Origin of the sequence: Sphingomonas sp. RB1R13, from assembly GCF_036663775.1 — a bacterium.
Lineage (GTDB): Bacteria > Pseudomonadota > Alphaproteobacteria > Sphingomonadales > Sphingomonadaceae > Sphingomicrobium.
Genome location: NZ_JAXOJM010000004.1, coordinates 170933 through 227176, shown reverse-complemented (window position 1 = coordinate 227176; position 56244 = coordinate 170933). Strand labels below are relative to the sequence as shown.

Annotated in this window: 56 protein-coding genes, 2 tRNA genes and 1 pseudogene (1 of these 59 running past the window's edge); 27 read left to right on the top strand and 32 right to left on the bottom strand. The window is 64.7% G+C overall.

Annotation, left to right across the window (positions count from 1 at the left end; all coding sequences use genetic code 11):
* Positions 1-1167 (bottom strand): annotated as a pseudogene (locus U1700_RS13630) (hypothetical protein); the annotation flags it as partial.
* Positions 1168-1754: 587 nt separating this feature from the next.
* Between U1700_RS13630 and U1700_RS13625 the strand changes: the two are divergent.
* Together U1700_RS13625 and U1700_RS13620 are read left to right on the top strand one after the other, a co-directional pair.
* A complete protein-coding gene (locus U1700_RS13625) occupies positions 1755-3356 on the top strand; it encodes a tetratricopeptide repeat-containing sulfotransferase family protein (RefSeq protein WP_332753225.1) in 1602 nt (533 codons plus the stop codon).
* An 82-nt stretch (positions 3357-3438) separates the two neighbouring features.
* Entirely contained in the window at positions 3439-5997 is a 2559-nt protein-coding gene (locus U1700_RS13620; RefSeq protein WP_332753224.1) for a TonB-dependent receptor, read from the top strand.
* A 64-nt stretch (positions 5998-6061) separates the two neighbouring features.
* On the opposite strand, the gene cpdR is transcribed toward U1700_RS13620, so the two are convergent.
* Positions 6062-6439, bottom strand: a complete 378-nt coding sequence (gene cpdR, locus U1700_RS13615; RefSeq protein WP_332753223.1) for a cell cycle two-component system response regulator CpdR — start codon at positions 6437-6439, stop codon at positions 6062-6064.
* 94 nt (positions 6440-6533) lie between these two features.
* On the opposite strand from cpdR, the gene U1700_RS13610 reads away from it, so the two are divergent.
* Complete coding sequence (locus U1700_RS13610) at positions 6534-7388, top strand: N-formylglutamate amidohydrolase (protein WP_332753222.1); 855 nt, start codon at positions 6534-6536, stop codon at positions 7386-7388.
* A 211-nt stretch (positions 7389-7599) separates the two neighbouring features.
* On the opposite strand, the gene U1700_RS13605 is transcribed toward U1700_RS13610, so the two are convergent.
* From U1700_RS13605 to U1700_RS13580, 6 genes are all read right to left on the bottom strand, one after another.
* Entirely contained in the window at positions 7600-8397 is a 798-nt protein-coding gene (locus U1700_RS13605) for a SapC family protein (RefSeq protein WP_332753221.1), read from the bottom strand.
* Between the two features lie 103 nt (positions 8398-8500).
* Complete coding sequence (locus tag U1700_RS13600) at positions 8501-9037, bottom strand: F0F1 ATP synthase subunit B family protein (protein ID WP_332753220.1); 537 nt, start codon at positions 9035-9037, stop codon at positions 8501-8503.
* Positions 9030-9524 carry a F0F1 ATP synthase subunit B family protein gene (locus tag U1700_RS13595; RefSeq protein ID WP_332753219.1) on the bottom strand — a complete coding sequence of 165 codons (495 nt, stop codon included), beginning with the start codon at positions 9522-9524 and terminating at the stop codon, positions 9030-9032. The genes U1700_RS13600 and U1700_RS13595 overlap by 8 nt, the downstream gene beginning before the upstream one ends.
* A 39-nt stretch (positions 9525-9563) precedes the next feature.
* Positions 9564-9791 carry a F0F1 ATP synthase subunit C gene (locus tag U1700_RS13590; RefSeq protein ID WP_332753218.1) on the bottom strand — a complete coding sequence of 76 codons (228 nt, stop codon included), beginning with the start codon at positions 9789-9791 and terminating at the stop codon, positions 9564-9566.
* Positions 9792-9812: 21 nt separating this feature from the next.
* Positions 9813-10601, bottom strand: a complete 789-nt coding sequence (locus tag U1700_RS13585) for a F0F1 ATP synthase subunit A (protein WP_332753217.1) — start codon at positions 10599-10601, stop codon at positions 9813-9815.
* A 37-nt stretch (positions 10602-10638) separates the two neighbouring features.
* Entirely contained in the window at positions 10639-10953 is a 315-nt protein-coding gene (locus U1700_RS13580; protein WP_332753216.1) for an AtpZ/AtpI family protein, read from the bottom strand.
* 170 nt (positions 10954-11123) lie between these two features.
* On the opposite strand from U1700_RS13580, the gene U1700_RS13575 reads away from it, so the two are divergent.
* A complete protein-coding gene (locus tag U1700_RS13575; protein ID WP_332753215.1) occupies positions 11124-11816 on the top strand; it encodes a hypothetical protein in 693 nt (230 codons plus the stop codon).
* Here the strand turns inward: U1700_RS13575 and U1700_RS13570 are convergent.
* From U1700_RS13570 to U1700_RS13560, 3 genes are read right to left on the bottom strand one after another with little or no spacing between them, the layout of a single operon-like run.
* Positions 11804-12181 (bottom strand): DUF1318 domain-containing protein, encoded by a 378-nt coding sequence (locus U1700_RS13570; RefSeq protein ID WP_332753214.1) that lies wholly within the window; start codon positions 12179-12181, stop codon positions 11804-11806. The two genes, U1700_RS13575 and U1700_RS13570, sit on opposite strands and share 13 nt — an antisense overlap.
* Positions 12178-12408, bottom strand: a complete 231-nt coding sequence (locus U1700_RS13565) for a YnbE family lipoprotein (RefSeq protein ID WP_332753213.1) — start codon at positions 12406-12408, stop codon at positions 12178-12180. Before U1700_RS13565 ends, U1700_RS13570 begins: the two co-directional genes overlap by 4 nt.
* An 11-nt stretch (positions 12409-12419) precedes the next feature.
* Positions 12420-15647: an intermembrane phospholipid transport protein YdbH family protein gene (locus U1700_RS13560; protein WP_332753212.1), complete on the bottom strand. Its 3228-nt coding sequence runs from the start codon at positions 15645-15647 to the stop codon at positions 12420-12422.
* 89 nt (positions 15648-15736) lie between these two features.
* On the opposite strand from U1700_RS13560, the gene radC reads away from it, so the two are divergent.
* The 4 genes from radC (at position 15737) to U1700_RS13540 (ending at position 21136) form a co-directional block, all read left to right on the top strand.
* Positions 15737-16417 carry a RadC family protein gene (gene radC, locus U1700_RS13555; protein WP_332753211.1) on the top strand — a complete coding sequence of 227 codons (681 nt, stop codon included), beginning with the start codon at positions 15737-15739 and terminating at the stop codon, positions 16415-16417.
* Positions 16418-16677: 260 nt separating this feature from the next.
* The gene (purB, locus tag U1700_RS13550) at positions 16678-18003 is read left to right on the top strand and encodes an adenylosuccinate lyase (protein ID WP_332753210.1); all 1326 of its coding nucleotides are present in this window, start codon (positions 16678-16680) and stop codon (positions 18001-18003) included.
* Positions 18000-18530 carry a biliverdin-producing heme oxygenase gene (locus tag U1700_RS13545; RefSeq protein WP_332753209.1) on the top strand — a complete coding sequence of 177 codons (531 nt, stop codon included), beginning with the start codon at positions 18000-18002 and terminating at the stop codon, positions 18528-18530. Before purB ends, U1700_RS13545 begins: the two co-directional genes overlap by 4 nt.
* Positions 18527-21136 (top strand): HWE histidine kinase domain-containing protein, encoded by a 2610-nt coding sequence (locus U1700_RS13540; protein WP_332753208.1) that lies wholly within the window; start codon positions 18527-18529, stop codon positions 21134-21136. Before U1700_RS13545 ends, U1700_RS13540 begins: the two co-directional genes overlap by 4 nt.
* On the opposite strand, the gene dnaJ is transcribed toward U1700_RS13540, so the two are convergent.
* Together dnaJ and dnaK are read right to left on the bottom strand one after the other, a co-directional pair.
* Positions 21133-22257, bottom strand: a complete 1125-nt coding sequence (gene dnaJ / locus U1700_RS13535) for a molecular chaperone DnaJ (protein WP_332753207.1) — start codon at positions 22255-22257, stop codon at positions 21133-21135. The two genes, U1700_RS13540 and dnaJ, sit on opposite strands and share 4 nt — an antisense overlap.
* 57 nt (positions 22258-22314) lie before the next feature.
* Entirely contained in the window at positions 22315-24249 is a 1935-nt protein-coding gene (gene dnaK / locus U1700_RS13530; RefSeq protein ID WP_332753206.1) for a molecular chaperone DnaK, read from the bottom strand.
* Positions 24250-24402: 153 nt separating this feature from the next.
* On the opposite strand from dnaK, the gene U1700_RS13525 reads away from it, so the two are divergent.
* Positions 24403-25605 (top strand): glycosyltransferase family 87 protein, encoded by a 1203-nt coding sequence (locus U1700_RS13525; RefSeq protein ID WP_332753205.1) that lies wholly within the window; start codon positions 24403-24405, stop codon positions 25603-25605.
* Here the strand turns inward: U1700_RS13525 and fabG are convergent.
* A complete protein-coding gene (fabG, locus tag U1700_RS13520) occupies positions 25559-26299 on the bottom strand; it encodes a 3-oxoacyl-[acyl-carrier-protein] reductase (RefSeq protein WP_332753343.1) in 741 nt (246 codons plus the stop codon). The genes U1700_RS13525 and fabG overlap by 47 nt on opposite strands.
* The gene (gene fabD, locus U1700_RS13515; RefSeq protein WP_332753204.1) at positions 26299-27237 is read right to left on the bottom strand and encodes an ACP S-malonyltransferase; all 939 of its coding nucleotides are present in this window, start codon (positions 27235-27237) and stop codon (positions 26299-26301) included. Before fabD ends, fabG begins: the two co-directional genes overlap by 1 nt.
* Positions 27238-27331: 94 nt before the next feature.
* Between fabD and U1700_RS13510 the strand changes: the two genes are divergently transcribed.
* Complete coding sequence (locus tag U1700_RS13510; protein WP_332753203.1) at positions 27332-28642, top strand: APC family permease; 1311 nt, start codon at positions 27332-27334, stop codon at positions 28640-28642.
* Here U1700_RS13510 and U1700_RS13505 read toward each other — a convergent pair.
* Entirely contained in the window at positions 28590-29753 is a 1164-nt protein-coding gene (locus U1700_RS13505; protein WP_332753202.1) for an aromatic ring-hydroxylating oxygenase subunit alpha, read from the bottom strand. The two genes, U1700_RS13510 and U1700_RS13505, sit on opposite strands and share 53 nt — an antisense overlap.
* Positions 29754-29936: 183 nt before the next feature.
* Here U1700_RS13505 and rpsF point away from each other — a divergent pair, with 183 nt between their 5' ends.
* Genes rpsF through rplI form a run of 3 tightly spaced genes read left to right on the top strand, consistent with a single transcriptional unit; the run spans position 29937 to position 31267 of the window.
* Complete coding sequence (gene rpsF, locus U1700_RS13500; RefSeq protein ID WP_332753201.1) at positions 29937-30407, top strand: 30S ribosomal protein S6; 471 nt, start codon at positions 29937-29939, stop codon at positions 30405-30407.
* A 2-nt stretch (positions 30408-30409) separates the two neighbouring features.
* Positions 30410-30634: a 30S ribosomal protein S18 gene (gene rpsR / locus U1700_RS13495; protein WP_332753200.1), complete on the top strand. Its 225-nt coding sequence runs from the start codon at positions 30410-30412 to the stop codon at positions 30632-30634.
* 12 nt (positions 30635-30646) lie between these two features.
* Positions 30647-31267, top strand: a complete 621-nt coding sequence (rplI, locus tag U1700_RS13490; RefSeq protein ID WP_332753199.1) for a 50S ribosomal protein L9 — start codon at positions 30647-30649, stop codon at positions 31265-31267.
* 63 nt (positions 31268-31330) lie between these two features.
* Here the strand turns inward: rplI and U1700_RS13485 are convergent, their stop codons facing one another.
* Entirely contained in the window at positions 31331-31978 is a 648-nt protein-coding gene (locus U1700_RS13485; protein ID WP_332753198.1) for a glutathione S-transferase family protein, read from the bottom strand.
* Positions 31979-32030: 52 nt separating this feature from the next.
* Positions 32031-32537: a DUF6456 domain-containing protein gene (locus U1700_RS13480; RefSeq protein WP_332753197.1), complete on the bottom strand. Its 507-nt coding sequence runs from the start codon at positions 32535-32537 to the stop codon at positions 32031-32033.
* A 94-nt stretch (positions 32538-32631) separates the two neighbouring features.
* On the opposite strand from U1700_RS13480, the gene U1700_RS13475 reads away from it, so the two are divergent.
* A complete protein-coding gene (locus U1700_RS13475; RefSeq protein ID WP_332753196.1) occupies positions 32632-33210 on the top strand; it encodes a helix-turn-helix domain-containing protein in 579 nt (192 codons plus the stop codon).
* A gap of 127 nt (positions 33211-33337) precedes the next feature.
* Here the strand turns inward: U1700_RS13475 and U1700_RS13470 are convergent, their stop codons facing one another.
* Positions 33338-33685: a hypothetical protein gene (locus U1700_RS13470; RefSeq protein WP_332753195.1), complete on the bottom strand. Its 348-nt coding sequence runs from the start codon at positions 33683-33685 to the stop codon at positions 33338-33340.
* Positions 33686-33888: 203 nt separating this feature from the next.
* Between U1700_RS13470 and U1700_RS13465 the strand changes: the two genes are divergently transcribed.
* Positions 33889-33964: transfer RNA gene (locus U1700_RS13465), tRNA-Val, on the top strand.
* 136 nt (positions 33965-34100) lie between these two features.
* Here the strand turns inward: U1700_RS13465 and U1700_RS13460 are convergent.
* Entirely contained in the window at positions 34101-35072 is a 972-nt protein-coding gene (locus tag U1700_RS13460) for a MarR family transcriptional regulator (protein WP_332753194.1), read from the bottom strand.
* A 156-nt stretch (positions 35073-35228) separates the two neighbouring features.
* On the opposite strand from U1700_RS13460, the gene U1700_RS13455 reads away from it, so the two are divergent.
* Complete coding sequence (locus U1700_RS13455) at positions 35229-35486, top strand: hypothetical protein (protein WP_332753193.1); 258 nt, start codon at positions 35229-35231, stop codon at positions 35484-35486.
* Positions 35487-35488: 2 nt separating this feature from the next.
* On the opposite strand, the gene cysQ is transcribed toward U1700_RS13455, so the two are convergent.
* Entirely contained in the window at positions 35489-36316 is an 828-nt protein-coding gene (cysQ, locus tag U1700_RS13450; protein ID WP_332753192.1) for a 3'(2'),5'-bisphosphate nucleotidase CysQ, read from the bottom strand.
* A gap of 5 nt (positions 36317-36321) precedes the next feature.
* Positions 36322-37101: an SDR family oxidoreductase gene (locus U1700_RS13445; protein WP_332753191.1), complete on the bottom strand. Its 780-nt coding sequence runs from the start codon at positions 37099-37101 to the stop codon at positions 36322-36324.
* Between the two features lie 186 nt (positions 37102-37287).
* Between U1700_RS13445 and U1700_RS13440 the strand changes: the two genes are divergently transcribed.
* The 3 genes from U1700_RS13440 (at position 37288) to U1700_RS13430 (ending at position 41212) form a co-directional block, all read left to right on the top strand.
* Positions 37288-39360: a M13 family metallopeptidase gene (locus U1700_RS13440; RefSeq protein WP_332753190.1), complete on the top strand. Its 2073-nt coding sequence runs from the start codon at positions 37288-37290 to the stop codon at positions 39358-39360.
* An 85-nt stretch (positions 39361-39445) separates the two neighbouring features.
* Complete coding sequence (locus U1700_RS13435; RefSeq protein WP_332753189.1) at positions 39446-40630, top strand: acetyl-CoA C-acyltransferase; 1185 nt, start codon at positions 39446-39448, stop codon at positions 40628-40630.
* Positions 40631-40765: 135 nt separating this feature from the next.
* On the top strand, positions 40766-41212 hold the full coding sequence (locus U1700_RS13430; RefSeq protein ID WP_332753188.1) for a hypothetical protein: 447 nt from the start codon (positions 40766-40768) through the stop codon (positions 41210-41212).
* Between the two features lie 47 nt (positions 41213-41259).
* On the opposite strand, the gene U1700_RS13425 is transcribed toward U1700_RS13430, so the two are convergent.
* The 5 genes from U1700_RS13425 to U1700_RS13405 form a co-directional block, all read right to left on the bottom strand.
* On the bottom strand, positions 41260-41733 hold the full coding sequence (locus tag U1700_RS13425; RefSeq protein ID WP_332753187.1) for an SH3 domain-containing protein: 474 nt from the start codon (positions 41731-41733) through the stop codon (positions 41260-41262).
* Positions 41733-43139: an NAD(P)H-dependent flavin oxidoreductase gene (locus U1700_RS13420; RefSeq protein WP_332753186.1), complete on the bottom strand. Its 1407-nt coding sequence runs from the start codon at positions 43137-43139 to the stop codon at positions 41733-41735. The genes U1700_RS13425 and U1700_RS13420 overlap by 1 nt, the downstream gene beginning before the upstream one ends.
* Positions 43140-43272: 133 nt before the next feature.
* Complete coding sequence (locus U1700_RS13415; protein ID WP_332753185.1) at positions 43273-43683, bottom strand: glycine zipper 2TM domain-containing protein; 411 nt, start codon at positions 43681-43683, stop codon at positions 43273-43275.
* 97 nt (positions 43684-43780) lie between these two features.
* Positions 43781-44680, bottom strand: a complete 900-nt coding sequence (gene nadC, locus U1700_RS13410) for a carboxylating nicotinate-nucleotide diphosphorylase (RefSeq protein ID WP_332753184.1) — start codon at positions 44678-44680, stop codon at positions 43781-43783.
* A gap of 40 nt (positions 44681-44720) precedes the next feature.
* Entirely contained in the window at positions 44721-45602 is an 882-nt protein-coding gene (locus U1700_RS13405; protein ID WP_332753183.1) for a metallophosphoesterase family protein, read from the bottom strand.
* Between the two features lie 47 nt (positions 45603-45649).
* On the opposite strand from U1700_RS13405, the gene U1700_RS13400 reads away from it, so the two are divergent.
* On the top strand, positions 45650-46750 hold the full coding sequence (locus U1700_RS13400; RefSeq protein ID WP_332753182.1) for a phosphotransferase family protein: 1101 nt from the start codon (positions 45650-45652) through the stop codon (positions 46748-46750).
* On the opposite strand, the gene U1700_RS13395 is transcribed toward U1700_RS13400, so the two are convergent.
* The 4 genes from U1700_RS13395 to U1700_RS13380 are packed head-to-tail and all read right to left on the bottom strand — an operon-like array spanning position 46747 to position 49364.
* The gene (locus tag U1700_RS13395) at positions 46747-47229 is read right to left on the bottom strand and encodes an NUDIX hydrolase (RefSeq protein ID WP_332753342.1); all 483 of its coding nucleotides are present in this window, start codon (positions 47227-47229) and stop codon (positions 46747-46749) included. The genes U1700_RS13400 and U1700_RS13395 overlap by 4 nt on opposite strands.
* A 38-nt stretch (positions 47230-47267) precedes the next feature.
* The gene (locus U1700_RS13390) at positions 47268-47936 is read right to left on the bottom strand and encodes a TPM domain-containing protein (protein ID WP_332753181.1); all 669 of its coding nucleotides are present in this window, start codon (positions 47934-47936) and stop codon (positions 47268-47270) included.
* The gene (locus U1700_RS13385) at positions 47936-48769 is read right to left on the bottom strand and encodes a TPM domain-containing protein (RefSeq protein WP_332753180.1); all 834 of its coding nucleotides are present in this window, start codon (positions 48767-48769) and stop codon (positions 47936-47938) included. The genes U1700_RS13390 and U1700_RS13385 overlap by 1 nt, the downstream gene beginning before the upstream one ends.
* Position 48770: 1 nt before the next feature.
* Positions 48771-49364 (bottom strand): LemA family protein, encoded by a 594-nt coding sequence (locus U1700_RS13380; protein ID WP_332753179.1) that lies wholly within the window; start codon positions 49362-49364, stop codon positions 48771-48773.
* Positions 49365-49474: 110 nt separating this feature from the next.
* On the opposite strand from U1700_RS13380, the gene U1700_RS13375 reads away from it, so the two are divergent.
* The 7 genes from U1700_RS13375 to U1700_RS13345 all read left to right on the top strand — a co-directional run bounded on the left by U1700_RS13375 (position 49475) and on the right by U1700_RS13345 (position 55269).
* Positions 49475-50488: a polyprenyl synthetase family protein gene (locus tag U1700_RS13375; protein ID WP_332753178.1), complete on the top strand. Its 1014-nt coding sequence runs from the start codon at positions 49475-49477 to the stop codon at positions 50486-50488.
* A gap of 10 nt (positions 50489-50498) precedes the next feature.
* Complete coding sequence (locus U1700_RS13370) at positions 50499-50723, top strand: hypothetical protein (protein WP_332753177.1); 225 nt, start codon at positions 50499-50501, stop codon at positions 50721-50723.
* Between the two features lie 89 nt (positions 50724-50812).
* Complete coding sequence (locus U1700_RS13365) at positions 50813-51082, top strand: hypothetical protein (RefSeq protein WP_332753176.1); 270 nt, start codon at positions 50813-50815, stop codon at positions 51080-51082.
* 57 nt (positions 51083-51139) lie between these two features.
* Positions 51140-53620 (top strand): ATP-dependent helicase HrpB, encoded by a 2481-nt coding sequence (gene hrpB, locus U1700_RS13360; protein WP_332753175.1) that lies wholly within the window; start codon positions 51140-51142, stop codon positions 53618-53620.
* Between the two features lie 31 nt (positions 53621-53651).
* Positions 53652-53933 (top strand): NADH dehydrogenase ubiquinone Fe-S protein 4, encoded by a 282-nt coding sequence (locus U1700_RS13355; protein WP_332753174.1) that lies wholly within the window; start codon positions 53652-53654, stop codon positions 53931-53933.
* A 72-nt stretch (positions 53934-54005) separates the two neighbouring features.
* Complete coding sequence (gene wecB / locus U1700_RS13350) at positions 54006-55136, top strand: non-hydrolyzing UDP-N-acetylglucosamine 2-epimerase (RefSeq protein ID WP_332753341.1); 1131 nt, start codon at positions 54006-54008, stop codon at positions 55134-55136.
* Between the two features lie 58 nt (positions 55137-55194).
* Positions 55195-55269 (top strand) — tRNA-Glu (locus U1700_RS13345).
* 32 nt (positions 55270-55301) lie between these two features.
* On the opposite strand, the gene U1700_RS13340 is transcribed toward U1700_RS13345, so the two are convergent.
* On the bottom strand, positions 55302-56244 hold the 3' portion of the coding sequence (locus U1700_RS13340) for a dihydrolipoamide acetyltransferase family protein (RefSeq protein WP_332753173.1). The gene runs 218 nt beyond the window's last position; the window shows 943 of its 1161 coding nt (coding positions 219-1161); its start codon lies off the right edge, out of view; it ends in the stop codon at positions 55302-55304.

Sequence of the window (56244 nt, the reverse complement as noted above, 5' to 3'; positions counted from 1 at the left end):
GCTGTAGCTGCCGTCGGCCTTCATCGTCAGCGTGCCATAGGTGCCGTGAAGCACCAGGTTGCCCGCTTCATCGAAGCTCGTGTCGCTCGTCGCACCCGCGCTGATCGCGGTCACCGAAGCGCCATCGGCACCCTTGGTGTCGGCGCCCACCGCACCGCTGGTCGTGCCGGCGCCGGTGATGACATTGCCCGCCTCGGGACCATAGGCCCCCGCGCTAAGCGCATCCGTATCGGGACGCGCCGTCGGCATGTCGTCGACGATCGCAATGGTCAGCGTCGACGATGCCGTGTCGCCATCGCGATCGGTCACGACGACGGTGAAGATGTCCTTGTTCGTGTCGCCCGCGTTCGGGCCCGACAGCGTGTAGCTGTAATTGACTGCGTCGGACGTGACGCTGATGATGGTCAGCGTGCCATAAGCACCCGTGATGACCTGACCCGCGACGCCCGTGACGACAACGCCATTGATCGTGACCGTGGTCGGATTGTCGAGCGAGGTGACGATGATCGAACCGGTAGTGGTCTCACTCGTCGACGCGGCGTCGCTGCCCGACGGCAGGCCGCTTTCGTTGACCGTCGCCGTGGCGTTGATCGCGCCGGCCGGATTATCGGGCGTATCGATGATGACGCTCGGGGTGTGATTGACGACGGCAACCGCCAACTCGCGATAGGTCGGCGGAGTGTAGCTGAGTTCGGTCGGCGGGAGGAGGTCGCCAAGCGGGGCGCCCGGATCGAGCGGGCCGACCGGAACTGCGAAATTGCCGCCGCTCGACTGCGGATTGCCAGCGGCGGGCTTGGGCTCGGCGTCGATCAGCAGAGCGGCGAGGTTGGTGGCGGGGACCTCAACCGAACCGATTACAAGTTCGGGCACGAATACCGCGCCATCGACGATCACCATTTGGGTGCCATCGGGCAAGTTGATGACCAGGTCGCGACCGACCGCGTGGACATCGGCAAGCTCCACGCCCGCAGGGAGCGTGACGATCCCGTCGGGTCCGGGGACGATGCGCTGGGCATTGGCCTGGATGAGGATTGGGGCCGCCGTGGGGCTGAGACCCTGCGCCGTCGGGACATGAGCGGGGCGAGTGGTCGCCGCAGCTGCCGCGAGCTCATGCTCGTGATGCGCATTATGTTGCGTTCCGCCAAGCGAGGTGTCGTCGTGTCGCATGTCTTGCCCTTCCGCCACCCGGTCCCTGAGACCGGATTCTATTCGCACGAGTTCACCGGACGTTTTACGAAAACCGTTAACGATGAGGTGGAGCCCCGAGCTTCAATGTGAATTAAAACGCCGAAAGATACGGTTTTGCAAGTGGCGTCACTATGGAGCCGTCGAGCGACAAAGCCCAAGCTCAAGATATTCGAAAGTTGCTATTGGTTAACGCTGGGGCGTTATTCGACATGAATTACAGTCAATCTTTAAATCTGATTGCCACTATGGTAGCTATTCAAACTATTTCTCGTTATGTGGCAATGGCGCGAATGGCCTGTTCTTCAATAGGTTTAAAGTATAGGGAGAAATATGACATTTTATAATCTGGGTTAGCAGAAGTTTAACGCGGAGAATCGGGGCGCGGAACAGACTCAGTTGGGAGGATGGGCCACAGCAGCCAACTACAAAAAAATGGACCGCGCTTCCCGAAACGGGACGAATTGCGGCCTTCCTGCAACGTCTTGGCTAATCGGGTCGGCGAGTCGCAGCCGAGTCGCACCGGTCCTGCGCTTGCGTGAAACCTCGCTCGCGGGCAAACCGCCGCGGTGTCGACCACCGTCCTTTCCGCCGCCGATCAACGCCTCCTCGCATGCGGCGCGGCGCTGTCCGAAAATCAGCTCGATGTTGCCGAGCGACTGTTGCGCGCCGAGCTTCGCGATGATCCTTACAATGTCGCCGCGATCCGCATGATGGCCGAACTTGCCGCGCGGCTCGGGCGAATGACCGATGCCGAGACGTTGCTTCGCCGGGCGATCGAGATTGCACCGGGCTTCACGGCGGCTCGCGCCAACCTCGCGCTGATCCTTAATCGGACCGGCCGCCATGGTGATGCGCTTGCCCTGCTCGAGGAAATATTGGCGAACGAGCCCTCGGATCTGGGGCATCAAAATCTCAAGGCGTCGATCCTTGGTCGGCTGGGACGGTTTGACGAAGCCATCGATCTTTATCGCCGCGTGCTTGAGCGGGCTCCGCACCAGCCGCGGCTCCACCTCAGCCTGGGAACGATGCTCAAGACAATCGGCCGGCTCGACGAATCGATCGCCGCCTATCGAAACTCGATCGCGCTCCAGCCGACACTGGGCGAAGCATGGTGGAGCCTTGCAAACCTTAAAACATATCGCTTCGACGAGGCTGATGTTGCCCAGATGACCGACGCGCTCGCCGTGCCGGGCTTGGGGCCCGAAGATCGCGTCCACCTCGACTTTGCGCTGGGCAAGGCAATGCACGACCGGCGCGATCATGGCGCCGCCTTCCAACATTATCGCCGGGCTAATATCTTACGGCTTGAGAGCCAGCCCTACCGGTGGCGCGAGACGACGACCCTGGTCGACCGGAGTATCGCCGTCATGACGGGGGCGGTGTTCGACCGGGCGAGGGGCGGCGCCACCGATCGCGCGCCGATCTTCATCGTCGGCATGCCGCGGTCAGGGTCAACCCTGGTCGAGCAGATCCTGTCGAGCCATCCGCTGGTCGAGGGAACGGGCGAGCTTCCCGACCTACCGGCGGTCGCGCGCAGTGGCGCGCCCTACCCCGCCCTCCTCGCCGACCTTACGCCCGCGCAGCGCGCGGAGCTGGGCTCCAATTATCTCGCTCGCGCTGCGATTCAGCGCCAGACCGACCGCCCGCACTTCACCGACAAGCTGCCCAATAACTGGCAATTCGTCCCGTTCATCCTCGCCGTGCTCCCCAATGCGACGATTATCGATATTCGGCGCCATCCGATCGCCTGTTGCCTGGCCAATTATCGGCAGCATTTCGCGCGCGGGCAGGCGTTCACCTACGATCTGGCCGATCTTGGCCATTATTATTCGGACTATGTGCGGTTGATGGCGCAAGTCGATGCCGTCGCGCCGGGTCGGGTCCATCGCGTGATCTACGAGCAGCTCGTCGACGACACCGAGAGCGAAGTGCGCGCACTGCTCGCGGCGTGCGGCCTGCCGTTCGATCCCGCCTGCCTCGCTTTTCATCAGACCGAGCGCGCCGTGCGTACCCCGTCGAGCGAGCAGGTGCGGCAGCCAATCTATCGCGACGCGCTCGCCGAGTGGCGGTCCTACGAACCGTGGCTTGGCGAACTGGTTGAAGCGCTCGGTCCGGTAATCGATTGTTACCCCGCTCCGCCCGAGGCTTTTGTGCCACGCTCGCAATGAATATTGTGCGCTACACTTAAGCCGGGTTGACGGCCCCGCCCCCTGTCGCCAGCCTCTGGAACAACATCGGGGGAATTACGTGATGAAGCTTTACTATCGCTCGCTTGCGGCGGGCCTGCTCGCGTCATCGGCTCTTGCGACGCCCGCATTGGGCCAGACCGGTGCCAATGATACGCCCCCCCCCGCCACCGCGCAGGTCGCGCAGGACGGACTTTCCCCCGACAGCACCGAGATCATCGTCACCGCGCAGAAGCGCGAGGAAAATCTGTCGAAGGTACCGGTCTCGATCCAGGCGATCGGCACCCGCCGCCTCGATCAGCTCAACATCTCGAATTTCGAGCAATATACCAAGCAGCTCCCGTCGGTTAGCTTCCAGACCAGCCAGCCCGGCGTCACCGTCGTCTACATGCGCGGCGTCGCAACCGGCGGCGACGGCAATCATTCGGGATCGTTGCCGTCGGTCGGCACCTATCTCGACGAGCAGCCGGTCACCACGATCGGCGGTACGCTTGATGTCCACATCTACGACATCGCCCGGATCGAGAGTCTGGCCGGGCCGCAGGGCACACTCTACGGTGCATCGAGCCAGGCGGGCACGATCCGCATCATCACCAATAAGCCCCGGCTTCACACGACCGAGGGCCGGATCGACGGCGAAATCAATACCGTCGCTCACGGCGGTCAGGGCGGCAAGCTCGAGGGAATGATTAACCTGCCGATCGGCGACCGCATTGCCTTCCGCGGCGTCGGCTTCTGGCAGCGCGATGCCGGCTACATTGACAATATCCGGGGAAGCCGGACCTATATCGGCACGCCGATCTTTGGACCCGATCCCAGCAGTGAGACGAACCCACCAGAGCAGATCATAACGGGCTATAATCCCGGGATCACGGTCAACAACGCCAAGCTGGTCAAGGACAATTTCAACGACTCGACCACTTATGGCGGTCGCGCGGCGCTCAAGATCGACCTTGACGATAATTGGACAGTCACCCCGGCGATCATGCACCAGTCGCTAAAAAGCCATGGCAATTTCAGCTATGATCCCAAGCTTGGCGACCTCAAGGTCGATCGCTTCTTCCCCGAGATACGCAAGGACAAGTTCACTCAGGCGGCACTGACCGTCGAGGGCAAGATCGGCAATTTCGACCTGACCTATGCCGGCGCCTACCTCGATCGCAAAACCTACACGACGTCGGATTATACCGACTATGCCGATACGTACGACCAGGCATATGCCTCTTACGGCGGCCTCGCCAACTACTTCTATTTCCAGGACAGCGCGGGCAATACGATTGATCCGCGCCAGCACATTACCGGCACTGATCACTTCAAGAAGCTGAGCCAGGAATTCCGGATCGCTTCGCCGACTGATCAGCCGTTCCGCGTCATCGCCGGCGCTTTCTACCAGCGCCAGTCGAACAATATCTTCCAGGATTATATCGTCGATAATCTGGCCCCTGCGCTATCGGTCAACGGTCGTCCGGGAACGTTGTGGCTAACCAAGCAGACGCGGGTCGATAAGGATTATGCGCTGTTCGGCGAAGCGGCGTTCGACGTCACCCCGCAATTCACGATCACGGCCGGGGGCCGCGTCTTCAAATATGACAATTCGCTGTTCGGCTTCGCTGGCTTCGGCCGCAATCCTAATGGCCCGCCTTACAATGGCGCCGGCAGTTCAAGGACGGGTGTGGCGGCGTGCTACACTACGAGCGGCGATTCACTTCGCGATTCACTCGCCAACGGGACGGACACGACTTTCGCCACCGGCAGCCTGCCGGGAACACCGTGCACAAACGTCGGAGACTTTGTAAATGGCACCGTCGTGCCCAAGCGCGCAAAGGGCCATGGCTTCACCCACCGCCTCAACGCGACTTACAAATTTTCGCCCAATGCACTTGGCTACCTGACCTGGTCGCGGGGCTTTCGTCCGGGCGGCATCAACCGCCGCATCGGAGATCCTTATCAGCCCGACTATCTGACCAATTACGAGATCGGACTCAAGCTCACCGCGTTCAACGGCGCGGTTCATTGGAACAGTGCGGCCTATCACCAGATCTGGAAGAAATTCCAGTTCAGTTACCTTGGTCTCAACTCGCTAACGGTCATCCAGAATGGCCGCGATGCCGAGATTAACGGGGTCGAAAGCGACATCAGCTACACTGGCAATGGGCTGACACTGAACGCAGCGGTGGCCTATTCGGACGCCAAGACCAGCGGTAACATCTGCGCCAGCATCGCAGCCGATGCCAATTGCACCGGGGATTCGATTGTCGCGCCGGCCGGTACGCGACTGCCGGTGACGCCGAAGATCAAGGGATCGGCGACAGCCCGCTACAGCTGGTCGCTGGCCTCGGCGATGAAGGCGCATGTCCAAGCGGGCGTCAGCTACAAGTCGTCGGCCACTACCCAGCTTCGCACCGCCGACAATCTTGTCACCGGCAAGCTTCCGTCGGCGACGCTGGTCGATACGGCCGTCGGGCTCGACTGGCGCTTCATGAACATCGAGTTGTACGTCACCAATCTGTTCGACAAACGCAACCAGCTAACCCGCGGCGTCGCCTGCAGCATCTGCCAGCGCGTCCTCGTGGTCCCCGGCACCCCGCGCACGATCGGGCTTCGCGCCGGGTACAAGTTCTAGCCAATAAAAAGGCCTCTCTCGCTGATGCGGGAGGGGCCATTGCCGTTCCAGAAATGCGCGCCGCCTAAAGTCGGCCGTGCTGGTCCTCGCTCTGGAACAGGCGATCGACCTCGGCGACGAGGTCCTTCAGGTGGAACGGCTTCGACAGCAGCTTGGCCTCTGGTGCGGTGCGTCCGCCCTGGAGCGCAACCGCAGCAAAACCGGTGATGAACATGACGCGGATCGCGGGATCGATGACGCTCGCCTTTTGGGCAAGCTCGATCCCATCCATCTCAGGCATGACGATGTCGGTCAGCAGCAAATCATATTTGCCCGCTTCGAGCAGCGGCATGGCTTCGGTGCCACAGCCTACCGCGGCCACGTCGTAACCGACACGGGTCAGTGCCCGCGCCAGATATTCGCGCATCGACGTGTCGTCTTCTGCCAGCAGGATCCGGATCATCCCCTCTTATATGCGCGCAACCTTTAAGAAATTCCAGCCAGATAGCGCAAAAGCACAATTGCCGTGCGACAGGCCGAGCGGTAGGCGGACGACGATGGAACTTGACCTGGCGCCGCCGCTCGTGATCGCGCCGCGAAATGGCGTCCCCATCCTGTTGTCGATTCCCCATAGCGGGCGCGACTATCCCGACTGGCTGTTGCGCCAAGCCCGCCACGGGATGCGCGCGCTGGCCACGCTCGAGGACCCGCTGGTCGACCGACTGGCGTGGCGGCTACTGGCAGCGGGCTATGGCGCGGCAATTGCGCAGACCCCGCGCGGGGTAATCGACTGCAACCGTTCGCCTGACGAGCTTGATCCCGCCTCGATTGCTCCCCGTGATGGCACCACGACGGGTAGCGTCCCGCTCGGCCCGCGGGCGCGGCACGGGCTCGGTATCGTGCCGTCGCGAACCCATCGCCATGGTGCGCTGTGGCGATCCCCCCTGCCCTTCGCGCGATATGAGGAAAGGCTCGCCACCGTCCACACCGCCTATCATTCGGCGATCGACGATCAGCTTGGCCAGTTGGTCGCGGCGCACGGGATCGCGCTGCTGCTCGATCTCCACTCGATGCCGCCAACACGCCGCGAACCGGTCGTGATCGGCGATCGGCACGGGTCAAGTGCGGCCGAGTGGCTTAGTCTGCGCGCTCTGTCGTCGGCCACCAAAAACGGCTTTGCCGCGATCCGCAACGATCCTTACGCCGGGGGTTATATCGTCGAGCGTCACGGCCGTCCGCACGCCGGGATCCATGCCCTCCAGATTGAGCTCGACCGGTCGGCCTATCTTGCGCGCGACCTCATGAGCCCCGGTTCCGGGTTTGACCGCTGCAGCCATTTGCTCGCATCGCTGGCGAGCGATCTGGCCAAGTTGATTGGCGACACCGGCGCGTCGGCAATCGCGGCGGAATAAAACACGGGCCTATAAAAAATCGGCCACCGCGGGAATACCGCGATGGCCGAAGTTCAGGGAGGAACGCACCGAAGTGCGGCTTCGAACGAGACTTGGGGAAGGGGGAGCCCGCCAAGTGCGTCCGACGCCAGCACCAGATGGGGACTGACGGCGGCGCGGTCAACCCGCCGCCGTCAAAGTTTTAGTCGGCCTGTCGCCGAAGTTGCTCGGCTCAGGCGTCGACCATCGCGTCGGCGGCCTGTTCGCCAGCAACCGGGCCCTTGCCCTGCGCTACCTGCCGACCGAAAATATCGCGGATCTGCGCCAGGCTGAAGAGGTGCGCGAAGATCAGCGGAAGCATGCCGCTCTGGTTCATCTTGCGCAGCTCGTCGCCGCGCATGTCGCGCAGCTTCTCTTCATCGATCATGCGGAAACCGCGATAGATGAACGGCTGGTCGCTGTTGTCGGGCTGGATCGCGACTTCGCCGTCCATCAGCAGGCCCGACTTCTCGAGCTCCGCCATGAAGGCGGCGGTGCGCTGGCCGGCGGCCTCGAACTGCTCGCAGAAATCGAGGATCGCCTTGACCTTCTCGCTCGGCTGGTCGCCGTCGAAGATCGCATCGCCCTCGGCCGACGCCTCGCCGATGACGCCCGACGTCGGGTCGACGCACAGTGACAGTTCGTCACTGTCGGGGGTCAGCTGGGCTAGCAGGAAGGGGTAGCGACGCAAGTAGGCCGGCAGGTAAACCGGCTCGGTCAGCATGCCCTTGTCATCAAGGAAAGTGTTGACCCCCTCATTGAGCCCCATCAGCGCCAGCGGCACCGAATTGTCGCCAACCGAGAAGACGATCGGATAGGTGCGCTGGAGCAAGGCGAACTCGTCGACCGTGACCGGGATGGCGTGCGCCTGCGCAATGTGCGGCGCGTTTTCGATCTGGACGAGCTTTTTGTCGCCATGCTGCTGCAAATTGACCGGCTGGAGGTCATTATACAGCAGGGGCAGTGGATTACTGGGCGCTTGGCTCGCCATGTTATCGTCTCCTGGGGTGGCGGCGGCTCGAAACAGTCTCGGGACGCGCGCCAAAGAAATGGGGCTTTAGAGATCCCGCTTTCGCGAGGCAAGCAAGGCCAGCCTAACGGGCGCCGAGTCCGGTAATCGCCTGGTCGACGAGCGCCTTGTCCGACGCGGCGTCGTGCCGCTCGGCAATCAGGCGACCGGCAGCAGCGGCAGCGGCGCGGGCCGTGGTGGCGCGAAGCTCGGCGATGGCCGAACGCTCCTCGGAAGCGATCTTGTCCTCGGCCATTTTCTGGCGGCGGCCGATCAGCTGGGTCGCGTCGTCGCGCGCCTTGGCGACGATCGCCTCGGCCTCGTGATGGGCACGGTCGACCATCGCTGCAGCATCAAGATGCGCGGCCTTGGCCTTGGCCTCATATTCGGCCTTGAGCGCCTCGGCGTCCTTGCGCAGCGCTTCGGCCTCGGCAAGCTGCGAACGGATTTCTGCAATCTTCGCGTCGAGCGACTTGCCGATCGCGCTAGGGACCTTTTTCCACAACATGATCACGATCACGACGACCATCGCCAGCGCGACGATCGACGGAGCGGCCAACACACCGAAAATCGCCGGTTCGGCGGCGGCTTCGTGCCCGGCGGCGGCGAGTTGTTCAACCACGGACCAGTTCCTTGGCGACGGCGGCGCGGGCGGAGGCGTCGTCGACCGTCAGGCCGGCGACCTTGGCGGCCAGTTCCTGAACCGCCGAGGCGGCAACGCCCTCGATTTCGGCCAAGGCCGACGCACGCGCGGTGGCGATCCCGGCCATGGCGGCGTCGAGCTTTATCCCAATCGCCTTGTCCGCCTCCCCGAGCTGGGCCTCCGACGCCTTGGCCGCGCTGGCCTTGGCATCATTGGAGAGACCGGCCGATTCGGCGCGGCTCTTGTCCATCTCGAGGCGATACTCTTCCTCAAGCGCGTCGGCGGCGGCGCGAGCCCCCTCCGCACCCTTGAGGTCGGCCGCGATCTTTGCATCGCGCGCATCGACCGTCGACATCACCTTGGGAAGCATCCCGCGGCCGATGACGAAGAAGATCACGCCAAAGAAGATCGCCAGCCACAACAGCTGCGATGCGTAGATTTCAGAGATTTGATCGAACTGAGGCATCGGAACGGCCGGACTTTCGGTTGCAGATCGTCGGGCGGACTAGGCCTTCAGATAAAGCAGGATGGCGATCAGGAAGGCGAGCAGGCCGAGCAGTTCGGCGGCGGCGAAACCGATGAACAAGCGCCCTTGCTGACCATCCGCGGCAGCCGGATTGCGAAGCGCGCCCTCGAGGAACGAGCCAAAGACATTGCCCACGCCGAGCGCGGCCATACCGGCACCGATTGCAGCAAGACCGGCGCCGATGAGGGCTGCAGAAGAAGCGTCCATGAAATTAACTCCCGTTTGAAATTAGTGAAGGTTGATGGCGTCGTTGAGATAGAGTGACGTGAGCAGAGCAAAGACATAGGCCTGAATCGCCGCGACCAGCAGTTCGAGCACGGTGATGCCGAGCATCAGGACGAAACTGGGAATGACGATCAGCGGACCAAGGACGATGCTCCCGGTGTTGGCGCCGCTGACGACGAAGCTCGCCAGCACTTCCATCAGCACGTGACCTGCGGTCATCGCGACGAACAGCCGCAGCGCAAGGCTGAACGGACGCATCATGAACGAGATCAGCTCGATCGGAAACAGGATGATGGCCATCACCCAGTTCACGCCATGCGGAACGAACAGCGAGAAAAAGTGGAACCCGTGACGCCAGAAGCCGACGATCAGCACGATCAGGAACGTCGCAATCGCGAGCACGCCGGTGACTGTTAGATGGCTGGTGACCGCGAACGGATGGACCCCGAACAACGCCGTCGGCAGCAGGCCAAGGATGTTGGCGAACAGGATGAACATGAACAGCGAGAAGACGTAGGGCACATATTTGCGCCCCTCGGGACCGATATTGGCGTCCATCATGCCGGTGATGAAACCGGTGAAACCCTCGACCGCCATCTGCCAACGACCCGGCACGAGTTCGCGCTTCAGACCGCCGAGCATGAACAGCCACACCGCGAGCAGGGTTGCCGCCATCCACGCCGCCGAGTTGGTGAAGGCGAGCGAATGGCCCGCAACTTCCCAAGTCCGGCCGAACAAGGGTTCGACCATGAACTGGTGCATCGGATCGATCTTGCCAGCCTGGGCCGTCACGTGCGCGTCTTCCTTTTAGCCCGAACTGCCGGCACCCTCATGGTTGCCGGCTCGACATCTTGATGATGCTCCAGAAGCTTCCGACGATGCCCAGCACCAGGAAGACAATCAGGAGCACATGCCCGGTGCCGAACACGCGATCGAGTACCCACCCGATCAACGAGCCGCCGACAAGACCGCCGATGAGGGTCGACAGGACGCGATTGCCGAGCTGCTCGTTGGCATCCGACACCGGCGCCCGACCGGTCCTCTTCGCTTCCTCATGTTGCGCCCGCGCGAGCCGCTCTTCGAGCGAATCGAGCCGTGCATCCTGAGGTGACGACAAGTCCTGCCCGGGTTCGTCAGCAGCCATGATCCTGTGTCGCTCCGGTTGTGCGCCGCCCTTCCGGGGAAGCGCAATGCGAAGGGCAAGAAACATGGCGGCGTCCAAGCCCGCCAAGGCGCGGTCCCTTTAGAAAAAGGGGTGTGGAGTGTCAACCAGCGCGCATTTCTCCGAGCACTGGAATGCGCTATCTATGCATAATGCTAATTGCCCTTATCGCCTTGGCTTCAGCCGCACCATACAATATCCATCGCGAAGATAGGTACCTTGATTTCAGCTATTCCTGGCCGGCCAGCTTGGCAGGAGGGCCACGGCTTAAAGCGCATCTACAAAAGCTCGAAACGAAGGAACATCGTCGTCGACTGGCCTATGCTCAACAGGATCAGCAGGATTCGGGGCCCGACTTCCGACAGCATTATTTCAAAGGGATCTGGAAGAGCCAAGGCGCTTCCTCGAGGCTGTTGTCCGAGACGTTCAGCTATGCGGTGCTGAGCGGCGGGGCACATGGCAACAGTGGATCACTCGCTCTGATCTGGGACCGCTCTTCCAACACCCCGGTCAAATTTGCCAACCTCTTCAGTGCAAGTGCCATCCCCACCAACCTCAAGCATCACTATTGCTTAGCTCTGAGAGCGGCGCGCGATCGACGTCGAGACGGCCCCTCTCCAACGGGCGATTGGCCTAATAATTGTCCGAAGGATGATGATTTGACGTGGTCGCTGATCGATCGCGACCACAATGGGCGGTTCGACCGGATCAAAATTGAAGCCGATCCTTACGTTGCCGGTAGCTACGCAGAAGGGGCCTACGTCATCACCTTGCCCGTTTCGTCCAGCCTAATGTCTGCGCTTGAGCAGAGCATGCAGCGCGACTTCGAGATTTACCGGCAATAGTCGGGGACCGGGGCGGGCTCGCCGGGATGGCGCTTGTGCCAGCTGTTGTCGGGAGCATAATAGCGTTCACCAACCCCGACAGTCGCTAGCAGCTGACAACCGGCGGTGATCCCGACATCGGCTGGAGTGACGCTGCGCGCGATGGCGAAGCGCGAGTAGATCGAGCGGCGCAGGATGTTGATCGACTGGACCTGGTGGCGGAGCATCGGGCCGGTGTCAGCGACGAGGCCGATATAGCCGTCGTAGCGCTCCCCCACGACACCGCGCGCCTTCGCCTCGGCAACTGCCTGCCCCGCAGGCATTTGCGCCGCGGCGGGTCCTGCGGTCGCGAGCAGCGCCGCCGCCAGCAGCGCCACCGCGGTCATTGCGCGGGCTTCTTGCCGAGCGTCGACGGCGCGGCCTTCGGGAATGCCTCGGGGTTGGACTTGATCAGCGCATCGACGTCTCGCTGAAGCTTGACCGCTACCTCCTGCTTGATGTCGACGTTGAGGTTGATCTCGATCGGTTTCTCGGGCGTCTTGACCGAGATACACCCGCCCAGCGGCAGCAGCGCCGCCACCCCCAGCGCGAGCCGGGCCTTGAGTCCTGCCATGTTCACGCTCCTCATTTTTCGTTCTTTTTGGTCATGGTGACCTCGTCCTTGACCGGGGTCTGGGTCTGCTTCGCGCTGTCGTCGGTGGTGATCGTGACGGCATTGTCCGGCAAATTGCCGAGCGGCTCGGGCAGTGCGTCGTGGATCGTCGCACGCGGGTCCTTGAAGCTCTTGGCCGTGCCGATCAGCGCGCGGAAGGGGCCCTTGATCGAAACGTTGAACTTGAACGGCAGCTTGCGCAGGACACGGCGGATGAAGCGCTGGGTATTATTGTTGCCGAGCGCCACTTCGTCGACGATCAGCCGGGTTCCAAATTCCCCCGCCAGATCGCCGTCGAGCCGCACGATCATGCTCTTGAAGCGCAAATCGCGCAGCGCATTGAAGGCGATCCCGCCGAACAGGCCGAGGTTGGCCTTGTTGACAATGCCATTGTAGCGCAGCGCGCCGCCGGGGGCCCGGCTGTCAAGCCGCCCGCCGACGATCCGCCCGCCATTCTCGTCGAAGATCATCGGCAGGACGCCGTCGAACAGCCCGTCGGCGCCGATTTCCTTGAACCCGAAACTGGTAATCAGGATGTTCGCGTCAAGCCCGTCGACCGCGAACGTCAGCCGCTTGGGCGTCGGGCGACCGAGGTTGAGGATTGTCTCGCGAAGGAGCAGGCGACCCCCCATGAACGGCCAGTTGCCGTCCTCGATCTTGACCAGCTGGCCGGTCAGCAGCTGATAATGAAGCGTCCCGTTCTCGACCAGGATGCCGGGGTTCACCGTGGCCAGCGTGACCGTCTGCCCCGGCGCCGTCTCGAGCGCGAGGAGGTCGGTAAAGTGGATCGTCCCGGCCAAGCCGGTAACCGGGCCGAACGCGGCGGCGAGATCGGTGCCGTCGGTCGAAAAATCGCCGGTCGAGGTGACCTCGGTGCCGCTCCAGTTGATCCGCCCCTGCCCGCGCACCGTCCCGTCGACCAAAGCGATGACGCCTTCGGTCAGCGGGGTAACCTGGTCGGGCTGAAGTCCGCTGGTGGCGAAGCGCAGTCCGGGGACGTCAAGGACGGCATGGCCCTTGCCCGATGCCAGCAAGTGCAGGATATCGACATTGATAACGAGCGCGCCCGACGCCGGATTGTGGAGCGCGCCAGTAGTGGTGATGCGGTCCCCGGCCAGCACGAAATGGACGCCTCGCGCCGCCAGCGGGTAGAATTTGACCTTCTCCGACCGGTCGGAAACGGTCAGCGCGCCGTCGACGGTCAGCGCCTTGGCGAAGCTCCACTTGCCGGCCGCATCGGACATGGCGAGCGGAATATTGCCGATCGTCCCGCCCCCGCCGGCAAAACGCCCCGCGATCCCGGCTGGCGTGAAGCGGCCGTCGAGCTGCTTCGCGTTGATCAGCACCGGCGCGGCAGGATTGCCAAGCCGCATCGCCAGCCCGTTGGCGTCGAACGTCTGGCTGGTCAGCAGCCGCGCGCGGTCGGCGACGATCTGCACCGGGGACGAGCCGAGACGCCCGGCAAGCCGGAGCTTCTGGGTGCCCGCCGCCACCATCAGCGGGCCGCCCGGGCGCTGGCTGAGGATCGGGCGCCCGAGCGGGCACAGCGGCACTCGCGCCGCGCCCAGCTTCATCGCGCCGATCGTCAGCGTCTCGAACCGCGTATCCAGGCAAGCGGCGCCGAACGACAGCCCGCCAGGCCCGCCGAGCGTGCCGTCGATGGGCACCCGCAGGCCCGTCACGCGGCCGCCGCTGAATGGGCCGTCGAGTAACGCGGTGGTGGTGATCCGGGTCGATCCGTCGGCCGCCGCGACAAACCGCAACGGGTCCATCGCCAACCGTGAACCCCCAAACTTATAGGTCGCAAATCGTGCTTCGCCGCTCGTCGGGCCGCCGCCGCGCGGCTGGTGGAGGTCGATCCGCCCCTCGGGAAGCCCGCCCCCCGACGTCTCGATCAGGCTGTCGATGCGGATCTTGCCGCTGGGCCAGTAATAGGTGACGCCGTCACGGCCGCCGACGCGGATGCGGGTGCCATTGGGCCCGCGCGCGTCGGCGCTTTCGATCCTGACCGCGCCGCCGCCGGTATAGTTGACCAGCCGCAGCGAGCCATTGGCAGCAAAGCCGCCCGTGGCGCGGGAAATGGCGGTGGCGATATTGCTCGTGATCGGCCCGATCGGGGACTTGGCGGCAGCGGCAAGCGGACCCGTGATCGACGCCGTCATCGAGGCAGGAAGCGCGGCGTGACTGGTCGCGTAATCGGCAACCAGCGCGATGTCGCCCTTGCCCGCAGCCAGGCGATAGCGGCCGTTGAGGCGAGTACCATCAGCATAAATCTGGCCGAGCCGGGCCCGTTGGGCACCAAGATCGACCGTACCGACGGCAAGCGCCGGCGTGCCCTTGAAGCCGATATTTGCGACAAGATTGGCAAGCCCGTTGGCGCCGGCGATCAATACCGGGGTCGCCAGCCGACCCTTCCCGTCAAAACTGCCAAAGCTTTCGGAAAAATCGCTGTCGAGATCGAGTCGCGGCGCGGCGATCGACAAATTGCTTTGCGGGCAGGCGAAATTCTGTGCGCTCAGCGGACCGATGACGTGGGGCCGTCGCTTGACGATCTCGACCTGCATCGATGCATGCATCGCGTTGATCGCACAGCGGCCAAAGGCGATGCGGGGCCCCGCGACCGCCAGATTGCCCTTGAACCCGCCAGTGAGATTACCCTTGCCCGCGACCGCAAAGCCGAGCGGGCCGAACGGCGTGCGCAGCGCGATCGTCGAATCGGCAACGTCGACGGCAACGTCGGGGAATTTAAACGGTGCCTTGCTGTTGCTCGGTGCTGGCAACAGCTTGTCGACCTCGCCCCAGCTGACCTTGTCGCCGACCAGCTGGCCGCGCAGGCGCACCCCCCGCGCAACGACGCGAAACACCTCCACCTTGCCGCTCAGCAATATCCGCATCTCGACCTGCGCCATCTTTGCGGTTAGGTCCGGATGCGCCGGATTGCCGATGACGAGATTGCTGATGCGCTGCGTTCTCAGCCCGACCCGGTCGAGGTGGTAAGTTGCCTGCACCCCGCGCCGCGACAGTTCGCGCGACAGGATGTTGGTGGCAATCGGCTTGCGCGCCAGCCACACGCCGAACAGCGCGATCAGGAACAGCCCCAGGATCCCCGCCACGAACAGCGCAAGTGCGCGGCCCGCACGGCGGCGACGCACGACAACCGTTTCGCGCGCTCCAGCCCCGTCGATTTCGCCTTCGCGCACGTCCATTGTTTCCTAAACAAAGCCCTCGCCTCGCCGTTCCGTGGACGACATGAACCGGGGCTGGCAAGCGGTGAAAAGCGGCAATGACGATGGCTGAAGGAGATTCGGGCAACGGCGGTCACCGCGCGCGCCTCCGCCAACGCCTGTTCGAGGGGCGAGACGGTGCGCTGCTCGATCACGAGCTGGTTGAATATCTGCTGACACTGGCGGTGCCGCGACGCGACACCAAGCCGATGGCGAAAAAACTGATCGCGCAGTTCGGCGGGATCGGGCCATTGCTCGGCGCAGCGCCCGAGACGCTCCGTCGCGAGGGGCTGAGCGAGGGGATCATCGGCGCGCTGAAAATTGCCGAGGCGACCGCGCTCCGCCTGCTCGAGACGCGGATCGAGGGGCGGCCCTTGCTGTCGAGCTGGGAAGCGCTTGGCGATTATCTCCAGGCTGCGATGGGTCACCAGCCTATCGAGGAAGTGCGAGTACTGTTCCTCAACGCCAAGAATCTGCTGATCGCCAACGAAAGCCTGTGGACCGGATCGGTCGACGAGGCGTCGGTCCATGTTCGTGAAATCATTGCGCGGGCCATCGCGCTGGGGGCGACCGCGATCATCATCGTCCATAATCACCCCAGCGGCGACCCCTCCCCCAGCCGGCAGGATATCATCCTGACCAAGGAGCTGATCGAGGCCGGGCGGCACATGAAGATCGCGGTCCACGACCATGTCATCGTCGGCGCGCAGGGCCGCTCGAGCATGCGCGCGCTCGGGCTGATCTGACCACCGGACAGAAAAAGCTGTCCTACATAAGGCCAAGTGTGAGAGTACCGGATCGGCTCTTTCAAACTCTCTGTTCGAACCACTTCCTGCGCGAAGCATTCGGTCCTGAAAACATCGTCACGAGCGCGAACATGTGTGAACATTCGCCCGCGAGCGAGCGCAGCGACAGGCGAGCGAGCGGCAGCGACCGGCGAGCCAACAAAGACTCTTAAGCCAACAAAGACTCGCCCCTTGGCCCCACCCCTGCTAGCCGCGCGGCCATGATCAGCCGCTATTCCCGCCCCGCCATGACCGCCATCTGGTCATCCGAAAACCGATATCGCATCTGGTTTGCGATCGAAGTTTTTGCCGCCGAGGCGATGGGCGAGCTTGGTGCCATCCCGGCCGAGGACGCACGCACCATCCGTGCCGCTTACGATGCCAATGTGCTGGGCGACATCGACGTTCCGGCGATCGACGCGATCGAGGCGGTAACCAAACATGACGTGATCGCCTTCCTGACCTGGGCCGGACAAAAGATGGGCCCCGAATCGCGCTGGCTGCACCAGGGAATGACCAGCTCCGACGTGCTCGATACCAGCCTGTCGGTCCAGCTGACCCAGGCAGCCGATATCCTCCTCGCCGATCTCGACGAGCTGCTGGCAGTCCTCAAGCGCCGCGCCTTCGAGCATAAAATGACCCCGACGATCGGCCGCAGCCATGGCATCCACGCCGAGCCGGTGACCTTCGGGCTAAAGCTGGCGCAGGCTTATGCCGAGTTCGCCCGCAATCGCGAACGCCTCGTCGCGGCGCGCAAGGATATCGCGACGTGCGCCATTTCGGGGGCAGTCGGCACCTTCGCCAATATCGATCCCCGGGTCGAGGCGCATGTCGCAAGCGAGCTGGGTCTCGAAATCGAGCCGACCAGCACGCAGGTCATCCCGCGCGACCGCCATGCGATGTTCTTCGCGACATTGGGCGTGATTGCCTCGTCGGTCGAGCGGCTGGCGGTCGAGATCCGCCACCTCCAGCGGACCGAAGTGCTTGAGGCCGAGGAATATTTCGCGCCCGGGCAAAAGGGCTCGTCGGCCATGCCGCACAAGCGCAACCCGGTGCTGACCGAAAATCTGACTGGCCTCGCGCGGGTCGTCCGCTCGGCGGTCGTGCCCGCGCTGGAGAATGTCGCGCTGTGGCATGAGCGCGATATTTCGCACTCGTCGGTCGAGCGCTACATCGGTCCCGACGCGACGGTGACGCTCGATTTCGCGCTCGCCCGGCTGACCGGGGTGGTCGACAAGCTGCTGGTTTATCCGGAGCGGATGCAGAACAACCTCGACCGGATGGGCGGGCTGATCCATTCCCAGCGGGTGCTCCTCGCGCTCACCCAGGCCGGCGTCAGCCGCGAGGACAGCTATTCGCTGGTCCAGCGCAACGCGATGAAGGTATGGGACGCCGACGGCCAGCTGTCGCTGCTCCAGCTGCTCAAGGACGATCCCGAAGTGACATCGCGCATCCCGCCCGCCGAGCTCGAGGAGTTGTTCGACCTTGGCTATCATCTCAAACGCGTCGACCAGATCTTCGAACGCGTGTTCGGAAGTCCGGCTTGAGCGCAAGAACTGCCCTCAAGGCGGCGACGAGCGACGCCCATGACCGGGTCGATGCCGCCTTCGCTGCCCATGATCTGACTGACGCGACTTCCTATGGAAACTTCCTCCAGCGCCACGCCGCTGCGCTCGGCCCGCTCGAGCAGGCGTTGGCCGACGCTGGCGCGGGCGCGCTGATCCCCGACTTTGACGAGCATCGCCGCGCACCGCTGCTGGCCGACGACTTGCGTCAGCTTGGCCTCACTGCTCCCCCGCCCCTGCCCGCCCCACGCTTTGCCAGTGACGAGCAGGCGATCGGCGGGCTGTACGTGCTGGAAGGATCGCGGCTGGGCGGCGCGGTGCTTCGTCGTGGCGTGTCGGCAGGTCTGCCGACGGCGTTTCTTTCGGCGTCGCAATCGTCCGGTCGCTGGGCCTGCTTTGTTGCGAGCCTCGATCAGTTGCTTTATTCCCGCCAACGACTTGACGCCGCCATCGCGGCAGCGATCGACAGCTTCGGCCTCTTCGAGTGGGCCGCAAAGGACAAGGCGTGAGCGAACAACCCGCGGTCGACCTGACCAACTGCGACCGCGAGCCGATCCACCAGCTCGGCGCGATCCAGCCGGTCGGTTTCCTTGTCGCGTTGTCGAGCGACTGGATGATCAGCCGCGTGTCGGCCAACGTCGAACAGTTTGTCGGCAAGCCGATCGACGAGCTGCTCGGCCATCACATCAACACGCTATTCTCTCCCGACGCGGTCCATTCGCTTCGCAACCGGCTGGCGCTGCTGCGCGGCAGCGACGCGATCGAGCGGCTGTTCCGGTGTGCGCTGCTCGGCGACCAGCGGGTGTTCGACATCGCATTGCACATGAGCGAGGGACGGGTGATCGTCGAGGCCGAGCCGTCGACTGAACAACATTATGGCGACGCCACCGGTACCATCCGCGGAATGATCGGGCGGCTCGACACCGCGCACGACATGCCCGCCTTTTTCAACGAAGGTGCCCGCCAGGTCCGCGCGCTGACCGGGTTTGACCGGGTGATGATCTACCGCTTTGCTCCCGACGGATCGGGCGAGGTCGTGGCGGAAAGCGCGCGCAGCGGGATCGGCAGCTTCCTGGGGCTTCATTACCCGCCGACCGACATTCCGCGCCAGGCACGCGAGCTGTACAAGCGCAGCCTGCTTCGCGTAATCACCGATATCGAGGCAGCCCCGGTGTCAATCGTGCCAACGCTCGACGAGCATGGCCAGCCGCTCGACCTGTCGCTGTCGGTGCTCCGCTCCGTCTCGCCAATCCACATCGAATATCTGCGCAACATGGGCGTGCGCGCGTCGATGTCGATTTCGATCATCGTCGAGGGCGAACTGTGGGGCCTTGTCGCCTGCCACCATTATTCGCCGCGCTGCCCAAGCTTCGAGCGTCGTTCGGTCGCCGAGCTGTTCGCGCAAATGTTCGCGATGCGGCTCGAGGTCCGCGAGCGCAAGGAAATCGTCGAATATGAGCGACGCGCTCGAGACATCTCCGATCAACTGCTCGGGGCGGTCGCATCCGACGAAACCCTGCTCAATGATCCGGACTGGCTGCTGGAAATCCTGACCCGCGCGATCCCGGCGGACGGACTGGGAGTGTGGATCAACGGAAACCATGCATTTGCCGGCAAGACGCCAGACAGCGCGGGTTTCGCCAAGATCGTGCGCGCGCTCAATGGAGCTTCGGCAGGACGCGCCTTTGCAACCGACCGTATCGCGCGCCTGGTGCCAACGGCGGTCGATCACGCCGGCGCGGCAGCGGGAATGCTCGCGATCCCGATATCGCGCACTCCGCGCGACTACATCATCCTGTTCCGGTCGGAGATGATCCACGCGGTGCGCTGGGGCGGTGACCCGCGCAAACCGGTCGAGGAGGGGCCCAACGGTTCGCGCCTGACTCCGCGCGAAAGCTTCGCCGAGTGGAAGCAACTGGTCGAGGGACAGTCCGATCCATTCAACTCATCCGACCTGCGTGTCGCCGAGACCCTCCGGGCGACGCTCATCGAAATCGTCCTGCGCCTGTCGGATGAAGCGAGCGAAGAACGGCGACTGGCGAGCGAGCGCCAGGAATTGCTGATTGCCGAACTCAATCATCGGGTGCGCAATATATTGAGCCTTATCCGCGGGCTGATTCGCCAGTCCAAGCCACCAGAGGGCACCAGTCTGGAAGAATTCGTGGCGATGATCGACGGGCGGATCCATGCCCTCGCCCGCGCGCACAACCAGATCACCGACGATCGCTGGGGGCCGGCCCCGCTGCAGACATTGATCGATGCCGAGGCAGCGATGTTCGTGGTCGACCGGCGTCGCCAGGTCGAAACCGACGGCGAGCCGATCCTCCTCAACCCGCAAGCCTATTCGAGCATCGCCTTGGTCATGCACGAGCTTGTCACAAATTCGGCCAAATATGGCAGCCTGTCGGACGGCGGCCGGGTCAGGATCAGTTGGCACCGGAACGCCGACCGCGACCTTGAACTTGGATGGGCAGAAAGCGGCGGACCTCGCGTCGGACTGCCGACACGCAAGGGATTCGGGACGACGATTATCGAGCAATCGGTGCCTTACGACCTTGGCGGCACGGCCCGGCTGGAATTTGCGCCTGACGGACTCACCGCAATGTTCATGATCCCCGAGCGACATCTGAGCGATCCGCGCGACGCGAAAATTCGGTCGAATCCCGAACCTCGTGAGGCGTCCGATATTCATCCGGTACCCGAGGACGCCTTGACCGGTCTGCGGCTGCTGCTGGTCGAGGACAGCCTGATCATCGCGCTTGATGCCGAGGACATACTCCGCCGACTGGGCGCTCGCGCCGTCATGACCGAGGGGAATGTCAGCGATGCGATCAGTGCAATCCACACCGACCCGCCAGACATCGCGATCCTCGACATCAACCTCGGTAACCATGACAGCTTCGCCATCGCCGATGCCCTTGCAGAGGCCGAGATCCCGTTCATGTTCGCCACGGGCTATGGCAAGCAAATGGTCTTGCCCGAAGCGCACCGCAACCGGATCGTCCTTCAGAAGCCCTATACGATGGCAAGCCTGGCACGGCGCCTGCCCGAGCTTGTCACGCTTGCAAGGGGTGGCAGCAAGGCGAACGACGGATTAAACAGGCAACCGGCCTAGCCTTCGAAATATTCCTTGATGCGGCCGAAGAAGCTGCGGCTCGCGGGGCATTCGTCGCCGGTCTCGGTGCTTCGAAACTGTTCGAGGATGGCGCGCTGTTCCTTGGTCATCTTGGTCGGAGTTTCGACCAGGATCCGCGTGACAAGGTCACCGCGACCACGCGCGTTAAGTACGCTCATCCCCGCACCGCGCTGACGAAGCATCTCGCCCGACTGAATTCCGGTCGGGATCTTGATCTCGATCCGCGCGCCGTCGACCCCGGGAACCTCAATCGTCCCGCCCAGCGCGGCGGTAGTGAAACTGACCGGGCATTCGGTGATGAGCGTCGTGCCCTCGCGGCTGAAATAGGCATGCCGCTTCATGTGGATGAACAGGTAAAGGTCGCCGCCCGGTGCCCCGCGGATGCCCGCCTCGCCCTCGCCCGCGACGCGGATGCGGGTGCCGTCATCGACTCCTGCGGGGATATTGACCGAAATCTTGCGCTGCTTGAGGGCGCGCCCTTCGCCCGAACAGGCGGGGCAGGGATTGGCGACGATCTGGCCTGATCCCTGGCATTGCGCGCAGCCGCGCTCGACGACGAAGAAGCCCTGCTGCGCACGGACCTTGCCCGCGCCGCCGCAGGTCGGACAGGTTTGCGCCGCAGCATGGCTGGTCGACCCGCGCCCCGCGCACGGATCGCACTTCGCGAGCGCCTCGATCGTCAGCGTCTTCTCGATCCCGGCGAACGCCTCCTCGAGGCTCAGCTCGAGGTCATAGCGAAGGTCGGCACCACGCGCGGCGTTGGCGCGCTGGGCACGCGGATCAGTGAATTCGCCGAAGATCGACGAGAAAATGTCGGAGAAGCCCTCGAAACCAGCGCCGTCACCGCCGCCGAATCCACCCGCGCCGGGGCCACCATTCTGGAAGGCAGCCTTGCCAAAGCGGTCATAGGCAGCGCGTTTCTGCGGATCCTTGAGGCAGTCATAAGCCTCGCTGATCGCCTTGAAACGCTCTTCCTTATCGGTGCAGCCGCCATGCCGATCGGGATGACAGTCCATCGCCAGGCGGCGATAGCTGGCCTTGATCGTCTTGTCGTCGGCGGTCCGCTCGACCTCGAGCAGCTCGTAATAATCGTCAACCATGACTTCTTCCCCGCAGTGTCGTCCCGGACCCCGCCGGAACGACACCACCCATCATGATCAGGCCTTGGGCTCTTCATCGACTTCCGAAAATTCGGCGTCGACAACATCGTCTTCTGCAGGCTTGGCCTCGGCAGTGGCGTCGGCCGAACCGGCGCCGGCATCGCCCGGGGCCGCCTGGCTTTGCTCATAGATTGCCTGACCGAGCTTCATCGCCGCCTGCGTGAGCGCTTCGGTCTTGGCTGTCATCGCCTCGGCATCGCCGCCTTCGACCGCAGCCTTGGCTTCGGTCAGGGCCGTTTCGATCTCGGTCCGGATTTCAGCCGACACCTTGTCGCCATGCTCCTTGAGCTGCGCCTCGGTTGAATGGATCAGGCTTTCGGCCTGATTCTTGGCCTCGGCCGCCGCGCGACGCTTCTTGTCGTCCTCAGCAAACTGCTCGGCCTCCTTGACCATCTTTTCGATGTCGTCGTCCTTCAGCCCGCCCGACGCCTGAATGCGGATCTGCTGTTCCTTACCAGTGCCCTTGTCCTTGGCCGAGACGTTGACGATGCCGTTGGCGTCGATGTCGAACGTGACCTCGATCTGGGGCACGCCGCGCGGCGCCGGCGGGATGCCGACGAGGTCGAACTGGCCGAGTACCTTGTTGTCGGCCGCCATCTCGCGTTCGCCCTGGAAGACGCGGATGGTGACGGCATTCTGATTGTCGTCGGCGGTCGAGAAGGTTTGCGACTTCTTGGTCGGGATGGTCGTATTCCGGTCGATCATCCGGGTGAAAACCCCGCCCAGCGTCTCGATGCCGAGTGATAGCGGCGTGACGTCAAGCAGCAGCACGTCCTTGACGTCGCCCTGCAGCACGCCCGCCTGGATGGCCGCGCCCATCGCCACAACTTCATCGGGATTGACGCCCGTGTGGGGCTCCTTGCCGAAGAATTCCTTCACGATTTCGCGGACGCGGGGCATGCGGGTCATGCCGCCGACCAGCACGACTTCGTCGATCCCGCTCGCGTCGAGACCGGCGTCTTTCAATGCCTTCTTGCACGGATCGAGGGTGCGGGTGATCAGGTCGGCTACCAGCTTCTCAAGGTCCGAGCGCGTGATCGTCTCGACGAGATGGAGCGGGGTGGTCTGGCCACCCTCCATCCGCGCGGTGATGAACGGCTGGTTGATCTCGGTTGTCTGCGCCGAGCTCAATTCGATCTTGGCCTTCTCGGCGGCTTCCTTGAGCCGCTGCAACGCCAGCCGATCGGTCTTGAGGTCGATGCCTTCCTTGGCCTTGAACTTGTCGGCAAGGTATTCGACAATCTTGGCATCGAAATCCTCGCCGCCGAGGAACGTGTCGCCGTTGGTCGACTTCACTTCGAACACGCCGTCGCCAATCTCGAGCACCGACACGTCGAACGTGCCGCCGCCAAGGTCATAGACCGCAATCGTCTTGCCATCGTTCTTGTCGAGGCCATAGGCAAGAGCGGCCGCCGTTGGCTCGTTGATGATGCGCAGCACTTCGAGGCCGGCGATCTGGCCAGCGTCCTTGGTCGCCTGGCGCTGGGCATCGTTGAAATAGGCCGGAACGGTGATCACCGCCTGGGTGACGGTCTCGCCGAGATAGGCCTCGGCGGTTTCCTTCATCTTCTGCAGGGTGAAGGCACTGACCTGTGAAGGCGAATAATCCTTGCCGCCCGCCTGGACCCAGGCATCGCCATTCTGGCCCTTGACAATCTTGTAAGGAACCAGCTCGGTGTCCTTCTTGGTGATCGGATCGTCGAAGCGGCGGCCGATCAGCCGCTTGACTGCGAAGATGGTATTGTCGGGATTGGTCACCGACTGTCGCTTGGCGGGCTGGCCGATCAGTCGCTCACCGTCCTTGGTGAAGGCGACAACCGACGGCGTGGTGCGCGCACCTTCCGAATTCTCGATGACCTTGGGCTTGCCGCCCTCCATCACTGCAACGCAGCTGTTGGTCGTACCCAGATCGATCCCGATCACTTTTGCCATGCTTTAGTTCCTCTATACCCCGTGCGGGCCACCCCGCGGGCATCCCAGCGAATTGATTATGATGGCGATATAGGGGGCGAAATCGAGTGGACAAGGTTGGCGCCGTTGTTAGGCTGGCGACATCTTCTCCAACAGATAGACGCGGGACGCTCGATGATGAATGCGGTGGCTTCGGGACGGTGGCTGACCGATGAGCGAGTCACGGCCGTCGCGCGGATCAGCGCACTCGCCGGCATCGCCATGCTGGCGATCTGGTGGCTGGGTGGGCACGGATCTGTCGATCCCTTCGGTGAGCCAATCGGCCGCGATTTCACCGCCTTTTACAATGCCGGGCGCGTTGCCAATGCCGGCCATCCTGCCAGCGCCTATAATCCCGACGTCATCAATGCCAGCGTGCGTTCCGTGAACGGCGCCAATTACCCGATGGCGTGGATCTATCCACCGACCTTCCTGTTCATCGCCAGCCCGCTCGCGCGCTTGCCTTATTTGCTCGCGCTGTTGCTTTGGTATGTGATCGGACTGGTCGCGATCGGGCTGGTCCTTGCGGCGATCCTCCCGAACCGGCGTGCCGTGATGATCGCCCTGGCGTCACCCTTGACCCCGATGGTGCTCGGCGGCGGCCAGAATGCGTTCCTGTCGGCCGGGCTACTTGGCGCCGGCCTGCTGATGCTCGACCGAAGGCCAGCCGTCGCAGGCGGAATTTTCGGCGTGCTAACTTATAAACCGCAATTGGGGATCGGCATCGCCCCGCTGCTGCTCATCGAACGCAACTGGCGCGCCATTGCCGCTGCGATCGTCACTACTGCCGCACTAATCGGCCTGTCGGCAATGATCTGGGGCATAGACAGCTGGGCTGCGTTTCCCGGCGGCCTTGCTAACGGGCGCTACTGGATGGAGCAAGGTACGTCGGGCTTCGACAAGAGCGCAAGCCTGTTTTCGGTAATCCGCCTGTGGGGCGGGTCAATCCAGTTCGGCTATGTCGTCCAGGCGATCGGGCTGGTGCTTGGCCTGTTCACCATCTGGCGGTGCGCAAAAGCCGACCCCGCGGTGCGCAATGCCTCGGTCTGCGCAGCGGTCGGCCTGTCGACGCCCTATTTCATGGACTATGACATGGCGACGATCGGGCTTGGCGCGGTGTTCCTCTATGCTTTGTGCGCGCGCGACGGTTTTCGACGTTACGAGTGCAGCGCCATCGCGTTCATCTGGGTAGCGCCGTGGTTCAGCCGCGCCGCGGCGGGCAATTTGCTTCTCCCGCTGGGGCCACCGGCGACCCTGCTGCTGACCTGGCTGGTCCTTGCCCGCGCCGGTGTCACGGCATCGCCATTCCGCCGTTCACGTGCAGCGTCTGCCCCGTGACATAGCCTGCCTCGCGGCTGGCCAGATAAGCAACCGCAGCGCCGATATCATCGCCTGTGCCCATCGCGCCGGACGGGATGCGCCCGAGGATCGCGGCTTTCTGCGCATCGTTGAGCGTTTCGGTCATGGCCGAGGTCATGAACCCGGGCGCGACGCAGTTGGCGGTGATGCCCCGGCTGGCGAGTTCCTGCGCGACCGCCTTGGTCATCCCCTCGAGCCCGGCCTTCGACGCCACATAATTCGCCTGGCCCGGGTTGCCCGTCTTTCCAACGACCGAGGTGATCGAGACGATCCGCCCGAACCGTGCCTTCATCATCGGGCGGGCGGCGGCGCGCATCAGGCGGAAGGCGGCGTTGAGGTTGATCGCGATGACTTCGTCAAATTCGTCGTCCTTCATCCGCATCAGGAGATTGTCGCGCGTCACCCCGGCATTGTTGACGAGGATGTCGAGCTTGCCGCCGAGCGCCTCGACCGCCGCCGGCACCAATGCATCGACCGCACCGCCGTCGGACAGGTTGCACGGCAAGGCGACATGATCGCCGCTGAGGGTGTCGCGGAAGGAAGCAAGCTTGGCCTCATTGCTTCCCGACAGCGCGAGGCGCGCGCCCTGCTCCGCCAGCGCCCTGGCGATCGACGATCCCAGCCCACCGCTCGCGCCGGTCACCAGCGCGGTCATCCCCGTGAGGTCGAACATCATGCGATCTCCTTCGCCAGCGCTTCGATATCGTCGATCGTCACAACGCTGGTCACGCGCATGTCGGGGGCAATGCGCCTGACCATCGGGCCGAGAACCTTGCCGCCAAGCTCGACGAATTCCTCGACCCCGGCCTCGGCCATTGCCGCGATCGTCTCGCGCCAACGGACCATGCCGGTAACTTGGGCCACAAGATTGGCACGCAGGTGATCGGGATCGCTTTCGGGTGCGGCGGTGACATTGCAGTAGATCGGCACCGCCGGGCGGGCGATGGTCGTCGCGCCGAGCGCCGTCTCCATAGCATCGGCGGCAGGCTGCATCAGCGAGCAGTGGAACGGCGCCGACACTGGCAGCTGGATCGCGCGCTTGGCGCCCATCCCCTTGGCGATATCGATCGCGCGCATGATCGCCTTGAACGATCCCGAGATGACGACCTGGCCGGGATCATTGTCGTTGGCGACTTCGCACACGTCGCCCTCGGCCGCAGCCTCGGCAATCCGCCGCGCCAGTTCCAGGTCAGTGCCCAACAGCGCGGCCATCGCGCCTTCGCCGACCGGGACCGCCGCCTGCATCGCCAGCCCGCGCGTGCGCAGCAGCTTGGCAGTCGTCGCCAGGTCGATCGCCCCCGCCGCACACAGTGCCGAATATTCGCCAAGGCTGTGCCCCGCCGCGACCTGTGCCGACTTGCCCAGGTCAATCCCGCAATCGATCGTCAGCAATCGGTACACCGCCAGCGCATGCGCCATGATCGCCGGCTGGGCATTTTCGGTCAGTTTCAGCTCATCTTCGGGCCCGTCGCGCATCAACCGGGCGAGATTCTGCTCCAGCGCCTCGTCAACGAGGTCGAACGTATCGCGCGCGGTGCGACTGGCTTCGGCGAGCGCGGCGCCCATGCCGACCGCCTGGCTGCCCTGGCCCGGAAATAGAAATGCGCGCATATATTACCCCATTGGAATGACCCGCGCGGCCTAGAACCGCCGCCCGCGATTGCCAAGACCGACCGTTCGTGAGACTCCTTGCAAGGGGGGACATATGGTCGACCGGCACGACGGCATGATGGGCATCTGGATGACCAGCGCGTTGGTCGTCGGAACGATCATCGGCGCGGGCATCTTCATGCTGCCGGTCAGCCTCGCCCCGCTCGGACGCAATGCCCTAATTGGGTGGGTCGTCAGCGGTATCGGAGTGCTGTGCATCGCCTATGCGCTGGCCCAGCTGTCGAAACTTGGCGGCGACGGCATCCAGGCCAATGTCGAGCGCGAGTTCGGGCCAACCACCGCCTTCCTCGTCGCCTTCGCCTTCTGGGTGTCGAACTGGACCGCCCAGGCGTCAGTGGCGATCGGGACGGTGTCGGCGCTGGTGTTCATCAGTCCCGCTTTCGGCGGTCAGGCAATGATCGTGCCGCTCTCGATCGCCAGCATCGTCCTCATCACTGCGGTCAACGCGATGGGGGTTCGAGCGTCGGGGCGCTTCGGCGTGGTCACAGTCCTTATCAAGCTGCTGCCGCTGTTGGCAGTCATCTGGCTCTTCCTGGCGCGCGGGGCGGGGGGCGGCAGTTATGAAATGCTGGCACCTTTGCCGGTCAATTTCGCCAATATCGCTGGCGCCTCGGCGCTGACGTTCTTCGCATTTACCGGGTTCGAGGCGGCGACCGCCCCGGTCGGCAAGGTCCGTGACCCGGGCAGGACGATACCGCGTGCGTTGATCGGCGGCACCGCCTTCGTCGTCCTGCTCTATCTCGCTGCCGGAGCCAGCATCCAGCTCCTCCTGCCGGCTGATCTGGTGGCAAGCTCCCCTGCCCCGTTCGCCGACGCGCTGGCCGCGCAGTGGGGCCGCGGCGCGGCATCGCTTGCAGCACTGGGCATCGCCGTCGCCGCGATCGGCTGTCTCAACGGCTTGATGCTGGGCACGGGCGAGCTTGGCTACGCGATGGCGCTGCGTGGCGACCTGCCGAAGGTCATGGCCGTGACCCGGGGAACAAATACGCCGATCGTGGCGCAGTTGGTCGGATCGGGGCTGACGATCCTGCTGCTGCTCGCCAACAGCAGCCGCTCCACCGCCAGCCTGTTTACCTTCATCATCCTGTTATCGACTGCGGCCGTGATCGTCGTCTACCTCGTCGGTTCGCTCGCGGCGTGGAAGCTTGCGCCCGGGCGGGGAGCTCGGGCGATCATTGCGGTAGGCATCCTCTTCATCGCCTTCGCTGCCTACGGCACCGGACTCGAAGCCGATCTATGGTGCCTCGTCCTGCTCGCAATCGGAGTGGTGTTGCGAGCGGTCGTGCGCGCGCTTAGCGTAGGGCGGTCGTCCACGGTGACCGTCCCAGCCGCGCTTCCGGAATAAGCCCCCGCAACTTTTGCGCGAAACTTCTAAGGCAGACTTCACTCGTCCCCAGCGGCCCCGCGACATAGGCCGGGCTCTCCATCCCCGCCTGGACCCGCGCGATCAGCTCGGTATCCTCGGCGTTGACCCGGCGGTTGATCCGCCAGTTGAGATAGCGCGCGGCGGTCATCTCGCGCCTGCTGTCGGGCAGCGCATAGCTGATCTCGCGGATCACGGTCTTCGTTCCCGAAACCGGAAGAAATTGCATGAAGTCGACCTGATCGGGATAAATGTCGAACGCGACATTGGGGAAAAGCTTGAAATACAGCCACTTGCGGCGGTGCGAGACGGGCAGGTGCGCGACCTGAGGCAACATCTTCTGATAAGCCCGCTCGGACGGATTGGCGCTCTCCCCCTCGACCAGGTCGCCCTCCATCCGGTCGACATGCTCGCCAGCCTCGATCCGGTAACCCCGCCCGAACAGCCGTGTCAGCCCGGGATGCCCGACGGGAATGTGCAGACCGTCGGAATAATTGTCGGCAATCGTCTTCCAGTTGAGGTCGCGTGGGCGGAGCGTCAGCCGGCCAATGGGGCGCAGTTCCTCGAACCGATAGGGCGCAATTTCGGCCTCGTGCGGGGCCATCATTTCAGCCACTGACGGCGCCCCGGGCTCGAGCGTCACGAACAGGAAGCCGCGCCACTGCTCAAGCGCAACCGGGATCAGCCCGAGCGTCGCCGGGTCGAGCCCGGGATATTCGCTACGCTGGGGCACCCCGATCAGCCGCCCGTCCTTGCCATAAGTCCACGCGTGATAGGGACAGGTCAATCGCACCGCGCACCCCGCCTCGCCATCGACCAGCCGTGACCCGCGATGGCGGCAGACATTGGCGAACGCCCGCGCCACCCCGTCGTCGCCGCGGATGACGATGATGCTCTCGCCCAGATAATCGAGCGTGCGCCAGTCTCCCGGCGCGGGGATTTCGCTGTCGTGGCAAACCACCTGCGGCGCGGCACGAAGGAAGGCCTCGCGCTCGGCTGCGAAGAAATGCTCGTCATGATACAGCCACCCCGGCAGGCTCATGCCGTCAAGCGGATCGGGGGCGTCAGCGACGGAGTGGAGCGTAGTGGCCATAGCTGCTTGTGCCACGCCGCAGCCTTCGCGACAATTCGCCAGCCTTGCCTTTTCTCCCCTCTTCCACCATAGGCGCCGCTTCCGGGGTGTCGGCCTGTCCGCCGCCCCGGTCATTTTGAGACGACAGTCGGAGGGGCGTTCGCATGGTGCGGCGTCAGCGATCGGCCAACAGATGAGAAACACATGCCGTTGTACGAGCATGTTTTCCTCGCGCGTCAGGATCTGGCTCAAGCCCAGGTCGATACGCTCGCGGAAAGCGCAACCAAGATCATCACCGACCTCGGTGGCAAGGTGATCAAGACCGAAGCCTGGGGCCTTCGTGGCCTGGCCTATCGGATCCAGAAAAATCGCAAGGCGCACTACGTCATGATGGACGTCGATGCTCCCCCCGCGGCGCTGGCCGAACTCGAGCGCCAGACCGGCCTCAACGAGGACGTGCTTCGCTTCATGACGATCAAGGTCGATGCCCATGAGGCTGGCCCGTCAGTCATGATGCGCAAGAACGACCGTGACCGTGAGCGCGGCGAACGTGGTGGACGCGACGATCGCGGCCCGCGCGGCGGCTTTGGTGGTGACCGTGGCGACCGTGGTGATCGCGGCGGCTTCGGCGGCGGCGACCGCGACCGTGCGCCCCGCGCCGAACAGGAGGCTTGATCATGGGTCGTCCCTTTTTCCGCCGTCGCAAGTCGTGCCCGTTCTCGGGCGCCGACGCCCCCCGGATCGACTATAAGGACGTCCGCTTGCTGCAGGGCTTTGTGTCCGAGCGTGGCAAGATCGTCCCGAGCCGCATCACTGCGGTCTCGACCAAGAAGCAGCGCGAGCTGGCCAAGGCGATCAAGCGCGCCCGCCAAATCGGCCTGCTCCCCTATGTCGTCAAGTAAGGAGGGCTGAACATGGATGTCATCCTGCTGGAACGCGTCGAGAAACTCGGCTCGATCGGTGACGTGGTCACCGTCAAGAACGGTTTCGCGCGCAATTTCCTCCTGCCCAACAAGAAGGCCCTTCGTGCCAATGAGTCGAACAGGAAATTGTTCGAATCCAACCGCGCAAAGATCGAAACCGACAATGCCAACAAGCGTGGCGATGCCGAAGTTGCGTCGAAGGACGTCGACGGCAAGTCGGTCGTGTTGATCCGCCAGGCATCGAACGTCGGTGCGCTTTATGGTTCGGTCAGTGCCCGGGATATTGTCGAGGCGCTCGACGCCGAAGGCGCCAAGGTGATGAAAAGCCAGGTCATCCTGGGCAAGCCGATCAAGAACATCGGTCTTCACGACGTTCGCGTTGCGCTCCACCCGGAGGTCAATGTGACGGTCAAGGTCAATGTCGCGCGGTCGCCTGAAGAGGCCGAGCTTCAGGCCAAGGGCGTCGACGTCATGGCGTCGATGTTCGAGCGCGACGAGGCAGGCTTCGTCGAGGCCTATGATCCCAACGCCGAGCCTGGCGCGACTGCCGACGTCAACCCCGATGCGGAGGCTCCGGCCGCTGCAGCCGAGGGTGACGAAGCCGCCGCGTAAACGAAGCTTGGTTGCAACAGAAACGGCCGCCGGGGGAAACCTCGGCGGCTTTTTTGTTGAGGTTCAGGCTGTCGCGCGGCGTCGGGCGAACATGGCTTTTTCGGCGGCGATTGTCGCGGCAAGGCTTGGCCGGGCATGGATGGCCGCGGCATAAGCACGCACCTTCGGCCATGCCGCGAGGTCGAGCCCGAGATGATCGAAATTGACCAATGGGCTGGCCACCGCCAGATCGGCGAGCGTGATCCGGTCGTTGACCAAAAAGCCGGACGCCGGAATTTGTCCTTCCAGATAATCCATCAGCGGCGGCAATTCATCGTGCTCGGCTCGGTCGGCCACGGAAAGATCGCCGTCTCGGCCAAGGAACATCGGCGCCACGATGCGGTTGAAGAACATCTTTGAGCCACAGCCGAACAGCAACGTATCGGCCCATTCGTCGAACCAGATCGTCCGCCCGCGAGCGCGGGCCTCAATCGGAATGAGACCCGACCCGGGCTTCAGCGCATCGAGATAATGAACGATCGCGCTCGAATCGGAGAGGTTGAAGTCGCCATCGACTAGCGCCGGAATCTTGGCGAACGGGCTTGCCGCACGGAACACCGGATCGTCGCTGCCAAGCCCGATTGGCTTGACCTCGAGGATCGACCCCTGCTCCGCCGCAAAGGCGATGACCTTGCGCACGAATGGCGAAATCGAGGAACCATAGAGGATCATGCACTTCTCCCTTGTGCCCAGTTTAGGCTCATGCTCGCGGCGCGTCCACCGCTCACGCTATGCGATAATGATCCGCCACCCGGTCCAGGGCGAAGGTCAGGACCAGCTTGCCCGCCCGTGCCGGCCAGCCCAGCGCACGTTCGGCGTCGCGCATGCCCTCCCCGGCGCAAACCACTCGCCATAATATGTCGGCAAGTCCCGGCCCGACTGACGACGTTGCGCTGTGGAAGCGGGCACGAGCGTCGATCTGGGCCAAGCTGAGGTCGATCCCGCCGCTCCCGCTGCGCCCTCCCGACGGCGCGGCGTCCCACCGCATCGTTACGCGCGGATCGAGGCTGGCGCGCTCCCAGTCGAGCCGCAGCCGCTCCCCGGCGTCATACTGGCGGCGGGTGAGGTGACCATGGGCGAGCAGCCATCCCAATGGCGACTCGGCCAGGTTCACGCTCACCGTTCGGGTTCTACGGATGCCCCGACCATTGTCCTTGCCCGGCCCCCGGGATGGTCCGTCCTCGCCCTCTTCGAATAGGTCGCGCTCCTGGATCAGTCGTTGCCTGGCCATTTGTCACTCCTCCTGCCCGAGTCGAGGCGGGGGCTTGCCACAGGAGATGAATTGTAGGACAGAAGAAAAACCGCTTTGGTTCGGGAGAAGTATGATGATCACTCGTATCCGGGATGTTCGCAAGGCCCGCGGCATGACGCTGGACGATGTCGCCAAGGCATGCGTCCCGCCGACCACGCCGCAGACCGTCGGGCGGCTCGAAACCGGTACCCGGACCGTGTCGGTCGGCTGGCTCAATCGCATCGCTGCCGCGCTCAAGGTCGAGGCGTCCGACCTGGTCGACAGCCCCGATCGCGCCGAGCTGCCGTTGATCGCCGTGCTCGGGGCGAACGGCGCCGCCGCGCCGCGCCGCAGTGGAGTCGCCGTTCCGCCGCGGCCCGCGCCGGGCCAGGTGGCGGTGGCAGTCTCGGCCTCGCTCGGCGATTATCGAGCGGGCGACCAGCTGTGGTGCGACCAGCTCGATCCCGAAAATTTCGCCACCGCGCTCAATCGCGACGTGCTCGTCCCGCGCCCTGCCGGTCGCTTCATGTTCGGCCGGCTGATCGGTCGCGAGCCGTCTAGCGAGGGCGGCGGCAAGCTCCACATCCTGCCGCTTGGCGCAGGGAGCCGCCAAAGTGTCGTCACCGACCCGCCGTGGATCGCCGTGGCAACCAGGCTGGTACGCGACCTTTAGCGCCAAACTACGCCGCCGCGGGACCGGGCGACGACCGGGGGCCTTGGCGTGCCCGCCAGGGTCACATGCTGGACAGTGTGGCGCACGTTCCTGTCTATCTGTGACCTACAGAGAAAAGTGCTTCCCGTCAGCATGTTGAGCCTGATTTCGGTTCACTGTCCTGCCGTGATTCGACGCCGAGGGAGGGCACGCTGAGACCCGGCGCGAGTGACGCGAGGTCGCTGATGATTGCGTCGACATGGACCTGCGCTGCTGGCAGCCTGAGATGGGTCCAGAGCGCGCGCAGCGCCCATCCGTCAGGCCGGCGAGCGACGCGGTAGACACTTTCCCGGCTCATCCCGACCTGCGCGGCGGCAGTCGAGACATTGCCTGTCGCCCGAAGCGCGACGAGAAAGCAGGCCTGGCGTGGCCCACACCATCGGCGCGGGGCCGAGGGGAGAAGCGCGGCGGAGTCGGGATAAGTGGAATCGTCCATCGACGAGGCTGAAGCAGTTTGCGCCCGTGCAGGACAGCTATTTCTGCTGAGATCCCCCGGTCACTCGGACACGGCCGTCCGGTAGGTCGTGGCAGGTTGGCGCGATCGGCGCGGCGTCCGATCGCCTTGACCGCAAGCGTGCCGGTATCGCCGACGCTTGCCTCATCCGGCGCCGCGTGGCATCGGCGCGCCACCGCTGGTGCGGGCGCTTAGCTCAGTTGGTAGAGCGCTTCCTTTACACGGAAGATGTCGGCGGTTCGAGCCCGTCAGCGCCCACCACGGAGTTCCGCCATCTTCCAGCAAACCCCGGACGTGATCCGGCGGTTCGGTTGAACCATGGCTACTCCTCGGTCGACACGAGCGGTGCCGGCCATTGGCGCCTTGCAGCCCGCGCCATTGCCTCTACCCGGAACAATCAGATTCCCGCGACGCGGCCCACTTCAGCGAAATAGCGCTTCATTGCGATGCTGGTGGTCGGCGCCATTTCCACGAACACGCGGCGGCCGTCATGGGGATCGGCGCGGCGCATCAGTAAACCGTTGTCGGTCAGCGTCTTGATCCAGCGAAGCGCGGTCGTCGCGGGAACGGCGGCGGCGATACACAGGCTGGAGACGGGCACACGGACCTGCGCAATCTCGGCCTGGGTAAGGTCGAGCAACATGTCCCACGCCGGATCGGCGAATAACTCCTCGTCGAAGAAGCGGGCACGAAGGCGCCGCGCGCGGATCACCGTCCGGACCGTTTCGGGGGCGATTTCGGGTGGCGGATCATTGGCTTGGATGCGCGGCACGGTGAGCGCGATCGGTGGCAGCGCGGCCGGGCCACCCGACAACCGGGCAAGCGTCGCGGCGATCCGCCCGACCTCGTCGGTCAGCTGGCGAAGCCGCGCCGCGCTATTGTCGGTGGCGACGTCGGACAGGCGAGCCCCGCTGCTGGTGGCCCCGCCGTTGCGAGCGCCAGCGTTGAGCGGTGTCAGCGCCATCGCCAGCGCGGCGACCCGGGCAGCATCGTCGCCTTCGTCGATCAGCAGTTCAACCCGGCCGGCGCCGATCCGCGCCACGACACTGTCGATCAGGCCCGGACTGGCCGAGACAATCGCCGGCCACAATGTCCCCGCGCGGCGGTCGATCGTGTCGAGCAAGGCATCGAGCGCGGCGCCCTCGTCCTGGTCGAGTTCAACCCACACCGCGCTGGCACGCGCCTGCTGATCGAGGCGTTCGAGTGCGTCGCCGATCGACACCGCGCCGGGCGTGCGCAATCCCGCCGCTTCGACCAGGGCGAGCGCACGCTGGCGAGCCGCAGGACTGCTTCCCGCGATGAACACCGGCGCAAGGGTTTCGGGCGCAGAGAGCGAATGCCCCCTGGCCAGCTGGCTGGCATATTCCATGAGATTAGCACCCTTTTGAAAGCAGGTACCGAGCAAAGTGGAGTGTAGCCGGAAACGGAGCGAAGTCAGCCTGAAATTAATCCATATCGGTCCGGTGCTTAGGACGCAGACAGGGGCGCCACGTTACTACCGTATCGTGAAAGGATAGAAGTCAGGATGGCCGGACCAAATCACAGCGCAGCGGCGCGTGCCCTCTGGTTGGCCGAGGTCGCGATTGCGCTCGACGAAGCGCAGCGGCTGACGACGCAACTGGCGCGGTGGCGGTCGGGCAGCCGGGAAGCAGTGCTGCTGCGCGTGCGGATCATGGCCGTTCGCGCCGAAGTCGAGGCACTTCAGCACGCATCGACCGGTCCATTGTGGAGCGACCGCCGCGCCGTCCCGCGCGACTTTCCGCGTGCCGATCACACGCCCTGACGTCAGACCCCTTGGGGAAGGTCCCCGCCCCCGGCGAACTCAGCGAGATAAGGTGCGATGGGCGGGGCTGCCCAGCCGCCGGTGGCGCAAAAGCCGCGGTTGAGGAAGGCAGTCTTGCCGTAGCGCAGCGGCCCGCCGTCGGGGCCGTCGACGCGTCCCCCGGCGGCAAGGAGGACGGCGTGACCGGCGGCCGTGTCCCACTCGCTGGTCGGGCTGAGCCGGGGATAAAGGTCGGCCAGCCCTTCGGCGACGACACAGAATTTGAGGCTCGAACCGACCGAGACATGGCCACACCCCGGCATGACCGCATCGAGATAATCCGACGTCGCCTGATTATAGTGCGATTTTGAGGCGACCGCGGCGTGAATGTCACCAAGTGCGCGGGTTTCGATCGAGCGGCGTCCGGCGGCGTCCTCGACGAAGGCGCCCTGCCCGACGATGCCCGCCCACAATTTGTCGATCGCCGGCTGGTAGACCACGCCGAGCACGGGCACCCCGCCGTCGATCAGCCCGATGTTGACGGTATAATCATCGCCGCCGCGAACGAATTCCTTGGTTCCGTCGAGCGGGTCGACGAGGAAATACGTGTCGCCATGCGCGGGGATTCGGCCAGCGGCGACTTCCTCCTCGGCGATGACCGGAACCCCGGGAGCGGCTTTCGCCAGCGCGGCAAGGATGATCGCCTCGGCAGCGCGGTCGCACTGGGTGACGGGCGAGAGATCGGACTTGGTCTCGACGTCGAAGCCATGGGCGACGAGGCGGAGGATTTCGGCCCCCGCCGCGCGCGCGACGACGACCAGCGCTTCGACCAAATCTTCCCTCTCGCGCATGGGACTCAGCGCGGTGCCATGCGGATCCCGCCATCGAGGCGGATGCTTTCGCCGTTGAGATAGACGGTCTCGGCGATGAAGCAGGCGAGCTTGGCATATTCCTCGGCGGTGCCCATCCGCTTGGGGAAGGGCACTTGCGCGCCGAGTGCTTCCTGAACCTGCTGCGGCATCATTGCCATCATCGGGGTCTTGAAGATGCCCGGCAGGATGGTGTTGACCCGCACGCCGTCGTTCATCAGGTCGCGCGCGATCGGCAGTGCCATGGCGAGCACCCCGCCCTTCGACGCCGAATAGGCCGCCTGCCCGATCTGGCCATCCTCGGCGGCGACCGACGCGGTGTTGATGATGCACCCGCGCTCACCGTCCTCCAGCGGATCGAGCCCGACCATGCCATAAGCCGAGTAGGCGATGCAGCGGAACGAGCCGACCAGGTTGATTGCGATCGCCAGCTCGAACTGGTGCATGGGGTAGCGCTTGAGCTCGCCCGACGCCTTGTCGCGGCCAACTGTTTTGACGGCGTTGGCGACACCTGCGCAATTGACCAGGATCCGCTCCTGGCCATGCGCGGCGCGGGCCTTGTCGAACGCCGTGCCGACCTTCTCGTCGCTGGTTACGTCGACCTCGCAGAAGATGCCGCCGATCTCGGCTGCGACCTTTTCGCCACGCTCGACGTCGCGGTCGAACACGGCGACCTTGGCGCCCTTGGCGGCGAGCGCTCGCGCAGTGGCTTCGCCAAGTCCCGATGCGCCGCCCGTGACGACTACTGAAACACCTTGGATGATCATGGTAGCGGCTTTCCTTGCGCAAAATACTTTTCAAATGGTGGTCACGGTAGCCTTGAGCGGACCGGTTTGGACAGCGAAAAAGTCGCACGACCGCCGTTGGTCGAACAGCTGTTGGTTGACGCCCGAAGGCTTGCCAAGCCGTGCGCAGAGTCGCACCAACCGCGCCACATATCCGGAGAGCCCCCCATGCGTCGTTCGATCCTGCTGCTGTTCGCCTCCTCGCTCGCGCTGGCCGCCTGCAACCAGCAGGTCCCCGGTGGCGCAGCGACCGAGGCCAAGGCTGGAACCCAATCGGGGATCAATGCCGCATCGATGGACAAGAGCGTGGCGCCGGGGGACGACTTCAACCTGTTCGCCAATGGCGGCTGGCAGAAGGCGACCGAAATTCCCGCCGACAAGTCGAACATCTCAAGCTTCTCGGTGGTCAACGACCTCGCCGAAAAGCGCACCGCCGACCTGATCGCCGGGATCGCCAAGGACAATCCGACGAGCGGCGACGATGCCCGCATCGCCAATTTCTACAACGCCTACCTCGACACCAACGCGATCGAGCAAAAAAGCGTCGCGCCGCTGAAGGCCGACCTCGACCGGATCCAGGGTATCGCCGACAAGGGCGCGCTGGCCGACGCGATCGGCGCGTCGATCTGGGCAGACACCGACCCGTTCAACAACAACAACTACAACAGCGAAAATCTGTTCGGCATTTTCACGACCCAGTCGCTGGCCGATCCCGCGACGACCGTACCCTATCTGATGCAGGGCGGAATCGGGCTTCCCGACCGCGACTATTATCTGTCGGCCGACCCTGAAATGGCCAAGATCCGCGCTGCCTACACGCCCTATGTCGCCAAGATGATGACGCTTGCCGGGTTGCCCGATGCCGATGCGCGGGCCGCCAAGGTCGTCGCGCTGGAGCGGATGATCGCCGAGGCGCACATCTCGCTCAACGACAGCCAGGACAGCATCAAGGGCAACAACCCGATGAAGCGGTCGGACCTGATTACGAAGGCGCCGGGGCTCGACTGGAACCGGCTGTTCACCGCCGCCAAGCTGCCGAACCAGCAGGATTTCATCGTTTGGCAGCCGACGTCGGTGGTAAAGCTTGCCGCGCTGGTCGGATCGCAGCCGATCGAGGTGTGGCGCGACTGGATGGCCTTCCACCGCATCAACCTGATGACCGACGCCCTGCCCAAGGCTTATGACGATGCCAAATTCGCTTTCTATGGCACCACTTTGTCGGGCCAGCCGCAACAACGCACCCGCGACAAGCGCGCGCTGGCGGCGACCAGCCGCTGGCTCGGCGATGCGGTCGGCAAGCGCTATGCCGACAAATATTTCCCGGCGTCGTCGAAAACCGACATCCAGACGATGGTGACCGGGATCAAGGCAGCATTCGAAAAGCGCATCGCCGGGCTCGACTGGATGGCGGCATCGACCAAGGCCGAAGCACAGAAAAAGGTCGCGACCATGGCGGTCGGGGTCGGCTTCCCCGACAAGTGGCATAGTTACGATAATTTCGAGGTCGTCGCAGGCGACGCCTATGGCAATCTCGATCGCGCGCGCCGCGCAAATTACGAAAGCCAGATCGCCAAGATCGGCAAGCCGGTCGACAAGAATGAATGGTGGATGTCGCCGCAGACGGTCAACGCGCTCAACCTGCCGTTGCAGAACGCGCTCAACTTCCCCGCCGCGATCCTCGACAAGGGCTTCTTCGATCCCGGCGCCGATGCCGCCGCCAACTATGGTGCGATCGGGTCGGTCATCGGCCACGAGATCAGCCACAGCTTCGACAACCTAGGCGCGACCTTCGATGCCGAGGGACGCCTGCGCAACTGGTGGACCCCGGCCGACCTCGCTCATTTCCAGAAGGCGGGGCAGGCGCTGATCGACCAGTATGATGGCTATGAAGCACTCCCCGGGCTTCGGCTCAACGGCAAGCAGGAACTGGGCGAGAATATCGCCGATGTTGCCGGGCTATCAGCGGCCTACGACGCCTATCACGCGTCACTGAATGGCAAGCCCGCGCCGGTGATCGAGGGACTGACCGGGGACCAGCGCTTCTTCCTGGCGTACGGCCAGTCGCACAGCGGCAAGCTGCGCGACGCCGCGCTTCGTGGCCGGATCGCGACTGACGTCCATGCGCCGGGCCCGTGGCGGGTGCAGACGGTACGCAATCTCGATGCGTGGTATGACGCCTTTGCGGTTAAGCCCGGGCAGAAGCTGTTCCTCGCTCCCGACAAGCGCGTCAAAGTGTGGTGACCAGCGACGTGCTCGGTGGGGGTTTGATCAACCCGCGCTATCGCCTTATGTGCACCGCAACATAGCTTCAGGAGCTTCGAGCATCATGGCCACCGACCCGATCGTCATCCTTTCGACCGCGCGCACTCCGATGGGCGCGATGCAGGGGTCGCTCGCCGACGCCACGGCGACAGATCTCGGCGCCACCGCCGTCCGCGCCGCGGTCGAGCGCGCGGGCGTTTCGGGGGACATGATCGATCGGATCTACATGGGCTGTGTCCTCCCCGCCGGCCTCGGCCAGGCCCCTGCCCGCCAGGCCGCGATCAAGGCCGGCCTGCCCAAGTCGGTCCAGGCGACGACCGTCAACAAGGTCTGCGGATCAGGAATGCAAACGGTCATCATGGGTGCCGAAGCGCTGATCGCCGGCAACGCAGACCTGATCGTCGCGGGCGGGATGGAGTCGATGACCAACGCCCCCTACCTGCTCAAGAAGCACCGCGGCGGCGCGCGCATCGGGCATGATGTCGCCTATGATCACATGTTCCTTGATGGGCTGGAAGACGCCTATGAGGAAGGCCGCGCGATGGGCAGTTTCGCGCAGGCGACCGCCGACGAATATCAGCTCACCCGCCAGAATATGGACGAGTTTACCCTGACCTCGCTGACCCGCGCCAAAGCCGCGATCGACGGCGGTGCGTTCAAGACCGAAATCGCCCCGGTAACGATCAAGGGCCGCAAGGGCGACGTCATCGTCGACACCGACGAGGCGCCGAGCCGCGCGATGCCCGACAAGATTCCGACGCTGAAGCCCGCCTTCGCCAAGGATGGCACGATCACCGCCGCGACCTCGTCGTCAATCTCCGACGGCGCCGCTGCGGTCGTCCTGATGCGCGAGAGCGACGCCACCGCGCAGGGGCTCAAGCCCGTCGCGCGGATCGTCGCCACCGCCGCCCACGCCCGCGAGCCCGCGCAATTCACTATCGCCCCCGTCGGCGCGATCGAGAAATTGCTAAAGAAGGCCGGCTGGTCGGTCGGCGACGTCGAGCTGTGGGAAGTCAACGAAGCGTTCGCCTGTGTCGCGATGTTCGCGATGAAGGACCTCGGCATTCCCCACGACAAGATCAACATCCACGGCGGCGCAACCGCGCTCGGCCACCCGATCGGCGCCAGCGGGACTCGCATCCTGGTGACGCTGGTCAATGCGCTCAAGACCAAGGGACTCACCAGGGGCGTTGCGAGCCTGTGCATCGGCGGCGGCGAGGCGACGGCGATTGCAATCGAGCTCGTTTAGCGAGCGAGAAGAGAAGGCGAGCTCGTTTAACGAGCGAGAAGAAAAGGCCAGTTGCTGCAATACGGTCGTTTCGGTCCCGTTAGATTCGCGTCTCGATTAATGATATGCCCGTCCTTCCAACAGGGAGGACGGACCATGCGCATTGCATTATTGGCGATGACCGCGCTGGCAATTGCCGGCTGCAAGAAGACCGAGACCACCAGCGTAAACACGACCAACGACGTCGCGGTCGAGAATGTCGTGAGCGGCACAAATGCCGCCATGACAAATGCCGCCGCTCCAGAAGCGGTGCTGACCACGCTCAACGAGACGAGTTGGGAATATAACCGGAAGGGCAAGGACCTTCTGGAATCGGTCGACGCCACCGGCAAATATATCATCGTGGCGGGCAAGGAGCATTTCGACCATGGCACCGTCGTCATGAAAGGCGGCAAGGCCTGTTTCACCAGCGCGATGACCAAGGACGGCGAAAGCTGCTGGACCAACCCGCCGATCGCCATCGGCGGCAGCGGCGAAACGGTCAACGACAAGGGCGAGAAGCTATCGCTCAAGCGCGTCGCCTACACCCCGCTGACGATGTAGCATGAGGTTCGGCAGCCGGCGCGCAGCGCGCTGGCTGCCGCACTCGCCTAATCCACGCTTTCGCCGTCGCTCAGGCCCCAGATGTCGCTGACCTTCACATAGGCTTCGCGCTTGGCGATGGTCATTTTGCACCAGCCGTCGCGGCACTTGGTGATCTTTCCGACGACACCCGGTTCGGCCTTGTAAGCGACGTGGCTGTCCGCAGCGGGCTTGTTGTGAAGGTCGCGCATCGCGCCCGGGCGGATGATCGCGCTGCGCTTGTCGCTCAGCATCGTCACCAGCATCCAGCCCTGCTGGCCATCCGGATCCTCGATCTTGCGCCAGTTGGTATAAACCTGGACCACGCGGATCGGCAGGTCGCGCCGCTGGTATAGCCAAAGCCCGGGATAGTTGCGCCCCGGCCCCGAGCGCATCATCGCCTGACCGCTGGCGATCGACGCCCAATAGGGAGGCTTCTTGTCCTCGGCGTGGGCGGCCGAAGCGACCGAAACCAGCGCTAGTGCCGCGATCAACTTGCGCATCACGCCCCCGTCAAAATCCGGTCGACCAGCTGCTTGACCGTCGGCACGAACCCGTTCGAGTAAAACGGATCCTGCTTGAAACGAAACGCAGCATGGCCGGCGAACATCAGATTATTGTCGACCGGCCCGCCATGGGCGATGTCCTGTAGCGTCTTCTGGATGCAGAAACTGCGCGGATCGGCCAGCCGCCCGGTCGAATTCTTCTCATTCTCGGCCCAGCTCGAAAAGGCGCAATGGCTCAGGCAACCCATGCAATCGGCCTGGTCCTTGCGGATGATCTTCTCGTCGGCGGGCGTCACGAACACCAGCGTGTCGTCGGGCGTCTTCATCGCGTTAGTGAAGCCCGCGCCATACCATTCGCGCGCATGCTGCAGATCGCCCTTCGTCACCCAGTAATTCTTCTTGGTGCCAATTCCGACGTCGAGCTGGAAGGCGTGATCACCGACCTCGTGCGGGGTGTAGGCAATCTGCCGCTCCGACCGCGCTTCGAGCCACCGCAGGAACGGGGTGCGCACTGCCGACGAGTAAAATCCCGTCGGCGAGAAGCGGTGGAGCAATATGTCACCCTCGTCGAGGGTCATGAGCCGCGCCTTCCACTCGGGCGGGATCGGGCTTTCCTGGGTCAGGAGCGGGCGAGTCCCGAACTGGAAGGCGATCTGCCCAAGCTCGGGGTTGTCGATCCAATTGTCCCATTCGTCGAGGTTCCACACCCCGCCTGCCATGACGATCGGCACGCTGTCAGCAATGCCGCCCTCACGCATCACGTCGCGCAATTCCTTGACGCGCGGATAGGGGTCCTGGGGCTTCTTGGGGTCTTCGGCATTGGACAGGCCGTTGTGCCCGCCGGCCAGCCACGGATCCTCATACACCACCGCGCCAAGCCATTCGGCGGTCTTGGAATAGGACCGCTTCCACAGCGCGCGAAATGCCCGGCCAGAGCTGATGATCGGAAGGTAATGCACCCCGTAAGAGGCTGCGATCTCGGATAGTTTATAGGGCATGCCGGCACCGCAAGTAACCCCAGCGACCTTGCCGCGGGTGCGTTCGAGCGTGCCGTGCAGGATCGGCTGCGCGCCACCCATTTCCCACAATACGTTGATGTTGATCGCGCCGCGGCCATCCGCGATCTCGTGCGCGCGCTCGACCTGCGCAACGGCGCCCTCGATGCCGTATTGAATCAGTTCCTGCTGCCGCTCCTTGCGGGTCAGGCTCTTGTAGACTTGCGGAATGATCCGCCCCTCGGGATCATAGCTGTCGGCATTGACCGCGCTGACCGTCCCGATCCCGCCCGCCGCGGCCCACGCGCCCGACGAGGCATGGTTGGTGGCGCTGACGCCCTTGCCGCCTTCGACCAGCGGCCACACTTCGCGGCCGCCATAGACGATGGGCTTGAGATCCTTGAACACACACATCTCCCGAAAGCCAAGGCGACGCTATAATCGCTTCGCCAGTTATTTCGCGCAAAAAAAGGGTCGGACGTCACCGCCCGACCCTCCTTTTTTATGCCCGCTTGGAGTTAGCAGGTCGACTTGCCGAGTCTTAGCAGGTCGACTTGCCGACCTGGCGACCGAGCAGCGCGCCAACCGCGGCACCCAGGATGGTGCCCGTCGTACCACTGTTCTGGCGGTAATAGCTGCCACCCGAACGACCGATCGAACGACCGATCAGCGCGCCGGCGCCGGCCCCGACGATGGTGCCGGTGGTGCCGCTGCAGCGGTGATTGCGATAGCCATAGTTGCGGCCATCATAGCCATTGTCATAGCCATAGGCCTGCTGCTGCGGGTAATAGCCCTGCTGGCTGTAGCCATAATTCTGCTGCTGGGGGTAATAGCCCTGCGAATAGCCCTGGTTATAGTTGTTGTTATAGCGGCCATGGCGATGCGCTTCGGCGGCGGCGGGGACGGCGACCATCGACAATGCCGACATCGCGAGAATGACTTTTTTGAACATCTGTTCACTCCTTACTCAAGGCCATACTGGGCCGTTGAGAAGGATCTAGGCGCCCGCCGATGTCGCGATACTGAACCTGTCGTTCAGCGGGCGTTGTTTATTGCAGGGCGTAATCCAGACCAATGTCGACCGCCGGGGCCGACTGGGTAATCCGCCCGACCGAGACATAGTCCACCCCGCTCGCCGCAATCCCGGCAATGGTTTCCAGATTGACCCCGCCCGACGCTTCGAGCGGGACCCGCCCGGCGACCACCGCCACCGCCTCGCGCAGCACTTCGGCCGACATATTGTCGAGCAGCAGCCGGTCGGCCCCGGCGGCCAGCGCTTCCTCGATCTGGTCTATCCGGTCGACCTCGACCTGGATTTGAAGCCCGGTCTTCGCCTCTTTCGCCAGCCGCACCGCCTTGCCCACCCCGCCCGCCACGACAACGTGATTATCCTTGATCAGCAGCCCGTCATCCATCCGCATCCGGTGATTCTCGGCCCCGCCCATGCGCGCGGCATATTTGTCGAGCAGGCGAAGCCCCGGGATGGTCTTGCGCGTATCGAGCAGCCGCGCGTGCTTGCCCTCCCCATCGCCCCGCGCCGCCGCGACATAGCGCGCGGTCAGCGTCGCGATCCCCGACAAATGCTGCAACGTGTTGAGCGCCGACCGTTCGGCCGCGAGCATCGCCCGGGCATTGCCCTCCAGCTTTAACAGCACCGTCCCCGCCGGCACCGATTGCCCATCGGCGACCGTGCGCGTGATCCTGACCTCGCTGTCGAGCGCGCGGAAGAACGCGATCGCTATCTCGATCCCCGCCAGCGTGATCGGCTCGCGGCACGCCATCACTGCGGCAAAGCGCGCGTCGGCAGAGATGGTCGCGCGGCTGGTGACATCGCCGCCCGACCCCATGTCCTCGGCCAGCACGCGGCGCAGAAATTCGCCAAGGTCGAAATGGGGCAGCGCAATTTCGCCCTGGGCGAGCGCGCTGGCGGCGCTGATATCCTCGTTCATCCCCGCCACTTGGCCGCGTCCGGCGCAGGGCACAAGCGGGTTATTGCGCAACCTTCTCCAGCACCGGCGTGGCTTCGGGCCCGCCGACCAAATCCCAATGCTCGCCGCGTTGCACGAAACACTGGCTGTCCCCGGTCTCGAAGCGCGTACCCGACCATTGCTCGATGGTCACACGGACCTTGCCCGGTTCGATCTCGATGCGGTTGAAGCTCTGCCCCTGCCCCCGCACCCGGGTCGATGTCGCGGTCCCCGCCTGCACGACCAGCGCGCGACCCGATCCGTGGACAAGCGCATTGGCGCTGCTCGAGGCCAGATGATTATGCCCGGCGAGCAACAGATCGATGCCGAGCTCGGCGACTTCGCTGAGCGCCTCGTCCTGATGATCAACCGGCGCGCCGAGTTCGCCGCCATCCCCGGTCGGCAGCGCGAACAGCGGATGATGCGTCACCAGCACGCGAACCTTGGCGGTGTCGGTCTTGCTAAACGTGTCGCGGATAAGGTCGCGCTGCTCGTGGCTGATGCTCCCGCCCTTGAAGGTCGCTGATCGCGCGGTGTTGATTCCGAGAACGCTGACCCCATCGAGCTCGTGGAACGGGCACAATGTCTCGTCGATATATTTGCGATAGCGCGTCAGTGGCGACAGGAACCGCCGCAGCACGTCGTACAGCGGAATGTCGTGATTGCCGGGGATCGCCAGCACCTGGTGCCCGCTCTCGCGCACCCGTGTCAGAAAGGCGCACGCCTCTTCAAACTCGGCCTTTTTCGCGCGCTGGGTGAAGTCTCCGCTGATGACGATCAGGTCGACCTTCGCTTCGTCGATATGGCGTTCCAGTGCCTCGACGATCGCGGGATCATGAGCGCCGAAGTGAAGGTCGGAGAGGTGCAACAGCGTGGCCATGGCGAGTGAACGCCGCTCTGCCATTCAGGGTCCGCCTTGCGCGAAGAAATACGCCCGCTAGGGTCCCGCCGATGGACAAGACAGTGATCGACAAGACAGTGATCGACAGGACGCAGGCCAACAGCGGCACCCGCGAGGTCGCCGAGCGACTGCGCTTCGACGAATCCGCGCTCAGCCGCTGGATGGAAACCAATGTCGCGGGGTTCGCCGGGCCGCTGTCGGTCAGCCAGTTTGCCGGGGGCCAGTCCAACCCGACCTACCGCCTCGACACGCCGACCGCGCGCTATGTCCTTCGCCGCAAGCCCCCGGGCACCTTGCTCCCCGGCGCCCATGCCGTCGACCGCGAGGCGCGCGTGATGACCGCGCTCGGCCGCACCGGTTTCCCCGTCCCCCACATTCACGGCCTGTGCGAGGATGAGGCAGTGCTCGGCACGCCCTTCTTCGTGATGGACATGGTCGAAGGGCGAATCATCTGGGACGCGACCTTCCCCGGCCTGACCAACGCCAATCGCGCCGCGCATTTCGACGCCATGAACGCGACCATCGCCGCGCTTCACTCGCACGATCCCGCCGCTATCGGGCTTGGCGACTATGGTCGTCCGACAGGCTTCGTCGAGCGCCAGGTGGCGCGCTGGTCGAAACAATATGAAGCCGACGCCGACGCCGGGCGCCTCCCCGCGATGGACCGGCTCGTCACCTGGCTGCGCGCCCATCTGCCCGCCGACCGCGGCGAGGTCAGTGTCGTTCATGGCGATTATCGCTGCGACAACATGATCTTCGCGCACGATAGCGACCCGACCGTACTCGCCGTCCTCGACTGGGAATTATCGACGCTCGGCGATCCCGTCGCCGACTTCGTCTATCACTTGATGATGTACCGCATGCCCGCCAGTCTGTTCACCGGCATCGCCGGGATCGATCTCGCCGCGCTCGGCATTCCGTCGGAGGCCGATTATGTCGCGGCCTATTGCGCGCGTACCGGGCGGAGCCACCTTCCCAATCTCGATTATATGATGGTGTTCGTGATGTTCCGCCTCGCCGCGATCCTCCACGGGATCAAGGGCCGGGTCGCGCGCGGCAATGCCTCTTCGGCACATGCCAGCGACATGATCGGCAGGCTCGAACCGCTGGCCGAACTGGCATGGGCGCAGGCCGAGGCGGCCATTCTCTAGAAGCTCAGCAGCGCCAGCATCTTCACGTCGATCGCCAACCCCCTGGCACGCTGCCCGGCAAGGAATGCGCCAATGTCGCCGCGCGGCACTTGGTGGACCGTGATCCCCTCGCCCGCGACCCCGCCGCCGGGCCCGACCTTCTCCAGCTCATGCGCCCGCACCAGCGTGAAGCATTCGCTCATCATCCCCGGCGAGGCGTAAAAGTCGCCGATGATCTCGATCCGTGCCGCGCGATAGCCGGTCTCTTCCTCAAGCTCGCGTGCCGCCGCGCTCTCGACTGCCTCGCCCGCGCTGTCGTCGCCGATCAGCCCGGCGGGAAGTTCGATGCACACCCGCCCCAGCGGCACTCGATATTGTTCGACCAGTAGCACCCGCCCGTCGACCTCGGCCAGGATCACCGCAGCATGGATGCCGCGCGTCCGACCGACAAATTCCCACCGCCCGCGCCGCTGCGCCTTGATATAGCGCCCCTCCCACATCGTCTCCAACGGGGCATCGGCGTCGTCGGGTCGGTGGCTCAAAGCTCGATCAGCGCGTCGGGGATTTCATTGGTGTCGGTGTCACTCTTCGGGAAATGTGTCGCCAGCACCTCGCCGATCAGGCCGACCGCGGCGCAAATACCGTCGGCCGGTCGCCCCGCCTTCACGTGCGTCAGCAGCGCATCCATCGCCCCCGCCCACGTCTCGGGCGTCGTTACCGCCAATATCGCTTCGTCGGCGACGATCTCGGCCTGCCGCTCGCCGATCGACAGGTAAATCAGGATCCCCGTCCGCCCGATCGTCTTTTGCGAGGCGCCAACCTTGAATAGTTCGACTGCCCGCCGCCGTACCCGCCGCTGCTTGGTCGACGGTGGGGTCAACGCCAGCCTCAGCGGCATCCACTTGAGCAGCAACAGTATGACGACGAATGCCAGCACCGCCGCCACCATCAACACCGTCAGCTGTTCGCGCAAGCCAGCTTCGGCCCAGCCGCCATTGATCAGCTTGACCAGCCCCTCGAGCGCCGGAGGCCATGCCGCCGCCCCGGCCAGTACCGCGAGCAAAGCGACAATCGCCCAGTGCAGTCCGACGTCATGATATTTGTCCGACACATCGGTCGCGATCGTCACGATCTCGCCATTGCTACGCTCTTCGGCGACTGACACCGCAGCGCCGACTCGGGCGCGATCCTCCGGCGAAAGCTGCATTACCATCCCCCCGACGCCCCGCCGCCGCCGAACGATCCGCCGCCGCCCGAAAAGCCGCCACCGCCGCCACCAAAGCCGCCGCCACCGCCAAAACCGCCACCACCGCCGCCGCCCCAGCCGCCGCCGCCCCCGCCAATCCCGGGACCCCACAGGATGATCGGGCCGCTGCGTCCGCGCCGCCGCCGACCGCCACCGGCCAGCCCGCGCACCATCGGCATCACGAAGAACAGGATGATCAAGATCCAGAAGATAACCGACACGAAGTTCGGCTTGTCGTTACCGCGGCTGCGCGATTGCTCGCCCGCCGCCGCCGCCGCGGCGCGCTTCTGCATTTCGGCCGCAGGCAGCGACATGAAACTGACCAGCTGGTCGACCCCGGCGGATATTCCGCCGCCCATGTCGCCCGCCTTGAACTTGGGGGTGATGACGTCGCGCACGATCACACTCGACACCGCATCGGTCAGGAACACCCGCGCGCCATAGCCGGTCTCGATCCGCAATTTATGCTCGGTCGGAGCAACGATCAGGATTACCCCGTCGTCCTTGCCCTTCTGCCCGATCGCCCAGGTGCGACCCAGCCGATATCCATAATCCTCGATCGGTCGCCCCTGCAGGCTCGGCACCGTCGCCACCACCAGCTGCCGCCCGGTTCCCGTTTCCAGCGCGGCAAGCTTTGTCGTGATGTCGACCTTCTGCGCATCCGACAGCAGGTGCGCGTCGTCCACCACCCGCCCGGTCAGCGGCGGAAAGGCCAGCGCGGGGCTCGTCTGCGCCGAAAGCGGTGTGGCCAGCGCGATCAGCGCCAGCCACGCCAGGAGCAGTCGCTTGATCACCCTATTGCCCGAAGTCGACCTTGGGCGCGTTCTGCGAACCCGACGACGCCTCGAACATTACCTTGGGCTTGGCGCCGTAAAAGATCTTGGCGCCGATCGCGTCGGGGAAGGTACGGATGCGGGTATTATAGGCCTGCACCGCCTCGTTATAATCCTTGCGGCTGACGAGGATCGAATTCTCGGTCCCCTCGATCTGGCTCTGCAGCGTGAGGAAGTTGGTGTTCGACTTCAGATCGGGATAGGCTTCCTGCATCCGCTGGAACGGAATAATCGACGCCGACACGCGGTTCTGCGCGTCATTATAGGCCTGGACCTTGGCCGGATCGCTCAGGTCGGCCGGGCTCAACTTGATGCTGTTGGCACTGGCGCGCGCCTGCGTCACCTCGATCAGGACCGAGGATTCCTGCTTGGCATAACCCTTCACCGTCGCGACGAGGTTGGGGATGAGGTCGTTGCGGCGTTGATATTCGCTCTGCACCTGGCCCCACTTGGCGTTGACATTCTCCTCGGCGGTCGGGATCGAGTTCAACCCGCAGCTCGACAGGCTGAGGGCGACGACGGGCGCGAGCAAGACAAGACGACGTGACATGTTCATCCCCTGTGTGGTTCTGGCCCTGAATTTAGTGTCGACCTGCGTGCCTTACAATCGGGCATTCGACGAGCGGCGGGTTGCTCTCTCTCAACCGCCTCCCTAATTGAGCCCTCGTGACCGCGACCGTCTCGAACCTTGCCGACCGGCGGCCGCCCAGCCTCGATCCGCTATTGGCGCTCACGGCCGAGCCGATGAATGCGGTCAATGCCGTCATCCTCGACCGGATGCAGTCTAGGGTTGCGCTGATCCCCGAGCTTGCTGGCCACCTCATCGCCGGTGGCGGCAAGCGGATGCGCCCGATGCTGACCCTAGCCAGTGCCGCGCTGCTCGACTACCCCGGCTCCCGCCACCACCGCCTCGCCGCTGCAGTCGAATTCATCCACACCGCGACCCTGCTCCACGACGATGTCGTCGACGTCAGCGCAATGCGCCGTGGCAAGCGCACCGCCAACATCATCTGGGGCAACCCCGCCAGCGTCCTGGTTGGCGATTTCCTGTTCAGCCGCGCATTCGAACTGATGGTCGAGGACGGCAGCCTGAAAGTCCTCAAAATCCTCAGCCACGCCTCGGCCGTCATTGCCGAGGGCGAGGTCGACCAATTGACCGCCCAGCGCCGGATCGAGACCGGTGAGGACCAGTATCTTGCCATCATCATGGCCAAGACCGCCGCGCTGTTCGCCGCCGCCTGCCGCATCGCCCCGGTCGTCGCCGAAGCCGGCGAGGCCGCCGAGGACGCGCTCGACAGCTATGGCCGCTACCTCGGCATCGCCTTTCAGCTGGTCGACGATGCGATCGACTACACCAGCGACGAAGCAACCATGGGCAAGGTGCTCGGCGACGATTTCCGCGAGGGCAAGATGACCCTCCCCCTGATCCTCGCCCACGCCCGCGGCTCGGCCGACGAGCGCGCCTTCTGGAAAGCCGCCGTGTCGGGCGAGCGCGCCAGCGACTCCGACTTGGCCCATGCCGTCAGCCTGATGCGCTCGACCGGCGCCATCGCCGACACGCTCGAGCGCGCCCGCCATTACGGCCGCCGCGCGATCGACGCGCTCGCCCCCTTCCCCGCCAGTCGCGCGAAGGCGGCGATGACCGAAGCCGTCGAATTCGCCGTTTCGCGGGCTTACTGAGGAGTCAGCCATGCCCAGTTCGACCGAATGTCCCAAATGCCAGGGCAAGATGAGTGACGGCGTGATCGTCGACGCAGGTCATGGCCAGTCGATCATCAGCCACTGGCTGCCGGCGCCGATCAAAGTCTCGCGATGGTGGGGGCTCAAGGTCCGCAAGAAGGACGTCATCCCGACCGTGACCTTGCGCTGCACGCGGTGCGGTTTCCTCGAAAGCTACGCTCCACCAACACCCTGATCTGGCCGAAATGAACGCATCAGCCATATCATTTTTGTTGATGCATGTTAGCCCACGCGCATCCTGATTAACCGGCTGGGTCCTGTGCGATGCTCGAGAATATTATTGGCTTCTATCACCGCCGCTTAGCCGACGAGCGAATCGCGGCCGCCACCGCGACCGCCGCTCCGGTGCGCACGATCCACGAGCAATTCATCACCTTTTATGAGGAGCTGCTCCAGCTTGAGCGGTTCGGCGTCGATACGCGCCAGCGTCGCGCCTCGAGCATTGCGGGCTTGCCGACGTACGACAGAGCCGATCTCGAATCAGGCGTTGACCATCAAATCGACGCTACGCCGTCGCTGCGCCTGACCGCCTGACGAACAGCCTCTGCCGCAAGGCGCGACGCCGCTGCCGGGATCGCCTAAGCGCACGGCATGACCTCGCTGCCGATCGACCTCGTCCTGCCCGACCTGCTCGCTGCGCTGCGAACGGGCACCCGCGCGCTGCTCATCGCGCCGCCGGGCGCGGGCAAGACCACGCGAGTCGCCCCCGCGCTTCTCGCCGAACCATGGTGCGCGGGCGAAATCCTGCTCCTCGTCCCCCGCCGCCTCGCCGCCCGCGCCGCCGCCGAATATATGGCCCGCGCCCTCGAAGAGCAGCCCGGCGCGACGATCGGCTACACCACCCGCCTCGACAGTAAGGTCTCCCGCGCCAGCCGGGTGATCGTCATGACCCATGGCGTGTTCCTCGCCCGGATCCAGGCCGATCCCGAACTTGGCCGTGTCTCCGCCGTCCTGTTCGACGAAGTCCACGAACGCTCGCTCGACAGCGACCTCTCGCTCGCCCTCGCGCTCGATGCTGCCACCGCGCTTCGCCCCGACCTGCGCCTGCTCGCCATGTCCGCCACGCTCGACGGCGAGAGCTTCGGGCGCCTCCTCGGCAACCCGCCCCGGATCGAAAGCCAAGGCCGCAGCCACCCCCTCGACATTCTCCACGTCGGCCGCGACGCCACCCAGAAGATCGAACCGCAAATGGCCGCCGCGATCCGCCGCGCACTCGGCGATCATCCCGGCTCGCTGCTCGCCTTCCTCCCCGGGGTCGCCGAGATCGAGCGCACCGCCACCGCGCTTGGCGATCTTCCTCCCGGCATCGTCCTCCACCGTCTCCACGGCCAGGTGGATCCCGCCGCCCAGCGCGCCGCGCTCGCCCCGCCCGCGTCCGGCACGCGCAAGCTCGTCCTCGCCAGCGCGATCGCGGAGACCAGCGTGACCCTCGACGACGTCTCGATCGTCGTCGACTCAGGTCTTGCCCGCCGCCCGCGCTACGACCGCGGCGCCGGGCTCACCCGCCTCGTCACCGAGCGCGCCAGCAGGGCCGCCATCACCCAGCGCGCCGGCCGAGCCGCCCGCCAGCGCCCGGGAGTCGCGATCCGCCTGTGGGAGGAAGCCGCGACCGCCGCGCTCCCCGCGCACGACCCGCCCGAAATCGCCGAGGCTGACCTGTCGAGCCTCCTCCTCACCTGCCTGCTGTGGGGCGAGGCCGACCCTTCGCGCCTGCCCTTCCTCGATCCGCCGAGCCCCGCCGGCCTTGCCGAAGCCCGCGCCCGCCTGACCCGACTGGGCGCGATCGACGATGACGGCCAGCTCACCCCCCACGGCCGCGCCATCGCCCGCCTCCCCCTCGACCCGCGCCTTGCCCACATGCTGATCGAGGCCAGCGCGCGCGGCTTTGGCGCCACCGCCGCCGACGTCGCCATCCTCCTCACCGAACGCGGCCTCGGCGGCAACGACCCCGACCTGGAGCTCCGCCACCGCCGCTGGCGCACCGAGCGCGGGCCCAGGGCCGAGAGCGCACGCAAGATGGCGGCAAATTGGGTCACGAAAATCTCTTCCCTTTCCCCCCGCGAGGGAAGGCGACCCGGCACCACAGAGCGGGGAGAGGGGGCCATCGCCAACGCCATCGCCCTCGCCTTCCCCGACCGCATCGCGCGGCGCCGCGATGCCACCGGCGAGCAATGGCAGTCGGTCGGCGGGCGCGGCTTCCGCCTCGACCCGGCCTCCCCTCTCGCCCGCGCCGAATGGCTCGCCATCGCCGAAGTCGCGGGCTCGGCTGCCGGTGCGCGCATCCTTTCCGCCGCCGCGATCGAGTTCGCCGACATCGAAACCCTGTTCGCCGACCGCATCACCCGCTTCAGCGAAGTCCGCTTCGACCCCGCCACCAACGGCATCTCGGCCACGCTCGGCCGCCGCCTCGGCGCGATCCCACTATCCTCCTCCCCCGACGCATCGCCCCCCGCCGACGCGGTCGAGGCCGCGCTGATCGACGCGGTCCGCAAGCATGGCCTCGACATCCTGCCGTGGCCCGACAGCGCCACCACGCTCCGCACCCGCGCCGCCTTCGCCCGAGCCCATGATGCGGCCATCCCGGACCTGTCCGACAATGCCCTCCTCGCCATCCTCGACGATTGGCTCCTCCCCCTTCTCGCGGGCAAGCGCCGCCTCGACCAGCTCGACCCCGGCGCCCTCCGCTCGGTGCTCGACGGCCTGCTCGGGTGGAACGCGGGCCAGGCGGTCGACCGGCTCGCCCCGACCCATTTCGCCTCTCCCGCGGGCAGCCACCATGCGATCGACTACAGCGCCCCCGGAGGACCGACCGTCGAACTCCGTCCGCAGGCGCTGTACGGCCTTTCCGCCCACCCGACGGTCGCTGGCGGCGACGTCCCGCTGATCCTCTCCCTGACCTCGCCCGCACACCGCCCGATCCAGACCACCCGCGATCTCCCCGCTTTCTGGGCCGGGTCATGGCGCGAGGTGGCGAAGGAGATGCGCGGCCGCTACCCGCGCCATGACTGGCCCGACGATCCGGCCACCGCGATCGCCTCGCTGCGCACCAAGCGTGCCCAGCAGCGGTCTTGATTCATCGCTTCTCCTGAGGCACGCCTAATCCATGACCACCGCACGCATCATCGAAGACGATCGCAAGACCACCCAGTCGGGCAAGGCCAAGGCCGGCCGCTGGGTCATGGAGTTCGAGCGCGAGCAGGCGATGCGCGCCGATCCGCTGACCGGCTGGTCGGGTTCGGGCGACACCGCCACCCAGGTCCGGATGGTGTTCGACAGCATGGACGATGCGCTTGCCTATGCCGCCGCCAAGGGCATTGCCACCCATGTTGTCCCCGCCGCGCCGATCTCGCTCAAGCTCCAGACCTACGCCGATAATTTCCGCTAAGACCAGATAGCTAAGACTTGCGCGCACCCCTGATCTGGGGCACCGTCATCGGGCCGAAGACTAGGGGGACCGCTGAGCGGTTATTTTGTTGCGTTCGTCGTCGGCACTCGTCCCGAAGCGATCAAGCTTGCACCACTCGCCCATGCTCTTGCGGCGGCGGGTGTGGCCCCGCGCCTCATCCTCACCGGCCAGCATCCCGGGCTGAGCGCCGCCGACCATGGCCTGGCCGGGCTGCCGTCGATCGAGCTTCATTGCCCGGGTCTCGAGGATCCGCTCGCCCACGCGTTCACTGTCGCCCGAAAGCTCAGCCCGCACCTCGATCTCGACCCGCCCGACCTGCTGCTCGTCCAGGGTGATACGTCGAGCGCGCTTGGCGCGGCCCGCGCGGCGCATTCGCAGAATATCCCGCTCGGCCATGTCGAGGCCGGATTACGAACCCACGATCGCACCATGCCATGGCCCGAGGAAGATAATCGCGTCGCGATCGGCAAGCTTGCCCAATTGCTGTTTGCGCCCACGCCAGACGCCGCGACCAACCTGGACCGCGAGCAATGCGAGGGCAGCATCCATGTTACCGGCAACACCGGCATCGACGCGCTGCTGGCGACGCTGGCGAGCTTGCCTGCCGTCAGCCCGCGTCGCGCTCGGCGCGCCTCCGCCCCGCTCGACATCGTCGTGACCTGTCATCGGCGCGAGAATTGGGGCGCCGGCCTCACCTCGCTCGCCGCCGCGCTGCTTGAACTTGGCGGCGATGGCACTGCGGCGATCGAGGTCGTGCTCCACCCTAACCCGTGCGTCGCCGACATCATGCACAGCCTGTTCGCCGGTCAGCGCGGGATCAGCCTGTCCATGCCGACCACTCACCGCGCGATGATCGCCCGGATGCGCCGCGCCGACCTCATCCTGAGCGATTCGGGGGGCGTGCAGGAAGAAGCCCCGGCGCTTGGCGTCCCGCTTCTGGTCCTGCGCGACAAGACCGAACGGCCAGAGGCGGTTGCATGCGGCAATGCCCGACTGGTCGGCACATCGACCCTGCGCCTGCTGCAGGAAGTGCGAAGCCTTGCCGCAGACCGTTCCGCGCTGGCCCGTATGGCGCGCCCGGCGATGCCGTTTGGGGATGGCCACGCTGCCCCACGCATCGCCGCGATCATCCGCCGGTGGCTGATAGATCAGGATATGAACGCTGCCCGCCGCCGCGCTTGATTGACGAATCCCCCGCACTTCTGCATAGGCCCGCCACCTAAGCGAGCATGCTCGCGACGGCCCCTTCGTCTAGCGGTTAGGACGTCGCCCTCTCACGGCGAAAGCACGAGTTCGATTCTCGTAGGGGTCACCAGCCATTTTCTGGCTCGGCTTGTACAAGACAGCCTAGCTCGCGATCGGCCAGTTCTCGATCGTCTCGACAAATTTCGCCAGCCAGCCATTGGTCTGGTGGCCGTCGACCACCCGATGATCGATGGTCAGCGAGACATAGGCCATTGGCCGCACTTGGATCGCGTCGACCCCGCCGACCTCGCGCACCACGACCCTCTTTTCGGTCTTGCCGATCCCCAATATCGCCGACTGTGGCTGGGCGATGATGATCGGCGTCGCGAACAATGACCCCGACACGCCGTGGTTCGAGATGGTGAACGTCCCGCCCTTGAGGTCTGCCGGCGACAGCTTGCCCGCCCGCGCCCGCACTGTCACATCGCCAAGCAACCGCGCAATCTCGATCAATGACTTGGCCTGTGCGTCGCGGATCACCGGCACCACCAGCCCCTTTTCGCCAAGCGCGGTCCCGACGCCGACATTGACCGAATCGTAAAGCTCCAGCCGGTCGTCGTACCAGCGACTATTGACCGCCGGTGCCACTCCCATCGCCGCCGCACTCGCAGCAATGAAGTAAGCGGTGAAGGTGAGGTTCGCTCCAGCAGCCTCAAACGCGGCCTTGTGCGCCGCTCGATGCGCGATAATCGCACTGAAATCGCATTCGAACATCGCCGTAACATGTGGCGCGACGCTGACCGACTTCAGCATGTTGGCCGCAATCGCCAGCCGCATCCGGTCATGCGGGACCGACGTCACCCCGCTCTCTGAAGTCCCTGCTCCCGCCGCCACGAACGCATCCACATCCGCCCTCGTCAGCCGCCCCCCGCGCCCGCTCCCGGCGATCGCCGACGGGTCGATATTATGCACCCGAACCGCCCGCTTGACCGACGGAGACAGCCTGCTTTCATGCTGTTGATTCGAAACGATTTCTTTCGCCACCGAAACAGCTACTGATACCGTGTCCAACCGTGTCGCCTCACCCATCCGGATCCGCCCCAGC

Coding starts and splice junctions, on each gene's coding strand:
- cysQ (WP_332753192.1), bottom strand. CDS start 36,316: ATGCGCGAGAGGGAAGATTTGGTCGAAGCGCTGGTCGTCGTCGCGCGC.
- radC (WP_332753211.1), top strand. CDS start 15,737: ATGGCTGAAGGAGATTCGGGCAACGGCGGTCACCGCGCGCGCCTCCGC.
- U1700_RS13415 (WP_332753185.1), bottom strand. CDS start 43,683: ATGTTCAAAAAAGTCATTCTCGCGATGTCGGCATTGTCGATGGTCGCC.
- fabG (WP_332753343.1), bottom strand. CDS start 26,299: ATGTTCGACCTCACGGGGATGACCGCGCTGGTGACCGGCGCGAGCGGT.
- hrpB (WP_332753175.1), top strand. CDS start 51,140: ATGACCTCGCTGCCGATCGACCTCGTCCTGCCCGACCTGCTCGCTGCG.
- U1700_RS13505 (WP_332753202.1), bottom strand. CDS start 29,753: ATGGCCACTACGCTCCACTCCGTCGCTGACGCCCCCGATCCGCTTGAC.
- U1700_RS13455 (WP_332753193.1), top strand. CDS start 35,229: ATGGCCGGACCAAATCACAGCGCAGCGGCGCGTGCCCTCTGGTTGGCC.
- U1700_RS13460 (WP_332753194.1), bottom strand. CDS start 35,072: ATGGAATATGCCAGCCAGCTGGCCAGGGGGCATTCGCTCTCTGCGCCC.
- U1700_RS13580 (WP_332753216.1), bottom strand. CDS start 10,953: ATGGCTGCTGACGAACCCGGGCAGGACTTGTCGTCACCTCAGGATGCA.
- U1700_RS13605 (WP_332753221.1), bottom strand. CDS start 8,397: ATGGCGAGCCAAGCGCCCAGTAATCCACTGCCCCTGCTGTATAATGAC.
- U1700_RS13370 (WP_332753177.1), top strand. CDS start 50,499: ATGCCCAGTTCGACCGAATGTCCCAAATGCCAGGGCAAGATGAGTGAC.
- U1700_RS13380 (WP_332753179.1), bottom strand. CDS start 49,364: ATGAACATGTCACGTCGTCTTGTCTTGCTCGCGCCCGTCGTCGCCCTC.
- U1700_RS13590 (WP_332753218.1), bottom strand. CDS start 9,791: ATGGACGCTTCTTCTGCAGCCCTCATCGGCGCCGGTCTTGCTGCAATC.
- U1700_RS13620 (WP_332753224.1), top strand. CDS start 3,439: ATGAAGCTTTACTATCGCTCGCTTGCGGCGGGCCTGCTCGCGTCATCG.
- U1700_RS13425 (WP_332753187.1), bottom strand. CDS start 41,733: ATGCGCAAGTTGATCGCGGCACTAGCGCTGGTTTCGGTCGCTTCGGCC.
- U1700_RS13595 (WP_332753219.1), bottom strand. CDS start 9,524: ATGCCTCAGTTCGATCAAATCTCTGAAATCTACGCATCGCAGCTGTTG.
- U1700_RS13525 (WP_332753205.1), top strand. CDS start 24,403: ATGATGAATGCGGTGGCTTCGGGACGGTGGCTGACCGATGAGCGAGTC.
- U1700_RS13480 (WP_332753197.1), bottom strand. CDS start 32,537: ATGGCCAGGCAACGACTGATCCAGGAGCGCGACCTATTCGAAGAGGGC.
- fabD (WP_332753204.1), bottom strand. CDS start 27,237: ATGCGCGCATTTCTATTTCCGGGCCAGGGCAGCCAGGCGGTCGGCATG.
- U1700_RS13570 (WP_332753214.1), bottom strand. CDS start 12,181: ATGACCGCGGTGGCGCTGCTGGCGGCGGCGCTGCTCGCGACCGCAGGA.
- U1700_RS13395 (WP_332753342.1), bottom strand. CDS start 47,229: ATGTGGGAGGGGCGCTATATCAAGGCGCAGCGGCGCGGGCGGTGGGAA.
- rpsR (WP_332753200.1), top strand. CDS start 30,410: ATGGGTCGTCCCTTTTTCCGCCGTCGCAAGTCGTGCCCGTTCTCGGGC.
- rpsF (WP_332753201.1), top strand. CDS start 29,937: ATGCCGTTGTACGAGCATGTTTTCCTCGCGCGTCAGGATCTGGCTCAA.
- dnaK (WP_332753206.1), bottom strand. CDS start 24,249: ATGGCAAAAGTGATCGGGATCGATCTGGGTACGACCAACAGCTGCGTT.
- U1700_RS13565 (WP_332753213.1), bottom strand. CDS start 12,408: ATGGCAGGACTCAAGGCCCGGCTCGCGCTGGGGGTGGCGGCGCTGCTG.
- cpdR (WP_332753223.1), bottom strand. CDS start 6,439: ATGATCCGGATCCTGCTGGCAGAAGACGACACGTCGATGCGCGAATAT.
- U1700_RS13405 (WP_332753183.1), bottom strand. CDS start 45,602: ATGGCAGAGCGGCGTTCACTCGCCATGGCCACGCTGTTGCACCTCTCC.
- U1700_RS13485 (WP_332753198.1), bottom strand. CDS start 31,978: ATGATCCTCTATGGTTCCTCGATTTCGCCATTCGTGCGCAAGGTCATC.
- U1700_RS13390 (WP_332753181.1), bottom strand. CDS start 47,936: ATGCAGCTTTCGCCGGAGGATCGCGCCCGAGTCGGCGCTGCGGTGTCA.
- U1700_RS13445 (WP_332753191.1), bottom strand. CDS start 37,101: ATGATCATCCAAGGTGTTTCAGTAGTCGTCACGGGCGGCGCATCGGGA.
- U1700_RS13365 (WP_332753176.1), top strand. CDS start 50,813: ATGCTCGAGAATATTATTGGCTTCTATCACCGCCGCTTAGCCGACGAG.
- U1700_RS13440 (WP_332753190.1), top strand. CDS start 37,288: ATGCGTCGTTCGATCCTGCTGCTGTTCGCCTCCTCGCTCGCGCTGGCC.
- U1700_RS13470 (WP_332753195.1), bottom strand. CDS start 33,685: ATGGACGATTCCACTTATCCCGACTCCGCCGCGCTTCTCCCCTCGGCC.
- U1700_RS13510 (WP_332753203.1), top strand. CDS start 27,332: ATGGTCGACCGGCACGACGGCATGATGGGCATCTGGATGACCAGCGCG.
- rplI (WP_332753199.1), top strand. CDS start 30,647: ATGGATGTCATCCTGCTGGAACGCGTCGAGAAACTCGGCTCGATCGGT.
- U1700_RS13435 (WP_332753189.1), top strand. CDS start 39,446: ATGGCCACCGACCCGATCGTCATCCTTTCGACCGCGCGCACTCCGATG.
- U1700_RS13400 (WP_332753182.1), top strand. CDS start 45,650: ATGGACAAGACAGTGATCGACAAGACAGTGATCGACAGGACGCAGGCC.
- U1700_RS13430 (WP_332753188.1), top strand. CDS start 40,766: ATGCGCATTGCATTATTGGCGATGACCGCGCTGGCAATTGCCGGCTGC.
- nadC (WP_332753184.1), bottom strand. CDS start 44,680: ATGAACGAGGATATCAGCGCCGCCAGCGCGCTCGCCCAGGGCGAAATT.
- U1700_RS13475 (WP_332753196.1), top strand. CDS start 32,632: ATGATCACTCGTATCCGGGATGTTCGCAAGGCCCGCGGCATGACGCTG.
- U1700_RS13355 (WP_332753174.1), top strand. CDS start 53,652: ATGACCACCGCACGCATCATCGAAGACGATCGCAAGACCACCCAGTCG.
- dnaJ (WP_332753207.1), bottom strand. CDS start 22,257: ATGGTTGACGATTATTACGAGCTGCTCGAGGTCGAGCGGACCGCCGAC.
- purB (WP_332753210.1), top strand. CDS start 16,678: ATGATCAGCCGCTATTCCCGCCCCGCCATGACCGCCATCTGGTCATCC.
- U1700_RS13575 (WP_332753215.1), top strand. CDS start 11,124: ATGCTAATTGCCCTTATCGCCTTGGCTTCAGCCGCACCATACAATATC.
- U1700_RS13610 (WP_332753222.1), top strand. CDS start 6,534: ATGGAACTTGACCTGGCGCCGCCGCTCGTGATCGCGCCGCGAAATGGC.